Origin of the sequence: uncultured Clostridium sp., from assembly GCF_963515715.1 — a bacterium.
Taxonomy (GTDB): Bacteria; Bacillota; Clostridia; order Clostridiales; family Clostridiaceae; genus Clostridium_AW.
Genome location: NZ_CAUPZS010000024.1, coordinates 1 through 57,671, shown reverse-complemented (window position 1 = coordinate 57,671; position 57,671 = coordinate 1). Strand labels below are relative to the sequence as shown.

At 30.6% G+C, this 57,671-nt stretch carries 57 protein-coding genes; 49 read left to right on the top strand and 8 right to left on the bottom strand.

Features of this window, described 5'->3' with window-relative positions; translation table 11 throughout:
* Window positions 1-347: 347 nt before the first annotated feature.
* From RYO54_RS15225 to RYO54_RS15190, 8 genes are all read left to right on the top strand, one after another.
* Entirely contained in the window at window positions 348-1,457 is a 1,110-nt protein-coding gene (locus RYO54_RS15225) for a hypothetical protein (protein WP_315120578.1), read from the top strand.
* 601 nt (window positions 1,458-2,058) lie between these two features.
* A complete protein-coding gene (locus tag RYO54_RS15220; RefSeq protein ID WP_315120575.1) occupies window positions 2,059-2,472 on the top strand; it encodes an arsenate reductase ArsC in 414 nt (137 codons plus the stop codon).
* Between the two features lie 156 nt (window positions 2,473-2,628).
* On the top strand, window positions 2,629-3,018 hold the full coding sequence (locus RYO54_RS15215; protein WP_315120572.1) for a metalloregulator ArsR/SmtB family transcription factor: 390 nt from the start codon (window positions 2,629-2,631) through the stop codon (window positions 3,016-3,018).
* 136 nt (window positions 3,019-3,154) lie between these two features.
* The gene (gene arsD, locus RYO54_RS15210; RefSeq protein ID WP_315120569.1) at window positions 3,155-3,463 is read left to right on the top strand and encodes an arsenite efflux transporter metallochaperone ArsD; all 309 of its coding nucleotides are present in this window, start codon (window positions 3,155-3,157) and stop codon (window positions 3,461-3,463) included.
* Between the two features lie 2 nt (window positions 3,464-3,465).
* Window positions 3,466-5,289 (top strand): TRC40/GET3/ArsA family transport-energizing ATPase, encoded by a 1,824-nt coding sequence (locus tag RYO54_RS15205; RefSeq protein WP_315120566.1) that lies wholly within the window; start codon window positions 3,466-3,468, stop codon window positions 5,287-5,289.
* 178 nt (window positions 5,290-5,467) lie between these two features.
* Entirely contained in the window at window positions 5,468-6,391 is a 924-nt protein-coding gene (locus RYO54_RS15200; RefSeq protein ID WP_315120563.1) for a phosphotransferase, read from the top strand.
* A gap of 112 nt (window positions 6,392-6,503) precedes the next feature.
* Window positions 6,504-6,665: a hypothetical protein gene (locus RYO54_RS15195; RefSeq protein ID WP_315120560.1), complete on the top strand. Its 162-nt coding sequence runs from the start codon at window positions 6,504-6,506 to the stop codon at window positions 6,663-6,665.
* Between the two features lie 25 nt (window positions 6,666-6,690).
* A complete protein-coding gene (locus RYO54_RS15190) occupies window positions 6,691-7,125 on the top strand; it encodes a hypothetical protein (protein ID WP_315120557.1) in 435 nt (144 codons plus the stop codon).
* A 51-nt stretch (window positions 7,126-7,176) separates the two neighbouring features.
* Here the strand turns inward: RYO54_RS15190 and RYO54_RS15185 are convergent, their stop codons facing one another.
* The gene (locus tag RYO54_RS15185) at window positions 7,177-7,764 is read right to left on the bottom strand and encodes a hypothetical protein (RefSeq protein ID WP_315120555.1); all 588 of its coding nucleotides are present in this window, start codon (window positions 7,762-7,764) and stop codon (window positions 7,177-7,179) included.
* A 408-nt stretch (window positions 7,765-8,172) separates the two neighbouring features.
* Here RYO54_RS15185 and RYO54_RS15180 point away from each other — a divergent pair, with 408 nt between their 5' ends.
* From RYO54_RS15180 to RYO54_RS15170, 3 genes are all read left to right on the top strand, one after another.
* On the top strand, window positions 8,173-8,859 hold the full coding sequence (locus tag RYO54_RS15180; RefSeq protein WP_315120552.1) for a phosphoribosylaminoimidazolesuccinocarboxamide synthase: 687 nt from the start codon (window positions 8,173-8,175) through the stop codon (window positions 8,857-8,859).
* A 280-nt stretch (window positions 8,860-9,139) separates the two neighbouring features.
* Window positions 9,140-9,796 carry a type II CAAX endopeptidase family protein gene (locus RYO54_RS15175; protein ID WP_315120550.1) on the top strand — a complete coding sequence of 219 codons (657 nt, stop codon included), beginning with the start codon at window positions 9,140-9,142 and terminating at the stop codon, window positions 9,794-9,796.
* 135 nt (window positions 9,797-9,931) lie between these two features.
* On the top strand, window positions 9,932-10,666 hold the full coding sequence (locus tag RYO54_RS15170; protein WP_315120548.1) for a class I SAM-dependent methyltransferase: 735 nt from the start codon (window positions 9,932-9,934) through the stop codon (window positions 10,664-10,666).
* Between the two features lie 216 nt (window positions 10,667-10,882).
* On the opposite strand, the gene RYO54_RS15165 is transcribed toward RYO54_RS15170, so the two are convergent.
* Complete coding sequence (locus RYO54_RS15165) at window positions 10,883-11,305, bottom strand: hypothetical protein (RefSeq protein ID WP_315120546.1); 423 nt, start codon at window positions 11,303-11,305, stop codon at window positions 10,883-10,885.
* Window positions 11,306-11,907: 602 nt separating this feature from the next.
* On the opposite strand from RYO54_RS15165, the gene RYO54_RS15160 reads away from it, so the two are divergent.
* The 8 genes from RYO54_RS15160 to RYO54_RS15125 all read left to right on the top strand — a co-directional run bounded on the left by RYO54_RS15160 (window position 11,908) and on the right by RYO54_RS15125 (window position 19,224).
* Window positions 11,908-12,618: a polyphosphate polymerase domain-containing protein gene (locus tag RYO54_RS15160; RefSeq protein WP_315120543.1), complete on the top strand. Its 711-nt coding sequence runs from the start codon at window positions 11,908-11,910 to the stop codon at window positions 12,616-12,618.
* A gap of 2 nt (window positions 12,619-12,620) precedes the next feature.
* On the top strand, window positions 12,621-13,310 hold the full coding sequence (locus RYO54_RS15155) for a DUF4956 domain-containing protein (RefSeq protein WP_315120540.1): 690 nt from the start codon (window positions 12,621-12,623) through the stop codon (window positions 13,308-13,310).
* Between the two features lie 20 nt (window positions 13,311-13,330).
* Window positions 13,331-15,199, top strand: coding sequence for a CotH kinase family protein (locus RYO54_RS15150; RefSeq protein WP_315120536.1), 1,869 nt, complete (start codon window positions 13,331-13,333; stop codon window positions 15,197-15,199).
* Window positions 15,200-15,292: 93 nt separating this feature from the next.
* Window positions 15,293-15,958, top strand: coding sequence for a response regulator transcription factor (locus tag RYO54_RS15145; RefSeq protein ID WP_315120533.1), 666 nt, complete (start codon window positions 15,293-15,295; stop codon window positions 15,956-15,958).
* A complete protein-coding gene (locus RYO54_RS15140; protein ID WP_315120530.1) occupies window positions 15,955-17,460 on the top strand; it encodes an ATP-binding protein in 1,506 nt (501 codons plus the stop codon). Before RYO54_RS15145 ends, RYO54_RS15140 begins: the two co-directional genes overlap by 4 nt.
* Before the next feature lie 119 nt (window positions 17,461-17,579).
* Complete coding sequence (locus tag RYO54_RS15135) at window positions 17,580-17,846, top strand: hypothetical protein (protein ID WP_315120528.1); 267 nt, start codon at window positions 17,580-17,582, stop codon at window positions 17,844-17,846.
* A gap of 218 nt (window positions 17,847-18,064) precedes the next feature.
* Entirely contained in the window at window positions 18,065-18,892 is an 828-nt protein-coding gene (locus RYO54_RS15130; RefSeq protein ID WP_315120525.1) for an NAD(P)H-dependent oxidoreductase, read from the top strand.
* A gap of 17 nt (window positions 18,893-18,909) precedes the next feature.
* Window positions 18,910-19,224: a hypothetical protein gene (locus RYO54_RS15125; RefSeq protein WP_315120524.1), complete on the top strand. Its 315-nt coding sequence runs from the start codon at window positions 18,910-18,912 to the stop codon at window positions 19,222-19,224.
* A gap of 582 nt (window positions 19,225-19,806) precedes the next feature.
* On the opposite strand, the gene RYO54_RS15120 is transcribed toward RYO54_RS15125, so the two are convergent.
* Entirely contained in the window at window positions 19,807-20,205 is a 399-nt protein-coding gene (locus RYO54_RS15120; protein ID WP_315120522.1) for a hypothetical protein, read from the bottom strand.
* Window positions 20,206-20,315: 110 nt separating this feature from the next.
* Window positions 20,316-20,816 (bottom strand): NUDIX domain-containing protein, encoded by a 501-nt coding sequence (locus RYO54_RS15115; RefSeq protein ID WP_315120519.1) that lies wholly within the window; start codon window positions 20,814-20,816, stop codon window positions 20,316-20,318.
* Between the two features lie 417 nt (window positions 20,817-21,233).
* Between RYO54_RS15115 and RYO54_RS15110 the strand changes: the two genes are divergently transcribed.
* The 16 genes from RYO54_RS15110 (at window position 21,234) to RYO54_RS15035 (ending at window position 38,198) form a co-directional block, all read left to right on the top strand.
* Window positions 21,234-21,608, top strand: coding sequence for a GntR family transcriptional regulator (locus RYO54_RS15110; protein WP_315120516.1), 375 nt, complete (start codon window positions 21,234-21,236; stop codon window positions 21,606-21,608).
* 3 nt (window positions 21,609-21,611) lie between these two features.
* The gene (locus tag RYO54_RS15105) at window positions 21,612-22,466 is read left to right on the top strand and encodes an ABC transporter ATP-binding protein (RefSeq protein ID WP_315120513.1); all 855 of its coding nucleotides are present in this window, start codon (window positions 21,612-21,614) and stop codon (window positions 22,464-22,466) included.
* 1 nt (window position 22,467) lies between these two features.
* On the top strand, window positions 22,468-23,124 hold the full coding sequence (locus RYO54_RS15100; RefSeq protein WP_315120510.1) for an ABC-2 transporter permease: 657 nt from the start codon (window positions 22,468-22,470) through the stop codon (window positions 23,122-23,124).
* Window positions 23,125-23,137: 13 nt separating this feature from the next.
* Window positions 23,138-23,545 (top strand): DUF3592 domain-containing protein, encoded by a 408-nt coding sequence (locus RYO54_RS15095; RefSeq protein WP_315120507.1) that lies wholly within the window; start codon window positions 23,138-23,140, stop codon window positions 23,543-23,545.
* Window positions 23,546-23,949: 404 nt separating this feature from the next.
* Window positions 23,950-24,453 carry a flavodoxin family protein gene (locus RYO54_RS15090; protein ID WP_315120505.1) on the top strand — a complete coding sequence of 168 codons (504 nt, stop codon included), beginning with the start codon at window positions 23,950-23,952 and terminating at the stop codon, window positions 24,451-24,453.
* Window positions 24,450-25,088 carry a hypothetical protein gene (locus tag RYO54_RS15085; protein ID WP_315120501.1) on the top strand — a complete coding sequence of 213 codons (639 nt, stop codon included), beginning with the start codon at window positions 24,450-24,452 and terminating at the stop codon, window positions 25,086-25,088. Before RYO54_RS15090 ends, RYO54_RS15085 begins: the two co-directional genes overlap by 4 nt.
* A gap of 167 nt (window positions 25,089-25,255) precedes the next feature.
* Window positions 25,256-26,017, top strand: a complete 762-nt coding sequence (locus RYO54_RS15080) for a staygreen family protein (protein WP_315120498.1) — start codon at window positions 25,256-25,258, stop codon at window positions 26,015-26,017.
* 154 nt (window positions 26,018-26,171) lie between these two features.
* Window positions 26,172-27,617 (top strand): NAD(P)/FAD-dependent oxidoreductase, encoded by a 1,446-nt coding sequence (locus RYO54_RS15075; protein WP_315120495.1) that lies wholly within the window; start codon window positions 26,172-26,174, stop codon window positions 27,615-27,617.
* A 47-nt stretch (window positions 27,618-27,664) separates the two neighbouring features.
* Window positions 27,665-28,231 carry a glycerol-3-phosphate responsive antiterminator gene (locus tag RYO54_RS15070; protein WP_315120493.1) on the top strand — a complete coding sequence of 189 codons (567 nt, stop codon included), beginning with the start codon at window positions 27,665-27,667 and terminating at the stop codon, window positions 28,229-28,231.
* 274 nt (window positions 28,232-28,505) lie between these two features.
* Window positions 28,506-29,225, top strand: coding sequence for an MIP/aquaporin family protein (locus tag RYO54_RS15065; RefSeq protein WP_315120604.1), 720 nt, complete (start codon window positions 28,506-28,508; stop codon window positions 29,223-29,225).
* Between the two features lie 31 nt (window positions 29,226-29,256).
* Window positions 29,257-30,756: a glycerol kinase GlpK gene (gene glpK, locus RYO54_RS15060; RefSeq protein WP_315120491.1), complete on the top strand. Its 1,500-nt coding sequence runs from the start codon at window positions 29,257-29,259 to the stop codon at window positions 30,754-30,756.
* Window positions 30,757-30,892: 136 nt separating this feature from the next.
* Window positions 30,893-32,326, top strand: coding sequence for an NAD(P)/FAD-dependent oxidoreductase (locus RYO54_RS15055; protein WP_315120488.1), 1,434 nt, complete (start codon window positions 30,893-30,895; stop codon window positions 32,324-32,326).
* Between the two features lie 18 nt (window positions 32,327-32,344).
* The gene (locus tag RYO54_RS15050; RefSeq protein WP_315120602.1) at window positions 32,345-33,601 is read left to right on the top strand and encodes an FAD-dependent oxidoreductase; all 1,257 of its coding nucleotides are present in this window, start codon (window positions 32,345-32,347) and stop codon (window positions 33,599-33,601) included.
* Between the two features lie 2 nt (window positions 33,602-33,603).
* Complete coding sequence (locus RYO54_RS15045) at window positions 33,604-33,966, top strand: DUF1667 domain-containing protein (protein ID WP_315120487.1); 363 nt, start codon at window positions 33,604-33,606, stop codon at window positions 33,964-33,966.
* Window positions 33,967-34,242: 276 nt separating this feature from the next.
* A complete protein-coding gene (locus RYO54_RS15040; RefSeq protein ID WP_315120484.1) occupies window positions 34,243-34,947 on the top strand; it encodes an ABC transporter ATP-binding protein in 705 nt (234 codons plus the stop codon).
* Window positions 34,947-38,198, top strand: coding sequence for an FtsX-like permease family protein (locus tag RYO54_RS15035; RefSeq protein WP_315120481.1), 3,252 nt, complete (start codon window positions 34,947-34,949; stop codon window positions 38,196-38,198). Before RYO54_RS15040 ends, RYO54_RS15035 begins: the two co-directional genes overlap by 1 nt.
* Window positions 38,199-38,390: 192 nt before the next feature.
* On the opposite strand, the gene RYO54_RS15030 is transcribed toward RYO54_RS15035, so the two are convergent.
* Entirely contained in the window at window positions 38,391-39,200 is an 810-nt protein-coding gene (locus RYO54_RS15030) for a vanadium-dependent haloperoxidase (RefSeq protein ID WP_315120479.1), read from the bottom strand.
* A 211-nt stretch (window positions 39,201-39,411) separates the two neighbouring features.
* On the opposite strand from RYO54_RS15030, the gene RYO54_RS15025 reads away from it, so the two are divergent.
* On the top strand, window positions 39,412-41,442 hold the full coding sequence (locus RYO54_RS15025; RefSeq protein WP_315120477.1) for a hypothetical protein: 2,031 nt from the start codon (window positions 39,412-39,414) through the stop codon (window positions 41,440-41,442).
* 87 nt (window positions 41,443-41,529) lie between these two features.
* Here the strand turns inward: RYO54_RS15025 and RYO54_RS15020 are convergent, their stop codons facing one another.
* On the bottom strand, window positions 41,530-42,036 hold the full coding sequence (locus tag RYO54_RS15020; protein WP_315120474.1) for a GNAT family N-acetyltransferase: 507 nt from the start codon (window positions 42,034-42,036) through the stop codon (window positions 41,530-41,532).
* Window positions 42,037-42,179: 143 nt separating this feature from the next.
* On the opposite strand from RYO54_RS15020, the gene RYO54_RS15015 reads away from it, so the two are divergent.
* From RYO54_RS15015 to RYO54_RS14990, 6 genes are all read left to right on the top strand, one after another.
* The gene (locus tag RYO54_RS15015) at window positions 42,180-42,731 is read left to right on the top strand and encodes a hypothetical protein (protein ID WP_315120472.1); all 552 of its coding nucleotides are present in this window, start codon (window positions 42,180-42,182) and stop codon (window positions 42,729-42,731) included.
* Window positions 42,732-43,042: 311 nt separating this feature from the next.
* Window positions 43,043-44,575: a methyl-accepting chemotaxis protein gene (locus tag RYO54_RS15010; RefSeq protein ID WP_315120469.1), complete on the top strand. Its 1,533-nt coding sequence runs from the start codon at window positions 43,043-43,045 to the stop codon at window positions 44,573-44,575.
* A gap of 31 nt (window positions 44,576-44,606) precedes the next feature.
* Complete coding sequence (locus RYO54_RS15005; protein ID WP_315120467.1) at window positions 44,607-46,247, top strand: DUF362 domain-containing protein; 1,641 nt, start codon at window positions 44,607-44,609, stop codon at window positions 46,245-46,247.
* 138 nt (window positions 46,248-46,385) lie between these two features.
* Window positions 46,386-46,751, top strand: a complete 366-nt coding sequence (locus RYO54_RS15000) for a metalloregulator ArsR/SmtB family transcription factor (RefSeq protein ID WP_315120464.1) — start codon at window positions 46,386-46,388, stop codon at window positions 46,749-46,751.
* Window positions 46,752-46,802: 51 nt separating this feature from the next.
* Entirely contained in the window at window positions 46,803-47,171 is a 369-nt protein-coding gene (locus tag RYO54_RS14995) for a NifB/NifX family molybdenum-iron cluster-binding protein (protein WP_315120461.1), read from the top strand.
* 152 nt (window positions 47,172-47,323) lie between these two features.
* A complete protein-coding gene (locus RYO54_RS14990; RefSeq protein ID WP_315120458.1) occupies window positions 47,324-49,129 on the top strand; it encodes a DUF2207 domain-containing protein in 1,806 nt (601 codons plus the stop codon).
* Between the two features lie 72 nt (window positions 49,130-49,201).
* Here RYO54_RS14990 and cls read toward each other — a convergent pair whose 3' ends face one another.
* Window positions 49,202-50,641, bottom strand: a complete 1,440-nt coding sequence (gene cls, locus RYO54_RS14985; RefSeq protein WP_315120455.1) for a cardiolipin synthase — start codon at window positions 50,639-50,641, stop codon at window positions 49,202-49,204.
* Between the two features lie 209 nt (window positions 50,642-50,850).
* Between cls and RYO54_RS14980 the strand changes: the two genes are divergently transcribed.
* The gene (locus RYO54_RS14980) at window positions 50,851-51,327 is read left to right on the top strand and encodes a flavodoxin (protein WP_315120452.1); all 477 of its coding nucleotides are present in this window, start codon (window positions 50,851-50,853) and stop codon (window positions 51,325-51,327) included.
* 99 nt (window positions 51,328-51,426) lie between these two features.
* The gene (locus RYO54_RS14975) at window positions 51,427-51,807 is read left to right on the top strand and encodes a hypothetical protein (RefSeq protein ID WP_315120450.1); all 381 of its coding nucleotides are present in this window, start codon (window positions 51,427-51,429) and stop codon (window positions 51,805-51,807) included.
* 53 nt (window positions 51,808-51,860) lie between these two features.
* On the opposite strand, the gene RYO54_RS14970 is transcribed toward RYO54_RS14975, so the two are convergent.
* Window positions 51,861-52,781 carry a DUF2935 domain-containing protein gene (locus tag RYO54_RS14970; protein ID WP_315120599.1) on the bottom strand — a complete coding sequence of 307 codons (921 nt, stop codon included), beginning with the start codon at window positions 52,779-52,781 and terminating at the stop codon, window positions 51,861-51,863.
* Between the two features lie 208 nt (window positions 52,782-52,989).
* Here RYO54_RS14970 and RYO54_RS14965 point away from each other — a divergent pair, with 208 nt between their 5' ends.
* From RYO54_RS14965 to RYO54_RS14945, 5 genes are all read left to right on the top strand, one after another.
* Window positions 52,990-53,664, top strand: coding sequence for a hypothetical protein (locus RYO54_RS14965; protein ID WP_315120448.1), 675 nt, complete (start codon window positions 52,990-52,992; stop codon window positions 53,662-53,664).
* Window positions 53,665-54,566: 902 nt separating this feature from the next.
* Window positions 54,567-55,757, top strand: coding sequence for a bis-aminopropyl spermidine synthase family protein (locus tag RYO54_RS14960; protein WP_315120445.1), 1,191 nt, complete (start codon window positions 54,567-54,569; stop codon window positions 55,755-55,757).
* A gap of 41 nt (window positions 55,758-55,798) precedes the next feature.
* A complete protein-coding gene (gene speD, locus RYO54_RS14955) occupies window positions 55,799-56,212 on the top strand; it encodes an adenosylmethionine decarboxylase (RefSeq protein WP_315120596.1) in 414 nt (137 codons plus the stop codon).
* Window positions 56,213-56,353: 141 nt separating this feature from the next.
* A complete protein-coding gene (locus RYO54_RS14950) occupies window positions 56,354-56,773 on the top strand; it encodes a MarR family transcriptional regulator (protein ID WP_315120443.1) in 420 nt (139 codons plus the stop codon).
* A 211-nt stretch (window positions 56,774-56,984) separates the two neighbouring features.
* Window positions 56,985-57,635, top strand: a complete 651-nt coding sequence (locus RYO54_RS14945) for a hypothetical protein (protein WP_315120442.1) — start codon at window positions 56,985-56,987, stop codon at window positions 57,633-57,635.
* Window positions 57,636-57,671: the final 36 nt, after the last annotated feature.

Sequence of the window (57,671 nt, the reverse complement as noted above, 5' to 3'; positions counted from 1 at the left end):
GAAAAAGCGACTTTTCTCGGAGCGACTTCAATGCGTGCTTAGCTCTTTATTTGAGAAATTAAACCCTCACTTTCTTTAAGTTATACTATGGATTTTCTAGATGTATATGGACAAGTTTTTATTTTCATATTGGATGTATAAAGAGGAAAAGAAATAATATTGAAGAATTAACAAAGTATGGTGCAACTATATTAGTTAAAAACCAAGGAGAAGAAATTCCAAAGGAGGATATAGGGAGGATTACGAAACCTTTCTATAGTGTAGATAATTCAAGAAATAAAAATGGAAACTGATCTTGGATTAAGCATAGTAAAATTAATTATAAGAAAGGAAAGTGAAAAGCTATCATGACTAAAAAAAGAATTGTTTCTATAATTATGGCAGGTCTACTGAGTATTACTGCACTATCCGGTTGTGGAAGCAAAAACAGTATTCTGCCAGAGACTATAGTAGCCAATGCTATTGAAGCAGAAAATAATCTAAAATCCTATTATGGAGAGGCAAGAGTACGTGTATATGATAAAGATAATAACATTACTAAAGATATTACTGAGAAGGAATGGCAGGATATTTCTAATGGTAAAATTAGAATCAGAAGAGAATCTTATTCTAATCACAATGAACTTGAAGCTGTATCTACAAGTGATGGAAATACCGTTATGATATATAGTATTGAGGATAAAAAAGCCTCAACTATGAAAAATATAGATGAATCAGATATGCCTATAGGGTCCCGGAGACAACAGACTAAAATAGTTTTGGGGTATATAAAGGAAAATCATGATATAAGTACTGTTGGAGAAGAAAAGATAAATGGTATGAATACTTACTATATAAAAGCAGTACCAAAAGAAAAGAACAGCCTATTTCTAGAACAAGATATATGGATAAATAAAAAGAATTGGTGCGTAATTAAGAGTAGCGGTATTCTTATTGGAGGATCAAAAATCGAAGATGAATATGTAAAAATTGATTTTTCACCTAAACTTAAGGATGAAACATTCACTCAAAAAATTCCAGAAGGAGTAAAGATAGAAAATGTCGAGGAGACTGAGCCAAAGCCAAAAACCATGACTTTAAAAGAAGTGAGAGATTTTTTAGGAAAGCCATTCTTATACTTCCCAGAGTCATCTTCTTATAAGATCAAAAGCATTAAACTTCAACAGTATGAAGGTGAGATTCCATATAATGAAATAATTATGGAGTATGAAAAAGATGGGACACCTTATTTCCAGATGAGACTTAGGAACGACAATATAGTTAACTCTAATGCTAGTGAAATTCCTGGTGCAAAAGAGATTACTATAAGAGAACAAAAGGGATATATAGCTAAATATCTTAGAAGCCTTATTGTCTGGTCAGAAGGAGATGTAAGTTATGCTATAATTGCCTATGAAAATGTTGAAAAAGTAGAAGACTTTATAAAAGAATTAGACGAAATGGAGATGTTTAATTAAATAGAAGATAGCTCTATATTTGAGAAACTAAATTATCTCTGTAGAAATCTATAATTTGGAAACCGATATGTCATAATTTAATTTAATAAATATCTTTGTAAAACATAATGGAACTAAGTATATAATGGGAGGAGCGCCTTTTTTGAAGCGACGTCATTATGTACTTAGTTCCTATTTTGGAGACTCAATTACTTTTGTAGAAACTAATAAATGTAAAAACTATGATTGGTTTTAACAAATCCAAAATGCTACATAATACTTCTCATGCTAGTTCGCTACAATAAGAACTTCTAAAATAAATTAAGAATTTCTAGATTTTGCTCAGATGCATAGGGCGCATTACATAGCGTTTTTTAGTTTTTTAAAATAAAGGAATGTTTACTATAATTGAAAGAAGGCTCGTAAAAAACAAAAGAGCTAAGTGTATAGTAAAATAGAGACTTTTCCAGAGGGGCTTCACTATATGCTTGGCTCTATATTTCAGAACTATTGACATAAATAAATGATTAGTATATGATTATATTTGAATTTAATCATATACTGTTTTATATAAATAATAGAATTTAAGGATAGAAATAATTTTCTTTAGGAGGATGATAATATGAAGCCTAAAGTAGCATTTATATGTGTACATAATTCCTGTAGGTCCCAAATGGCAGAAGTTTTAGGGAAATTATTTGGTTCAAAGGTTTTTCAATCTTATTCAGCAGGGACAGAAAGAAAGCCAGAAATAAATAAAGATGCGGTAAGGATAATTAAGAATTTATATAATATAGATATGAATGAAACTCAATACTCTAAACTAATTAAAGATATACCAAAAGTAGATATTGTTATAAAAATGGGTTGTAATGTTGTTTGTCCATATTTACCTTCAAAGCATACAGAAGATTGGGGATTGGAAGATCCAACAGGAAAGAGTGATGAAGAATTTATAAAAACAGCAAAGGCAATTGAAGAAAAGATTAAAGATTTAGCACGTAGAATCGAGACTAATGAAATTAATTTAAATTAGGGATAGGAAGTAAATATATTTGGTTTAGTATGGTAATATTAAACTATGATAAGCATATTAATGGAATAGGAAAGCATTGATAAATAAAAGCTTTTATATATTATATGAGGGAATATTAATGTAATCATATTATCATATCAATACAAGGAGGAAAGTATGGATTTAATTACTACATTAAAAGCATTAAGTGATGAAAATAGAATTAGAATTTTAAATCTGTTGAATAACGGAGAGTTTTGTGTATGCGAAATTGAATATATATTGGAGATGACGCAATCTAATGTGTCCAGACATTTAAATAGATTGAGCAGTGCAAAGATAATAGAAAGCTATAAAAAAGCTCAGTTTGTATATTACAAATTAAAGGAAGATAAAATAAAGCATCATGAATTTATAAGGAATATATTAAATGATGAGTTAATGAACATAGAACAATGTAAAATAGACATAGATAATTTAAAAAAATATAGAGAATCAAAATTAGATTGTAATACCATAAGTTTAAATAGGGGGAAATCAATTTGCACTAAAGACGACAATGTGTAACATATAGAATTGTGTTACATATAATGTATATATGATTACATATGAATATAGTAATATATATGACGCTTTTCTATAATAAATATATAGAGTTTAACAATAAAAATTTAATTTATAAAGATTATAGGAGGATAATATTATGAAATTAGAATTTTTTGAACCTACAATGTGTTGCTCTACAGGAATATGCGGTCCTAGTGTTGATAAAAGATTAGTAAAACTCAGCGAAAATATAGAATACTTGAAAAAGAGCTATAAAGGAATAAGTATTCACAGATACCAACCACAACAAAGCCCAATAGTTTTCATGACTAATAAAGGGGTAAGAGACCTTATGAAAGAAGTGGGGAAAAAGGCATTACCTATCACAGTTTATAATGGAAAAGTAATAAAACAGGGGGAATATCCTACATTAAAAGAACTAGAGAAAGCTATAAGAGGTGAATAAACGTGAGCAAATTTATATTTTTTTCGGGCAAAGGTGGAGTAGGAAAGACTTCTATGGCTTGCACTTCAGGGGTATACTATGCTGATAAAGGGTACAAAACCTTAATAGTTACCACAGATCCTGCTGCCAACTTATCCGATGTTTTTGAACAGGAAATAGGACATAAAACAACTAAAATAAATAATATAGATAATCTTTATGCCATGGAAATAGATCCAGATAAGGCTACAGAAGAGTATAAGGAAAGACTTTTAGCACCTATGAAAGAATTATTTGATGAGGAAATGATAAAAATTGCAGATGAACAGCTCAGCGGCCCTTGCACAGAGGAAATGGCATCCTTTGATAAGTTTATAGATTTCATGGGTGAAAGCGAATATGATATTGTAATATTCGATACCGCTCCTACAGGTCACACTATTAGGTTATTGGAGCTGCCAGTAGACTGGAGTAAGCATATTGAAGAAAGTGCTAAGGGCAGTGGGCAAACCTGTATGGGTCCTGTTTCAATGATTCAGGATAGTAAAGATAAATTTGATGATGCTATAGAAAAGCTTAGAGATACAAATATTACAGATTTTATATTTGTAATGCAGCCTGAACAAACATCTTTAGATGAGACACATAGATCCATAAAAGAGCTTTCAGGGTTAGATATAAAAACTACAAAAATTATTATAAATGGGTTCATACCTAAGGAGGAAGCGGTAAATCCTTTCTTCCAATCTAGATATCACATGCAACAAAAATATTTAGAAAAAGCCTATGAGGAATTTAAAGATTTAGGTATAAAGACTATGGAGCTCTTTGACAGTGAACTTAAGGGAGTAGATAGATTTAGGTTATCAGCATCCATACTTTTTGAAGGAAAAAAGGTAGATAAAGCTACAAATATAGATTATGAAAAGGTTGAAAGCATATCTATGAATCAAAGCTCTAATATAAAGGAGTTAATTTTGCCTAAGAAAGGATTGCATAAGAATATATTCTTTTCTGGAAAAGGTGGGGTAGGTAAAACAGTTATGGCTTGTATAACGGCAGTTAAAACTGCAAAGGAAGGTTATAAAACCTTATTGCTAACTACCGACCCAGCAGCTCATATAGGAAAGGTTTTAGATAAGTCTATAGGGGATGAAGTAACAAGAATAGAAGGAATAGATAATCTTTATGCTGCTAAAATAGATCCTAAAGTAGCTTTTGAGGAATATAAAAATAATATACTAGAAGATGCAAAAGGTAAATTCAATGAGGACACAATATTAACCATGGAGGAAGAATTGAATTCTCCATGCACCGAAGAGATGGCTGCTTTTCAAAAATTTATATCCTATGCCAGTGAAGAAAAATATGATGTAATTGTATTTGATACAGCCCCTACAGGTCATACATTAAGGCTTTTAGAATTACCAATGGACTGGAGCAAACAAATTCAGATGAAAGCAGGACTTTCAACGGAAATAAGCCAAGAGGATAGAAAAGAAAAAGAAAAGTTTGATAAGGTAATAGCTCTAATGAAAGATAAGAGCGTTACTACCTTCTCCTTTGTTATGTATCCAGAAAAAACTCCAATTATCGAAGCATATAGAGCTTCAGAAGAGCTGAAAACTGTGGGCATTGAAACTCAGCTTGTTATCTCTAATCTTATAATACCAGAAGAAGAAGCAAACACTTCTTTCTTTAAGAACAGAAGACATATGCAAGAAAAATATTTAAGAGAAATAGAAAATACATTTAATGAAGCATCAATATTAAAAGTGCCTATGTTTAATAAAGAAATAAAGGGATTGGATATGTTAATTGATATTGCAGAGAAGATATATCAATAGTGAAAGATAATAAGAGAGCTAAACTTGTAGCTCTCTTGTATTTTTGGCGAGTATTATTTGTTATAAGTTCATTTACAACCATACCGTATTAATTTATCTTTGAAAATTAAATAGTATGATATTTAGATATGGTATAGTTATCCTATAAAGATTGTTTACACAATTTGAGGTGATGAAGGTGTATAAAGAATTGCATGATATTCCAGAGCTCTATACATGGAAAACCATTGGGAAGATCAACAGCGGCTGGTCAAGTGATATAAAATATTATGTTGAAGATTATTTAGGAAACAAATTGTTGTTGCGAATTTCTGATATAAGCTATTTAGATTCTAAAATAAAAGAATTTGAAATCATAAAGAAATTTAATACTTTAGATTTTGAAATGTCAAAAGCCATATCTATAGGCGTTTGTAATAATAATAAAAATGTTTATATGCTTTTGAATTGGGTTGAAGGTGTTTCATTGGGAAAAACAATGGAAAAACTAACAGAAAAAGAACAGTATGACCTTGGTATACAAGCCGGAAAAGTTTTAAAAAAAATCCACTCAATAGATGTTGAGAGTATTGATATACCAGTTAAAGACAAAACGGAAAAGAAACTTCAAAAATTAGAAAGATACGAAAATAGTTCCATTCGTATAGATAATGATCAATTAGTAATAGATTACGTGAAAAGCAATATAGATAAAATAAATCTATTACCACCTGTGTATAAGCATGGAGATTTTCATGTAGGAAATCTAATTCTTACTCCCCATAAGCATCTAGGCGTTATCGATTTTAATAGATGGGAATGTGGTGATCCATATGAGGAATTTTATAAGGTACAAAGTTTTGACGTAGAAGTTAGTATTCCTTTCTCTATTGGACAGATTGACGGCTATTTTAATCATCAACCACCAAAAGAGTTTTGGGAGATTCTTGCTGTTTATGTAGCTCACGCCTCCTTGTTTTCCATTGCTTGGGCAGAAAAATTCGGAGATAACGAAATAAACGGAATGAAAAGACGTGCTATGATGACTTTCCAGGACTATGATAATTTTCAAATCATGATACCTCATTGGTATAAGGACAATTTTATGAAATATAGAAAATGAACAAAAACACCGTATATTCGAAAGGGAATGATTGCAATACATAATATTAATGTTTTAAGCAGGGGTTAATTACTTATTAACTAAAATTTAAAAGTAAAAAGGAGAATAAAATATGGCCTTAATTATACTTTCTTTTATAACAGGTTTTTTAGGATTATCAATAGGTTCAAAGGGCGGAGAGTCATTAATGATACTATTGGGAATTGCAGGTTTTCTAGTTCCAGGTTTATATATTTTGGAACAAATATATAATGAATTAAAAAAAGGTAGATAATGGTATATTTATAGGAGTTAATTTTATGAATATAAAAATAATATTTCAAAATTGTATATTATTCTTTAAGTCATTTTTTATTGCAGTGACAACTCACTTTTTTTCATTTATGGTTATATTTTTTTGTTCTCATAGTGAGTATAAGAATATGGACATAGATATAGCTGCTAAACATCCATTTGCTTATTTATGTATATTTATATTTTCTGTTACCATTGTTTCTATTATAATAAATAAATTTATAATGGCTAAGAAGATGAGGAAAAGATATGTTTTTTTAAGTTCTTATTTAACTCTTGTCTTTATAGATGTAATAGCACATTTATTATTCTATACCAGTATTTCATCTATAATAAATTCATTTAATATGGCAAGTCATATGGTAATTATAAGTTCTTTAATAATGGCTTCTTTAAATATATTACTAGCTAAAATTAAAATATCTATTGAATTTAGCTAAAAATGATTTAAATTATAAATTAAAAAGTATACAGCTTTTCTTATTTAGAATTTAAATATTCTCATACTTCACATTATATTTCTTTTTTAAGTCTTCTATAATGAGTTCATAGTTTTTATTATAATCTTCTTCTATTTCGGCTTTTCCCCAAGTGGGATGATTACTATCGACATAATTATAAAAATCCGTTTTAATTGAATTTCTCATTTTTCCTATAGACATTGATTTCATTAATAGTTTAGGACAGTATTCATTCCAATATTTATCTAGCGTAATTCCCAATTTATTAATTTCATCTTGTAGAATCTTTTTGTCTTCTTCAGAACTATTTTCTTCAAATGAAACCCTAAGTTTTTCTGCTTCAGTTTTAGCTTCATCAATAGTTATAAGGATTTTTTTGCTTTTTGCTTCTCTGTATAAAAGTTCATTTTCGATAATCATTTCTAGGGCTTGTTGATTTGATATATCATCAAGTCTGTATTTTTTAAAGTCTTTTATATCACCAGTGGTAATTTTACCTTCATCCATTGTGGCAACGACTTCTCCTACCTGCTCAACTGTATATTCTTTTTGCGTACAGCTAGATAGGAAAGAGGATAATAATATAATTAAAGTCAAAACAACAATTCGATTTTTCACAATATCCCTCCTTTACAATATAGATGCTATCTTCAATATTTCCTTTAAGCAAACCCCATCTGAATCTAAGAACCATTTGGTACAATTTAACTATATAATACCATATTATTTTAGATAATACATTTTCTTTACTCATGTACGTCCAGCATCAGTATATAATTGTCTTTATGAAAATTATTTTTCTAATATGTTGGAGCAGTGAGATATCATTAATATAATAAAGAGAAAATCAGTGGAAAGCATTAAAATATGTATAATAATCCGATATAATTAAAAATAATACGGTATATAACGAAAAATAATATAGAATATAACGAATAATATTCTTGATTTTTGAGAAAACATTAGTATATAATTAAATATATAATATATCACCACAAAATTTATATTAAATAGGGAGTGGATTTGATGAAGCTTATGTACACAGGAAAAACAAAAAATGTTTATGCTCTAGAGGATGGTAATTATCTACTTAAATTTAAAGATGATGTAACAGGAGAAAATGGAGTTTTTGATCCTGGTGCTAATACTGTTGGTTTAACAATAGACGGAGCAGGAAAAGCAGGGCTTAAATTGACTAAGTTATTCTTCGAAAGACTAAAAGAAGAGGGAATACCTACACACTACGTAGATGCAAATATAGAAGAGGCAACAATGACAGTAAAACCAGCTACATTGTTCGGAAATGGTCTTGAAGTAATTTGCCGTTACAGAGCAGTTGGAAGTTTTATGCGTCGTTATGGAATGTATGCAAAAGAAGGACAGGCTTTAGATGCCTTTGTAGAAGTTACTCTTAAAGATGACGACCGTCAGGATCCACCAATTAATGAAGATGCGTTAGATATGCTAGGAATACTAACACTGGATGAATATAAAATACTAAAGGAGCTTACTAAGAAAATAAGCGCTGTAGTAAAAGATGAGTTAGCTAAAAAAGATATAGAACTATATGATATCAAATTTGAATTTGGAAGAGTAGGAGAAGATAAACATATTGCTTTAATAGACGAAATTTCAGGCGGAAATATGAGAGCATACAAGGATGGAAAATATATAGAACCATTAGTATTAGAAAAATTAATGCTAGGTGAATAACTAATAATTTAAAACTAAAAATAGCAATATAACATTAATATTAAAAAGCCCTAATTACAATATGAATCACCCCCGATTCAGTATGTAACTAGGGCTTTTTTAGTTTAACTCATCATATTTTATGTCAATTTCATAAAATGATTTAATGAGTAAAAATAAGATTTATATAATACTAATATTTTTTATTACATAAGTAATATGAAGTATATGACTTATATCACTTCTAGGCCTCCGCTGCATAATATATACTTTACATGTAGGATACAAAGGGGGCATGAAATTGAATAACTATACAGTAATTAAAAGAGATAGAAGGTTACTATTTGAGATCATAGTTATTATTCTATTGACTTTTTTGCCATCATTTCTTTTCAAAACATTTAAAGGTTTAGCTACAATAATCCCTGTATTATATATATTTATAGAAAAGAAAAAGAGAAATCGTACATGGGGTGAATTAGGATTTTACCCTAAAAATACAATATCAGATATTAAGAAAAATTGGTTTTTGACAATTTTAGTTTCTTTTATTATACAGTTAGCAGTTTTTCTTATAGGAAAATGCTTCGTTCCAGAGTTTATAGAGCATATAAAGCTGAGAATTCCTTTAATTGAAATATCTACAATAGTGTCTTTATTTATTACCGTAACCATAGGAACCTTTGGAGAAGAATTTATTTTTCGTGGATTTATTCAAGAAAGGTTGGGTTGGTTTATAAAACCTAGCTACGCTATAATTGTAACTTCCTTAATTTTTGGATTCATGCACTTTTACAGGGGAGCTTTTTTAATAGTTGCGTTTGATATAGGAGCAATAATAATTGATAGCATTATTTATGGGATTATTTTTAATAGAACAAAGAATATATTTGCCTCATGGATTGCTCACTATCTTGCTGACATTGTAGGCATTATTTTAATCTTATTTTTAATATAAATGCCATAAACACGTGAAAGAATAATACAGAAACATTTTGTTGTGCCTAGTGTATATTTACACATGATATAATATTAATAGAAGTTTTATAGCGTATTATTTATTAGAATACTATGACTCAAAGGAGAAGTTGCAATGAAAGAAAATAAATATGATGATGTAAGTTTTTTTAATGAATATAAAAAAATGGCTCGTTCAGTCAATGGATTAAAAGGAGCTGGAGAATGGCATGAACTTAAAAAGATGTTGCCGGATTTTACGGGAAAGCGTGTTTTGGATTTAGGGTGCGGTTTTGGCTGGCATTGTCGATATGCAATTGACCAAGGAGCAAAATCTGTAACTGGTATTGATATATCAGAGAGAATGCTAAAAGAGGCACAGAAGATGACTACATCTCCATTAATTGAATACATAAAAAGTCCCATGGAGGATATAGATTATGCTCCCGATACTTTTGATGTTGCAATCAGTTCTTTGGCTTTTCATTATGTTGAGTCTTTTGATGACATTTGTAGGAAAGTAAATAACTGCCTTTCAAGTGGCGGAGAATTTGTGTTTTCGGTTGAACATCCAGTGTTTACATCCTATGGAACGCAAGATTGGTATTATGATGAACAAGGTAATTCCTTGCACTGGCCTGTAGATCGATATTTTACAGAAGGTATCCGCAAGGCCAATTTCTTAGGTAAGGAAGTTATAAAATATCATAAGACGCTAACAACATATATAAACAGCTTAATTATGTCCGGTTTTGAAATAACAAAGATTGTAGAACCAAAACCAGAGGAATCTATGTTAAAAAATATACCTGAAATGCAAGATGAGTTGCGTCGACCAATGATGTTACTTATTTCTGCTAAAAAGAAATAGTTCTCTATTTGTGAAACTAACTTATCCTTGTAGAAACTTAAAATTTTGAAATTATATTTGTACAACACAAAAGAGCTAAGCATGCAGTGAAATAGCGACTTTTTCGGAGCGGCTTCACTGCATGATTAGCTCTCTGTTTGAGAAACTAAATTATCTTTGTATAAATCTATAAATGAAAAACCATTTTATCTAGATATTTAGATATTACCATATGTATTATACAATAGTTGCAGAGTATCCAGTTTCTTTACCTTTCTCAACAGCTTCTATGTACCCCTTGAAATAAAATGGTATACTATCTTCTACTCCATTTAGGAGTCTTCCTCTTACTTTTTCAAAGGCATATATTGAAACAGAAAAATTAGGTTCACCAGTTATAAGGACAGGTTGTTCCTTTTCTTGAACCCAATAATATTCCCCACCATAGTTTTTTCTTGCTACTTCAAAGATATAGCTACCAGCCATTGAGCAAACTGAATACAAATCGTCTCCATCCAGTTCATAGTCACTTAAATCATCTAATAAATCATCTACTTCTTTTAAGCTTTCAACACTAAAATCGAAATTTCCTTTATGAGCAAAATTATCATAAAAATTTTCTGCTGTAGAGATTACATCATTTTTTAGGTTTTTTTCCATTATTTCATCCCTCCGATTATATAAAATATCTTATCAATTATTTCTTTATTTAATTATAGCAGACACTTACTTATTGTATAAAACTTAAAAAATACTATGTAATGTGACCTATTATCCTTACTATACCAATTATAGTAGATATATTAAGGAAGCAGAGAATAAATATATGATTAATAAAATTAAACTTAGAACTAAACTACAATAGAAAAAATTAATGTATTTATTAGATGCGTAATTACAATAAAATGTTTTATTGCTGCTTTCATTTATATAAAAAATAGAAATAGCCATAAAAATTAAAGCGCTTAGTATATTTAAAATAATTTTATGACTAAACATATGGATGATTACAAATAAAATTAAAAAAAATCCATAAATAACAATATTTTTAGTTGACATAAATTACTACACCTCATCAATTTCTTTAAATTTACTCATGATACAAATTAAGTATATTATAAAGCATTATAATAATTGCTTCAAATGTGAACTGTTTTACAATTAGCAGTTCATTAAAATGAAATAATTTGTACAAACTATTGTGATAAAGTTGTAACATTAATTTTTTATACTACGGATAGACACGAAGGAGGTGAAGAAAAATGGGAGAATTAAATTATCGTCATGAGTTAAAGTACTACATAAATCATCATGATTATTATATTTTGAGCCATAGGCTAAAAAATATAATGAAGAAAGATAAGCATACCGATGAAAAAGGAGAGTATCTTATAAGTAGTTTGTATTTTGATGATATAGACAATAACGCTTTAAGTGACAAACTTTCTGGAGTTAAAGATAGGGAAAAATATAGAATTCGAATTTATAATAGAAGCGGCAGCGGAATCATTCTTGAAAAGAAGATTAAGAATGGCATATATGTTGGCAAAATTAGAGAGGAAACCAATATTGATATTTATGAAGCTATTATAAATGGTGAGTATGGAAGGCTTAGAGATATTCAAACTCCCCTCCATCAGGAACTTTATTTTAAAATACAAAATAACCTTTTAAAACCAAAGGTAATAGTTGAATATGTGAGGGAAGCCTATGTTTCAGAGCCAGGTAATATTAGAATAACCTTTGATAAGAGTTTGAGTACAGGATTAAATCAAGTAAATTTATTAAACCCCAATTTAAATACAATAAGGGCGATAGACGAGGGTTTTACAATACTTGAAGTCAAATATGATTCTTATTTACCTGGATATATAAAAGACATGCTGCAACTTGAGGGATTGACTAAACAATCAGTGTCGAAATATATAATTTGTAGAAAATACATTAAATCAAATCTTTGGGAGGATAATTAAAGATGAATAATGAGGTATTTAATTTTTCAGATATATTTAAAAAGAGCTTTTTAAATAGCGCAACTACAGACTTGTCAGCAATGAAAGTGGTGTTAACTTTAGGGTTAACCTTTGTTATAGGGCTGTTTATTTATGTAGTATACAAGAAGACATTTAAAGGAGTTTTGTTCTCAAAAAGTTTTAACATTTCACTAATTGCCATAGCTATGGTAACTTCTCTAGTTATTATGGCGGTTACTTCTAATGTAGTGCTTTCACTAGGTATGGTTGGTGCGTTAAGTATTGTTAGATTTAGAACTGCAATAAAAGATCCAATCGATATTGTATTTATGTTTTGGGCAATTTCTTCAGGAATAGTAACTGGTGCTGGATTATACACCTTATCTATTTTTGGATCATTGGTTATAGGACTTATATTAGTTATGTTCAATAAAGTATCCATGTCCGAAAATGCTTATCTTTTCGTAGTCAATTGTCATGATAATAAGGCTGAAGAAGAGGTTATAAAAAAAGTTAAGGATGAAATTAAAAAGTTTAATATTAAATCAAAAACAGTGTCTAAAGATAATATTGAAATGACCTTAGAACTTAGAGTTAAAAACAATGAAACAAGTTTTGTAAACACAGTATCAAATATTAACGGAGTAAATAATGCGGTACTTATAAGCTATAATGGAGATTATGTTTCATAGCTTAAATGGTGGTGATAAATTTGAAGAAAAATTTTAAAATATATACTATATGCTTTGTGCTGTTTTGCACAATATTAGCTATAAGTAAGTTTATTCCGAATTTTGGAGAAGACACCTTAACTAAATTGAAAGCAAATATTGAAACAGGTTTAACTCAAGAAGAAAAGGATGCAAAGGTAGAAAGTGAGATATTTTCTAAAGATAAAGTTGTAGATTTAAATATAACTATTAACGAAGAAGATTTTCAAAATATGAAAGATAATGCAATGAAAGAAGAATTTAAAGTTGCTAGTGTAAATTATAACGGATATGAATTTGATAATGTTGGAATTAGAACTAAAGGAAATTCTAGCTTAAGCCAGGTAGCTGGTAGTGATAGTGATAGATACAGCTTTAAAATAGACTTTGAAAAATATATAGATAATCAAAATTTTTATGGAATAACTAAAATTAACTTAAATAATTGTATTAGTGATGCAAGTTATATGAGAGAATTTTTAACCTATGAGATGATGGAAGAGATGGGAGTACCAACTCCTAGATATAGTTATGTAAATATATATATCAATGGAGAGTTATGGGGTTTATACTTAGCTGTAGAACAGGTAAATGAAAGTTTTATAAACAGCAATTTTGAAATTACAAATGGTAATCTTTATAAGCCAGATGGATCAGGAAGCGATTTAGTATGGAAGGGTGAAGATGGAGATTACAGTGGAATAAGTTTAAAAACAAATAAAAAAGAAAATGATAATAGTAAACTACATACTATGATGCAAGCATTAAATGAGGGAAAAGACTTAGATAAGTATTTAAATATAGATGAGATATTAAAGTATCTTGCTGTAAGTACTGTAACATCTAACTTTGACAGCTATCAAGGAAGCATGAAACATAACTATTATCTTTATGAGGAAAATGGAGTGTTTTCAATTTTACCCTGGGATTTTAACATGTCTTTTGCAGGATTTAGCAATGGAGCTGGTAATGATCAAATGATAACTAATTTAATAGATGAACCTACTATGGGAAAATTAAGCGATAGACCTTTAATTGCAAAATTATTAGAAGTGCCGGAGTATAAAGAAAAATATCATGAATATATAAAAGAACTTGTAGAAGGATATTTAAGTAAGGAGAATTTTTCAAATAAAATAAATGAACTATCAAATTTAATTTCTTCATATGTTGAAAAAGATCCTACAAAATTCTATACATTTGAAGAATTTCAAAAAGCTATAAGTGAAGAAGAATCAAAAGATAATCAAGTATCAACAGATAAATCCACATCAATAGATAAATCAGTACCAGTAGGTGAGCAAAAATCAACAGATAAATCAGCGGTAGTAGACGATTCCAAATCAGCAGATGGTAAAAAAGCAGTAGATGATAAATCAGGAGCTAATAAGAAGGGTATGATGGGCATGATGGGTGGATCAGTTCAATTACAACCCTTTGTAGAAAAAAGAGTGGAGAATGTGAAGAAACAATTATCAGGAGAAATACCATCCTATGATGAAGGTAACGGTATGGGAATACAGGACATGGGAGGACCAAGAGGAGCAGGAGGACAAAAGGATAAAATAGGTGCTCAAGGAGATGGAGATAATAAAATGGAAGCTCCAGATGGTATGCAAAAAGAGGATTTACCACAAGACTTTGACCTAAATAATATTCCTAATGATGGACAAATGCCTCAAGGAAATGGTCAAAGACCGGATGGACAACAAATGCCAGGAAATCCACCTAATATGGGAGGAGGAAATAAATTCCCTCAAGATAGAGGAAATAATGTAAATACTACTGACTTGATAATTAATGGAGTTGGATTAGGGGTTATGCTAATTACAGTTGCAGTAATATCTATAAGGAGAAGAACTAGAATATAGATTTAAAAAAATGACTAAGTAAATTATAATTAATATATAATTTACTTAGTTTTTTAAACTTTTCAAATAATCAAGGTTTTGGAGGTGAATTTATTGAAAAAAATATTATTATGTGATGATGAAGAAAGAATAAGAGATATAGTAAAAGACTTCCTTATTAATGAAGGGTACGAGGTAGTTGAAGCAAAGGATGGAGAAGAGGCTTTAGAAAAAATTAATGATGAAGAAGTGGATTTAGCTATTTTAGATGTGATGATGCCAAAGCTTGATGGCTGGGCTGTTTGTAAAGAAATAAGAAGGCTATGGAAGAAAACACCTATTATTATGCTAACAGCTAAGGGAGAGGAAGTTGATGAGCTTTATGGATTTGAAATAGGTGCAGATGAATACATAGTTAAACCATTTAAGCCATCCATACTTGTAGCTAGAGTCAATGCACTATTAAGAAGGGTAAGTAGAGGAAGTATTTATTTAGATGATGATTTAATTATAAATGATGATTTTCATGAAGTGAAATTAGAGGGAGAATTAATCGATCTAAGTCCCAAGGAATATGAGTTATTATTGTTCTTATATGAAAATATGAGCAATGTATTTACCAGAAACCAACTTTTAGATAAAATATGGGGATTGGACTCCTTTGTTACAGACAGAACCGTTGATACTCACATAAATAGGCTTAGAATAAAACTTAGTGATAAGAGAAACTATATTAAAACTGTAAGAGGATTTGGTTATAAATTTGAGGTGGATAAATGAAGAATTCTATAAGAACTAAATTGTTTATTCAAATAAGTATAATAATTTTGATATTTGCCCTATTAACTACGGTTATCAATTCAAATTTTCTTGAAAAATATTATGTTTACCAAAAGAAACAGGTTCTTATTAAGCAAGGGGATTATATAAGCGAGCTAAGTACAGAGGATTACAAAGAAATGGCTGTGGAGCTTAGAACCATAGAAAGTAGATATAGTGCAAATATATCTATTATATCCTCAGAAGGAAGGGTGAAATACAGTTCATCTTTTGCGGTAATCAATGACTCTCCCTATATGTTTGAAAAACCTGATAAGGAATTCCCAGAAGAAAAACCTATAAAGCCATTTCCAAGGGAAAAACCTCATGAAATAAAAGAGAGGGAAGTTATAAATAAAAACTCTTTTATTGAATTACAAACAGATAAAATGCTCAATGGAGATTTTTTAGTTTACAATAGAGAACTTGATAATGGTGATGTATTAGATATAAGAGTGTTTCTAAACTCAATTTCTGAAAGTGCAAAGGTGGCCAATACTTTTTTATTCCTTATTTCATTGATTCTATTAGTTATTGGAGGGTTTTGGGCATTTATTATGGCAAATAATTTTACAAAGCCTATATTGCAGATGAATGAAATAACTAGGGACATGGCAGCATTAAACTTTTCAAAGAAGTGCAATATAAAAACCATGGATGAGATCAATCAATTAGGAGACAGTATAAATTATCTTTCAGAGCAGTTAGAACAATCTCTTACAGAGCTAAGAGAGGCAAACGAAGAGCTGCAGCATGATATTGAAAGAGAAAGAAAAATTGATGAGATGAGAAAAGAATTTATATCCAATATATCTCACGAACTTAGAACTCCTATATCAATTGTTGAAGCATATTCAGAAGGGCTTAAACTGAATATTATTAGGGATGAGAAGAAGAAAAATTATTATTGCGATGTAATAATGGAAGAGACAGGTAAAATGGATAAGTTATTAAGGGAGCTTTTAGATTTAGCACAAATGGAAGGGGAATACTTTAAATTAAATAAAAGTGAGTTCAATATAAAAGAACTTATTAATAGCTGTTACCTTAAATACCAAGAGATATTTAAAAATAAAAAGATTAATGCTTATATAGATGTTAAAGAAGAGGTTTTGGTTTATGCAGATTCATTTAGAATAGAGCAGGTATTAAATAATTTAATAAATAATGCAATTGCTTATATAGATGGAGAAAGAGTAATTAAAATAACCTGTGAAAAAAATAAGGATCATGTAAAAGTTTCCATATTTAATACGGGACCTCAAATACCGAAAGATGAGCTAGATAAGCTTTGGATAAGCTTTTATAAAACAGATAAATCTAGAAATAGAGGGAAAGGCGGATATGGATTAGGTTTATCTATAGTAAGGGCAATACAACAGCTCCATGGCAGTGATTATGGTGCTGAAAACCTTGAAGATGGCGTAGTTTTTTGGTTCCATATAAAAAATGTAGTAGAGTAAAAAGTAGAGTTACCAATAGAATTAACATGGATAAATAAAATTTAGAATAATCAAGCAGAATCAAAAGTATGAAAAAGGAAACAATAAAAAAGAAAAAATCATTTGGGGAGGATAGTTATATGGAAAAACTTAAAGATGCTATTGAGAGGATAAAAATACTTCAATGTCCAGCAGGTGATGTAGAAAAAAGAGTTACAGGAATACTTGAAGACTATGGAGTTGCAAATAGAAAAGAAATAACCATAAATAGAAATGAAGAGTTAGATAATATTAGCGCAGAAGCATATAGCGTTCAAATCGGTGGAAATAAAGAATCTATGGTGGTCTTAGCCAGAGCAGGAGAAGATGATTATGTGGCTGAGGTTGTAGATGTTTATATGAGTTAAGTCTATATGAATTAAATTATAAAGAAATGCTTAAGGAGTATTTTCCCTTAGGCATTTTATTTTTTAAGACATTCTGTAAAGTTAATATTATCTCTTTAAGGGTAAATATATTTATAGTTTCCCTTCCAATTACGAGTATAATGTATATTATAGGTATTAAATTTTAAAAATGGAGAAGTTATCTTAGAAAGATAAGATCTTTAATGGAGGGGGAGTACATGAAAATACTAGCAATCATGGGATGTTCTAAAAATGGTAATACAAGTGATATAGTAAAATATTTCGAAAAGCAGATGAATAAAAATGGAGATGTGGATTTTGAATATTTATATCTAAGTGATTATACTATTGATTTTTGTACAGGATGCCATAATTGCATATTTATTGGAGAGGATAAATGCAAGGAATACAAGAATGTAAAAGCTATAGAGGATAAGATTTTATCTTCTGACGGGATAATTTTAGCATCCCCAGGATATATGTTTAGTGTAACGGGAATAATGAAAAACTTTTTAGATCATGTGGCATATAATTGTCATCGTCCAAAGTACTTTGGTAAAAAAGCATACATAATTTCAAGTTGCACTAAATGGCAGGAAAAAGGAGTGTTTATTCCTATGGAGACCTGGGTTTCGGCAGCAGGCTTTAATCTTATTGGAAAAACCTATGTTGATATACTCCCATTACCTATGAGCGAAAAAGAGATTGACAAAAGAAGAAAGAAAATAGACAAAGCTTCCTATGAGTTTTATACAGGGTTGAATAAAAGACAAGAGTTGAAACCTAAATTTTCACATTTAATGGTTTTTCATAGCTTTAGAACTCTATGTGAAATGGCTCCTAATGTGCTAAAAGCAGACTATGAATATTTCAAAGGAAGAAATGCCTATGATAAAAACACAAAATGGTATGTTCCTGCTAATATATCTTTTATAAAACATAATATTGCTTGTAAAATGGAAGGTAGAATGGCTAAAATAATAGGGAAATTAATTGATAAGGAAAAAATAAGTACTACTAATGGTAGATATAAAAATCAGTTATAGAACAAGGAGGGGACTTAATGTTTGAAATAGAAGACTTGCTTTGCGAAAATTTTTCCGCATATCCAGAAGAGGTTAGAGAGTATTTAGAGCGCTTCTCCAATAATTTAAAAGAAGCTTTAAAAGAGGAATTGGTCAATCATATTGCAGAAGACATGCTAGTCAATATAGATAATAGCAAAGAAGATTTTATAATGAAACTGAGCGTAATATTAAATAATGGACATAAAGGATACAATAACATGTCTACTAAATCTTTATTAGATCTATATTTAGAGATTAAAAAGCAAGAGGATTTTGCAAATTTGTTAGAGAAAGCAAGTAGGGATTTTTGAGTTAAGAGTTAAAAGTTAAAAATGAAGAGTAAAGGATAGAATTTCCCCATCGGGAGTTCTTAAATTTTATAATTTAGCATTTTTTATTTGTTGTACCCATAAATTGTTTTTTCGATTATAAGTTTTTGCAAAGATAATTGGTACCCAAAAGGGGAACTAAGTACATAATGACGTCGCTTCAAAAAAGGCGATCCTCCCATTATATACTTAGTTCCTTTATGTTTTACAAATATATTTGATAGATTGATACAATAAAATCGATGCATGATTCTTTTTATTAATTATTTTAAAAAGAATGTGTAGTTGAGTTAAAATGATAATTTAGTTTCTCAAATAGAGTTAAGCACCTAGTAAAGCCGTTCCTCTCGTTATAGTTAAAAATTAAAAATGAAGAATAAAGGATAGAATTATCATGTGAGAATTCTTAAGTCTTATAATTTAGAAATTCCTAAGGGAATTTCATCCATCATTCTTCAAACTTCATTTTTAACTCTTCACTAACTAAAACTCTCCATTATCAATTCAATTAAATAAAAAGGCGTTCCTGCCATTATATACTTAACGGGCAACTGACCCCTTTATTTATTCTAAACCTTCCAATACAATAACATATTTGCTATTAGGAAGGTACTTTAATCTATAATTCTTACCCTCATAAACTTTATTAAATCGTGGATTATAATAATAAGTATCTTCCTCCAATACAAATGATGGAGTTACCCCTTTTCCACCAACATGCACAAGGCTACACTTTCCACTAGTGATTTCATAATCTTGATTAATATAATAGTTAATATCTCGAAAACGTGGCTTTAGTATATTAGTGTAGGAATAAACCGTCCAAATCATAAGTAGAGGAATAAAAAATATTAAAAATACATATTTCTTTTTATCCTTCACCTTAACCAAAAAGACCAACACTCCAATTATCCAAAAAAACGCAAAAAATACTTGGAATAATGTATCTATAACAAAATCCATATTTCAACAAACCCTTTCATTTTCACTGTTCTAGCAAATACATAGGTTTTTTCACTAGAATTTCATCAAATAAATGTTTTATATTTTATCTATATTAAAATTACGAATAACTATACTATTTTAAATAAATTTTCAATATATGTAAATGTATCTGTAAATTTGCCTGTTTCTATCAATGATTGAATCTGATTTGGGGTAGCCCATTTTGCTCCACATACTTCTTCAGATTGATATACAACTTTTGTTATATCTACGTCTTCATTGAATAGCCATACGTCTACAAAATCTGGAAATCTCTCATATCGTCTTTTTAATCTAAATAGACATTTGCCATTTGTAGGAGATAACTCAATATTGAGTTCTTCCTTTACTTCCCTTAATGCTGATTCTAAACTATCCTCGCCACTAATTACTGCACCACAAGTTGTTTCCCACATATTCGGAAATGTCTTCTTATTTGGAGTACGTTTTGTAATTAAAAATTCTCCATTATTATTTTTTATCCATATATTCACTATAAGATGGTATTCGCCTATTCCCATAGTTTTTCCACGTTTAACAGTTTTGCCTGTTTTATTTCCATCTCTATCTAATATATCCCAGGGTTCCATCTAATTCCTCCGATAAAATCCATTATAAACAAAATAAATATTAATTCACATTATAAAATTATTGAGCATTATATTACAATTTTATATTTTTCATTATAGCATAATTTTCAAATTCAGTTATAGGTTAACATAGGTTTTAGTACTATGATAGAAATAAGAAATGTTGATTTTACAGTGATTGAACCTTAACATGAGATGTAACTAATTTTTTTCTTAAATATTTATCTTTATAATTTCATTGTGCAAAACTTAAAAATGCTATGTAATGTGAAATATGCATTTGTAATTTTATGTGTAGTAAGGATTACTTATATTAATCATAGTAGGTCTAAGAGTTCTCAGATCTTTTTTATTTGACACAGCTGTGCTTGAAGTGTATAATGTGATGTATTGACATACACAGTTAGGAGGGAGAGCTTGAATATTATAATATCGAATACTTCTGAGAAGCCTCTATATCAACAGATTAAGGAGCAGATCAAGGAAGCTATTCTAACAGGGGAGTTAAAGAATGGAGAGTTATTGCCGTCTATCCGTAATCTTTCATCAGATATTAGAGTTAGTGTTTTAACTATTCGTAGAGTCTATGATGAGTTAGAAAAAGAGGGTTTTGTCTCTAGCCAAGCGGGTAAAGGAACTTTTGTATTAGCTGGAAATATAGATCTTATGAAAGATAGCAGAAGGTTAATGGTGGAAGATAAGATGACGGATATGGTGTCAATGGCTAAATCAATAGGAATTAGTAAAAAAGAGCTTACGGATATGATGGACATTATTTATGAGGAGGATTAAGACATGGAAGATATACTTAAAGTTTCAGAGGTCTCAAAGAGTTTTAATGATTTTAAGTTAGATAAGGTATCATTCAACATCAAAGAAAATTGCATCACAGGGTTTCTAGGTAAAAATGGTGCTGGCAAGACCACTATAATAAAGATTCTATTGGGTTTACGTAAGAAGGATAGTGGAGATATTACATTTTTCCCAAATAAGAAGCAAATGGATAGCTCCTCGATAAAAAACAAAATAGGCGTAGTCCTAGACGACGGATTCTTTTATGATAATTTGACTTTAACGGAAATGAAGAGTCTCATTGCTTCAAGTTATAATACGTGGGATGAAGATAAATATCAAGAACTTTTAGAACAATTTCGCCTAAATCCTAAGCAGCCTATATCAACATTATCTAAAGGAATGAAGCTTAAATATTCTTTATCCTTAGCCTTATCTCATGGCGCAGATTTACTTATAATGGATGAACCTACTTCTGGGCTAGATCCAGAAATAAGAAAAGAGTTAATGGATATACTTATTGACTTTGTTCAAGAAAAAGGGAAGAGTGCTTTTTTCTCGACACATATTACTAGCGATTTAGAACGATGTGCAGATGAGATTATAATCATTGATGATGGCAGAATAATTGAACAAGTAGGTAAAGATGAGTTAATGGAATCTTATCGTCTAATAAAAGGAACTTTAAAAGATTTAGAATCATTAAATCAAGAGTCTTTTAAAATTATCGATAAGACAAACTATGGATTCATAGGAATTACAAATCAGTTTCAGCAAATAAAAGCGACAAATTCCAATGTAGTTTTGGAAAGAGCGGCATTAGAAGATATTTTCTTGTCAATAGTAGGGAGGGACTAGAATGAGAGCTATTTATAATTTAATAAAAAAAGACTTTTTGTTGGTTAAGAAACTTATATTACCTATTTCTGCATTTATTGTGGCAGCTCCTATATTTATATCTTATAGAACACCTTCTTTTCAAGAATATGGAGGTATTTTATACTCAGTGTTGGCTTTGACAATAACATTTATGATTTATCATGCAATATCAATGGAAGAGATGAAGCAAAAAGGTGACATCTACCTCAGAATAACACCTATGCCGATGATTAAGGTTATTCTTGCAAAATACATATTAATAATAACAACCTTTTTAGTAACAACAGCGTTATATGTGATGATATCATATATTCCCTTAACTCTTGTTGGAAACGTGGATGTAAAGAGTATTATAATTACTTTTACAATAATAGCATTGTTTTTTGGATTTTATATACCTCTGACTTTTAAATTTGGCTATGTAAAGTTACAGGTATTAAGCACAGGAATAATATTTATTTCCCCATTTGTGGCTCCACTTATTATGAAGCACTTAGGCAGTGACTTCTTGCTATTGGCCTATTTCGCAAGTAGTCCAATGTTGAAGATTACTATAACTGCTTTATTTATTGCATTTATTGCAATTATCAGTGGTAGTATGTTATCAAATTTAATTATTAAAAATAAGGAGTATTAAAGAAGGTGATGTTATGAGCAGAAATATACAATCTATATTAGCTATATTGCTTTTTAGTATGGCGGCAGCTACTTCCATAGTATATTCTGCGTATCAATTTATCAGTTTTATGTTGAATAAAGATCGTATAAACTATACTATGTCAACGATCATCGATACAAAAACTATTTTTCCTGAAGCAATGGAAAAGAATAATTCTAGATGGGCTATGGTAAGGTTTAGAGTAAATGAGAAAGAATATGTTTCTTCAAGTTGGATTCAGGTGTCGATGAATGCATCAGTAGGGGATGAAATTAGAGTAGCTTATTTTAAAGATGATCCTAGTGAAATATTTACCCCTAGCTTAAATAAAGCAGCGATTTTCTTTTTGGTTGGAATCGCATGCATGACGATTATGTTTTATATGAAGTTAAAACAATAGATACGTAATGCGCCCTATAAACATCTAATTAAAATGGTTGTTAGTATTAAGAGTTTCTAATAAAGATAGTTTAGTTTTACAAACATAGAGTTAAGTACGTAGTGAAGCCGCCCCAATAAAAAGTCGCTTTTTCACTACATGCTTAGCTTTTTTATGTTTTGCAAATGTATTTAATAGATTTTTAGATGATAGATTAATAGATATAGCTACATGTATTATATTGAAATTAATGTTATAATTACCATATAGATAGTCTATAATTTAGCACACAATGGAATAAAGAGATGAGGTTTTAAAAGGGGGAGAAAATTGAAAAGACAAGTATTTTTACTGTTCTAATTGATATGCGAATAAGGGTAAGTAAAATATTTTTAGGTAGAAAAACTTGAAAGGAATAGTGAGAAATGAAATTATTCATACATGATTTAGAAGCTAATGATTTTGAAAAATTATTTCCTAATTCATTAGATGATACTATGATTATTTCAGACGATGGGAAGATACATCATTGCATAGGATGTTTTGGGTGTTGGATAAAGACACCTGCAGCTTGTATAATACGGGACAAATATGGAGATATGGGAGAATATTTGTCAAAATGTAAAGAGCTCATTATTATAAGCAAATGTCGTTATGGGGAATTTAGCCCATTTGTGAAAAATGTGTTAGATCGAAGTATTTCCTATATACATCCTTATTTTGCAACAAGGAACGGAGAGATGCATCATCGGAGGCGATACGAAAATCAAATAGATATGCAGGTGTGGTTTTACGGTGAAAATATAACAGAAAAAGAGAAACAAACTGCTCAAAAGTTGGTAAAAGCAAATTCTATTAATTTGGATTGTAATGTCCGTAGAGTTTCATTTATACACAGTATTGAGGAAATGGAGGGGCAGGTATTATGAAAATAGCTTTTATCAATGGGAGCCCTAAAATTAAAGATAGTGCCTCTGGATGTATCTTGCAAGAATTAAAAGCTTTTTTGGATCAGGATAGTAATATAATTTCTGAATATTGCTTTAGAAAACCACAATCGAGTACGAAAGAAATAGAGCAACTGACAGAATGCAATGTTCTGGTATTTGCTTTTCCTTTATATGTAGATGGGATTCCATCTCATTTGTTAAATTCTCTCATTCAATTGGAAATGCTTTTTGCAAACATAAAGGAAAAAGATGTTATAGTTTATTCTTTGGTGAACTGTGGATTTTATGAAGGGCATCAGAATAAATTGGCAATTGAAATGATGGAGAATTGGTGTGCAAAAGCAGGGCTTAAGTGGGGGCAAGGGATTGGAATTGGGGCAGGTGGAATGCTCCCAGGGTTAAAAAGTATTGCAATCGGTCATGGACCTAAGAAGAACTTAGAGAAAGCATTGAAACAACTTGCAAATAATATATTAAAAGGTACTTCAGAAGAAAATATATTTGTTACAGCAAATTTCCCAAGAGTTTTGTATAAACTTGGCGCTGAAATGGGATGGAGACAGTCTATTAAAGCAAATAGGTTAAAGAGAAAAGATTTGTTTTTAAGAAAGTAAGCAAGATTAAACTATATATAAAAAGCTAAGTATATAGTTAAGCCTCACAGTAAAAGCCACAATTTCCCTAGGAGTATTACAACTTTTCCATTTAGTGACATAAGGCGGAATTATTACATATATTGGTTATGTAGATGGTTTGTAATATTGTATGAGGAGGAAAAAATTTGGGTAGACTAAAACCAGAAAAACTTTCGGTGGAATTTAGAGAAGGTGTTACCCCTAAGGAACCGATTATACCAAGACGTTACACATTGACTCATCGTGACAGCACTGAAGAACTTTTTTTAACTATTGGAAAAGAGTATGCACGTGACAAAATCAATCCAATGAGAGATGAAGTGTTGGGAGAATGGGTTGAGGCTAATGGGCAATGCTTATATAATGTGCATTTATATGTAGATGGTGGTGAATTTACATCAACGGTAATATCTATTAGAGATGGTATGTTTAGGCGGGAGTTGCCATTGGCTCTGGAAGCTATAAGGTGCGGAGATAGAGAGTTTTTTAAAGTTCATCCAAAGCTAAATAATGCCCCAATAATGGTATATTTCCAATCAGGTGATCCTCGATATAATAAAGTTGAAAATTGGGGAAGTTTTTCACAATATGAGAGTAGAGCTGTATTTGTAGATGAAGATAGATTTAGAGTAAGCAATAAAGAAGAGGGAACAATAGTAACACTTCTAAATCCATATATAGAAAATGTAATTTTTAGAATCTATGGCAGAAATGAAAGGTTTTGTTTAGCGGAGGTAGAAATAGGAGGAATAGAAGAGGTAAAAACAGGGGACAAGTGCAGACCTAATTATGATGTGTTTGTAACTTTAAAAGTGGGAAATGATCCTCGACCTCTTCCTAATCTTATTATAGGGTTCAGGATAATGCCAAATAGAGTAGTGGTTCAAAGTGTGAGACAACCGAGATAATAAAGATTTTAAAGCTTTAGATAAGAATTTTACTTGTCTAAAGTTTTTTATTTATTGATTAAAAAGGAATATTTTCAAATAAAACTTAAAAATATTTTGGTTTTTTTGCACAAAAGATGTAAAATAATAATTAAAAAGTATGGGGGTAATATAAATGTATGATGTTATGATTATAGGTGCAGGTGTAGTTGGTTGTGCAATTGCAAGAGAGCTTTCAAAATATAAATTGAATATTTGTCTTATTGAAAAGGAAGAGGATGTATCAAATGGTGCATCAAAGGCAAATAGCGGAATAGTGCATGGGGGATATGCAGCAAAGTATGGAACACTTAAAGGGGAGCTTTGTATTAAAGGGAATAGTATGTATAGCCAATTAGAAAAAGAGTTGAATTTTGGCTTTAGACAGCCTGGAGGACTTGTGGTAGCATTTACAGATGAGGATATGAAAAAAATAGAGGAGCTCTATGAAAATGGATTAAAGATTGGATGTACTGATCTTGAGATAATAGATAGTGATAAAACAAAGGAGTTAGAACCTCATATAAATCCTAATGTTAAGGGGGCACTTTATGCAAAAAGTGTAGGAGTTACTTCTCCTTATGAATTTACAATAGCTCTTGCTGAAAATGCTATTGCAAATGGTGTTGAGCTTAAACTAGAGACAAAAGTTTTGGGAATAGAAAAAACAGGTGAGTACTTTACTATAAAAACAAATAATGGGGATATACAAAGTAAATATATAATAAATTCAGCGGGGCTTTTTAGCGATGAAATAGCAAAAATGGTTGGAATAGATGGTTTTGAGATACTTCCAAGAAGAGGGCAATATATAATCCTTGGAAAAGAACAGGGACACCTTGTAAATAAAGTTGTTTTTCAAGTGCCAACTGCAAAGGGTAAGGGAATATTAGTTACAACAACATACCATGGAAACTTTATGATAGGGCCAAATGCTGAGGAAGTAGATGAGAAAGATGATGTTGCTACTACTATGGAAAGTCTTGAAGATGTAATAGAAACGGCAAGAAAATCCATAGGGGATTTTGATATAAAAAGGGCTCTTGCAACATATTCAGGTATCAGGTCCGTAAGTAGTACAGGAGATTTTATAATAGGTGAAACAAAGGTGAAGGGATTTATAAATGCTGCTGGAATTGATTCCCCAGGGCTTACATCCTCACCTGCAATAGCAGAAAAAATTACTGGGATACTTGCGTCATCAGGACTTGAGCTTATGAGAAAAGAAAACTTCAATCCCTATAGAAAAGCTATAATTGTAAAAAAACAGGATGGCTTTGATGGAAAAATAGACCATGAAATGCCAGAAAAAAATATAATCTGCAGATGTGAAAAGGTAACTGAAGCTGAGATAATAGATGCAATGAAAAGAGGCATCCCTGTAAAAGCAATAGATGCAATAAAAAGACGTACAAGAGCAGGCATGGGAATATGCCAAGGAAATTTCTGTAGACCAAGGGTGAGAAGGATAATATCAAGGGAGACAGGAATTCCAGAAGAGGAAATAACACAAAGAGGTAAAAATTCAAGTCCAGCACCAGAAAGAGTAGATATTAGCCTTGTAAGAAAATGCGATAAATAAACAGATATATCATAAACTACACTAGATATTATGAAGAGGTGAAGAGATTGGAAAATGAGTTTTTCGGTAAAATACAATTAAATCCTATTATTGCAGCAGTGAGCAATGTTAAAAAACTTGATGAGGCGATAGAATCCCCTTGTGAAATAATATTTCTTTTAACAGGAGATATTTTTAATCTTGAGGAGATAATAAAAAAAGTTAAAGAAAATGAGAAGAGTATATATGTGCATGTAGACTTAATAGATGGATTTTCGAAGAATTTAACCACTTTGAAATATATTAGTCAAAAGACTAATGCAGATGGAATAATTACAACAAAAAGCAGTTTCATACGACCTGCCAAAGAAATGGGTCTATTTACTATACAGAGATTATTTATGTTAGATTCCCTGTCTTTAGATTCAGGCATTGAATCCATAAAAGTTACTAGACCCAACGCTGTTGAGATTATGCCAGGCATTATGCCTAAAATTACAGAAAAAATATATAATGAAACTAATATTCCAATCATAACCGGTGGGTTGATAATGGATAAAGATGATGTAATACAAAATCTTAAATCTGGCGCTGTGGGCATTTCCACAACTAAAAAGGAAATATGGTATTTGTAAATGTTTAAATAGTAGGTTGACAAGTTATATAGACCCATGATAAAATTAAGAAAAAGTAGAAGATTTAGAAAATTTGATATTTAAAAGGCGAGAGAAATGAGAGCCATACTATAGATCCTATGTAAAAATAGGTTTCGATTAGTGTGGTTTTTTGTTTTGATTTTTAGAGGAGTTAGAGTAATAAAAATTGTGCAGATGATAATTGTATATTTTTCCGGAAAATAATTTCTGGAATTTTATAAAATCAATTTAGGGGGGAATCTAAATGTCAAACATGGCATTGTATTCAGCAGAGTTTTTAGGTACAGTAATCCTGATATTATTAGGTAGTGGAGTTGTTGCCAATGTATCCTTGAAAAAATCAAAAGCGGAAGGAGGAGGGTGGATAGTTGTTACCACTGCATGGGGTCTTGCCGTTGCTATAGCTGCGTATACTACAGGATGGATAAGTGGAGCTCATCTAAATCCTGCATTAACCATAGCTTTTGCTGTAATTGGAAATTTAGAGTGGAGCTTGGTGCCAGGATATATAATAGCACAACTTTTAGGGGCTATTGTAGGAGCAAGTATTACTTATGTTGCTTTCAAAGATCACTTTAAAGCTACAGAGGATGCTGACACAAAGTTGGGGGTATTTTGTACAGCGCCTGCTATTAGAAACAATGTGTCAAACTTCATCACAGAAGCTATTGGAACAGCCATGTTAGTTGCAGGTATACTAGGAATTAATAATGCTAACAACAATGTAGGAGCTTTAAGTGCATTATTAGCAGGATTTTTAGTTTGGGTAATAGGATTAAGTTTAGGGGGACCTACAGGATATGCTATAAATCCAGCAAGAGACTTAGGACCAAGAATTGCTCATGCTATTTTACCAATACCAGGAAAGAGAGATTCAGATTGGGGTTATGCGCTTATCCCTGTAATTGGACCAATTGTGGGAGGAACAATAGGAGCACTAATATATCAATTTTTCACAACTTTATGGATGTAAAATTAAAATGAGAAATTAAGGGGGAAGTACTATGGAAAAGAAATATATAATGTCTTTAGACCAAGGAACTACAAGTTCAAGAGCCATCCTTTTTAATCATAATGCAGAAATCGTTAAAGTAGCACAAAAGGAATTTAAACAAATATTTCCTAAGGCAGGTTGGGTAGAACATGACCCTATGGAAATATGGGGAACTCAAATGGGAGTGGCAAGGGAAGTATTAGAAACAATGGGAATTAGCCCTCAAGAAGTTGCAGCTATAGGTATTACAAATCAAAGAGAAACTACTGTGGTTTGGGAAAAAGACACAGGAAAACCTATATATAATGCTATAGTATGGCAATGTAGAAGGACTGCTCAATTATGTGATGAGTTAAAAGAAAGAGGATTGGAAGAGTATATAAAAGAAACTACTGGACTTGTTGTAGATGCATACTTCTCAGGAACTAAGATCAAATGGATTCTTGATAATGTAGAAGGTGCTAAAGAAAGAGCGGAAAAAGGAGAACTTTTATTTGGAAACATTGATACATGGCTATTATGGAATTTAACAAGGGGTAAGGTTCATGTAACCGACTACACTAATGCCTCTAGAACTATGCTGTTTAATATAAAAGATTTATGTTGGGATGAAAAAATATTAGAAGAATTAGATATCCCAAAATCTATGCTTCCAGAAGTAAAACCTTCTAGTGAAGTATATGGAGTAACTGATGAACATACCTTTGGAGGAGCACAAATACCTATAGCGGGAATCGCAGGAGACCAACAAGCTGCTTTATTTGGTCAGGCTTGCTATGGGGAAGGAATGGCTAAAAACACTTATGGTACAGGCTGTTTCATGCTTATGAATACTGGAGAAAAAATGGTACCTTCAAAGAATGGCTTGCTTACAACTATAGCTTGGGGTATTGACGGAAAAGTTAATTATGCCCTAGAAGGAAGTATATTTATAGCAGGAGCACTTATCCAATGGTTAAGAGATGAACTAAGACTTATCGTTGAAGCTTCAGATAGTGAATACTTTGCACAAAAAGTTAAAGACACAAATGGTGTTTATGTAGTGCCAGCTTTTGTAGGACTTGGAGCTCCATATTGGGATATGTATGCAAGAGGAGCTATTATGGGACTTACAAGAGGATCAAATAGATGTCATATAATCAGAGCAGCACTTGAAGCTATTGCATACCAGACAAGGGATGTATTAGAAGCTATGCAAGAAGATTCAGGAATTACTCTTAAAGAATTAAAAGTAGATGGTGGAGCAGTAGCAAATAACTTCTTAATGCAGTTCCAGTCTGACGTTTTAGGTGTACCAGTTAATAGACCAAAGATAATAGAAACTACAGCACTAGGCGCAGCATATTTAGCTGGTTTAGCAGTAGGATTCTGGAAAGACACAGAAGAAATATCAAAAAATTGGAATGTAGACAGAGTGTTTAATGCCGAAATGGATGAAGATCATAAAGAAAAGATATATAAAGGTTGGAAAAAAGCAGTAGATAGATCACGTGACTGGGAAGATGAATAAGGCATCTGAAATAAAATAATTAATATTATATTTTGTGCTTGAGATAAAGAGAGGCATGCTAAAAACCTATGAAAATAGGACTATTTAGCATGACTTTCTATTTTATAAAAACCATAAGACAATAGGAGGGATGAACATGTATGATGTAGCCATTATAGGAGCAGGTGTTATCGGTTCCTTTATAGCAAGAGAATTGTCAAGATATAATTTGAAGATAGTAATGTTAGAAAAAGGTAACGATGTAGCAAATGGTACCACAAAGGCTAACAGTGCAATTGTACATGCTGGCTATGATGCAGAAGTAGGAAGTAATAAAGGTGAATTTAATGCTCTAGGTAACCCAATGTTTGATAAAGTATGTGAGGAGCTTTATGTTCCTTTTAAACGCATAGGATCCTTAGTAGTGGGATTTGATAAAGAAGATATGGATATGCTACAAAAGCTATATAATAACGGTATAGAGCTTGGTATTCCAGATATAGAGATAATAGATGGAGAAAAAACTAGAGAATTAGAGCCAAATTTAAGTGATGAAATAATAGGATCTCTATATGCACCTACCGCTGGTATTGTTAGTCCCTATGAGTTAGCAATAGCGTTAGCAGAAAATGCAGTTGACAATGGAGTAGAGCTTAGATTAAACAATGAAGTATTAGATATAAAAAAGAATGAAGATGGATATAAAATAATTACTAATGATGGAGAAGTAGAAGCAAAATATGTAATTAATTGCGCTGGAGTATATGCAGATAAAATTAATAACATGGTAGCCTCTCCAAGCTTTAGTATAGAACCTAGAAGAGGGCAGTATTATTTACTTGACAAGGGAGCAGGTAATACGGTTAGTAGAGTTATTTTTCAATGTCCTACTCCTATGGGAAAGGGAGTTTTAATTACCCCTACAGTCCACGGAAATATTTTAGTTGGACCAGACTCAGAAGATATAGAAGATAAAGAACTTACAGAAACCACAGCAGATAGAATGGCATATGTAAGGGAATCTGCAAACAGAGCATGCAAAAATATACCTTTTAATAAAGTAATAACATCTTTTGCAGGGCTAAGAGCTGAAGCGACAGGGGGAGACTTCATAATAAAGGAGTCTGAGGAAGCTAAAGGATTTATAAATGTGGCAGGAATGAAATCCCCGGGATTATCCGCTGCTCCTGCAGTAGCTAAATATATAGTAGAAGTAATCAGAGAAATAGTTGGTAACCTAGATAAAAAGGAAGATTTTAATCCAAGAAGAAGAGAAATAATAAGGTTTGATGAATTAAGTGATGAAGAAAAAGCAGAAGTAATAAAGAGGGATCCAAGGTATGGAAGAGTAATATGCAGATGCGAAAACATTACAGAAGGCGAAATTGTAGATGTAATCAATAGAAAGGTTGGAGCCATCACAGTGGATGGTGTTAAGAGAAGGGCAAGACCTGGAATGGGACGATGCCAAGGTGGATTCTGTGGCCCAAGGGTTATGGAGATTTTAGCTAGAGAACTAGGAAAAGATATATCAGATATAGTTAAGTCTAATAAGGATTCCTATATAATAACAGGAGAAACTAAAGAATAATACGGAGGTGATTATATGATTAGCTACGACATTGTAGTAATAGGAGGAGGACCTGCTGGATTAGCGGCTGCTATTGAGGCAAAGAAAAATGGTGTAGATAATATTTTAGTTATTGAAAGAGATAGAGAATTAGGTGGAATATTACAGCAATGCATTCATAATGGGTTTGGACTTCATGTATTTAAGGAAGAATTAACAGGGCCTGAATATGCTGGAAGGTTTATAGAGGAGTTAAAAAAAGAAGGCATAGAATATAAATTAGATACTATGGTAATAAATATGACAGAAGATAGAGTAATAAGTGCGGTAAATACAACGGATGGTTTTATGAAGATACAGGCAAAGGCAATAATACTTGCTATGGGATGTAGAGAGAGAACGAGAGGAACCATAAATATCCCTGGAACAAGACCAGCAGGAGTATATACTGCAGGTATGGCACAGAGATTTATAAATATGGAAGGATATATGGTAGGAAAAAAGGTAGTTATATTAGGATCTGGTGATATAGGACTTATTATGGCCAGAAGACTTACCCTTGAAGGCGCTGAAGTGCAAGCAGTAGCAGAATTAATGCCTTTCTCAGGTGGACTTACAAGGAATATAGTACAATGTTTAGATGATTTTAATATACCGCTGTTATTAAGTCATACTGTGGTTCGCATTGAAGGAAAAGATAGAGTAGAAGGGGTAGTTATAGCTAAGGTAGATGAATTTAGAAAGCCTATTCCAGGAACAGAAAAACATTATGATTGTGATACATTACTATTATCTGTGGGGTTGATTCCTGAAAATGAATTATCTGAAAAAGCAAACATTGAAATAGATAAAGTTACTTCAGGACCAGTAGTCAATGAGTCTATGGAAACTTCTAATAAAGGTATTTTTGCCTGTGGAAATGTAGTACATGTGCATGATTTAGTTGATTTTGTTACAGAAGAAAGTAGAAGAGCTGGAAAGAGTGCTGCTAAGTTTGTAAAAGATCAACTCCAAGACAATGGAAATGTAATAACCACGAAAACAGGAGAAGGTATAAGCTATATAGTACCTCAAAAGATTAGAGTTGAAAACATTGAGGGCAATCTCCAATTGTTTATGAGAGTGAGAAATGTATATAAAAACGTTAAAATGGTTATTAAAGGGGACGGCGAAATAATAAAAGAAATGAAGAAAACACACTTAGCTCCAGGAGAGATGGAGAATGTACAAATCCAATTAAACTCATTAAAAGAAAGAAAAATATCAGAAATATCAGTATCAGTAGAGGAGGTATGAAAATGAGTAAAAAGGATATGGTCTGTATAGTATGTCCTATGGGTTGTCGTTTAACTGTAACTGCAGATGAAAATGATCCATTAGGATATGTAGTTGAAGGCAATAAGTGTAAACGAGGAGCTGATTATGGAGTAAAGGAACTTACCAACCCAACTAGAGTGATTACATCCACTGTTAAAATAACAAAGACTCATTTGAGAAGACTTCCAGTAAGAACTAATGGTGCTGTTCCTAAAAATAAAATTGATGAATGCATGAAGGTAATAAATTCTATCAATGTAGAATCACCAGTAAAAGTTGGAGAGATTATCATCCCCAATATATTAGGTACAGGTATTGATTTAATAGCCACAAGAGACATGTAAAAAGAATCATAGCTATCCGACGGCTTAGCAGCTCTAATCTTCCATTAACACGGGAGATAAGAACTGCTAAGCTTTTTTACTTTTAGGATTTTAGTATATTTAACTATGATTGCGTATGCTAATAATATATTAATTGATATAGCTATATATTTAAAAGAAAATTATTCACCTTTCTTTATTGTTAACATTTATTTAAAGTATATAATATTGATATTATTTTTCTATGGACTTAAAATATAAGGAAGATAGTGTAATTAGATAAGGAGAAGAGAGATTTTGAACAAATATATTGAATTTAAAGATGTAAAAAAGGTATATAAAATGGGAGAGGTAAAAATTGAAGCTCTAAGTGGGGTTGATTTCTCTATTAATAAAGGGGAATTTGTTGTTGTTGCAGGAGCTAGTGGTGCTGGTAAGAGTACAATATTAAACATATTAGGAGGCATGGATAAACCTACTAGTGGAAAAGTTATAGTAGATAATAATGAAGTTAATGCCTATTCCAATAAGGAACTTATCACCTATAGAAGACATGATATAGGGTTTGTATTTCAGTTTTATAATTTAGTACAGAATTTAACTGCCATTGAGAATTTAGAACTAGCAACACAGATATGTAAAGAGCCATTGGATGTTGAAGAAGTATTGGAGGCAGTAGGCCTTAGTCACAGAAAAAAGAACTTCCCAGCTCAGCTATCAGGGGGAGAACAACAGAGGGTGGCAATAGCCAGGGCTTTGGCAAAGAACCCGAAACTACTTCTTTGTGATGAGCCTACAGGAGCTTTGGATTATAATACAGGAAAATCCATACTAAAACTTCTTCAGGATACCTGTAGGGAAATGAATATGACTGTGGTTGTAATTACTCACAATTTAGCCATAGCTCCAATGGGGGATAAAGTGATTAAGGTTAAAAACGGAAAAATTGAAAGTATAACTAAAAATGAAAATCCTATTCCAGTGGAAAGGATTGAGTGGTAGTGAAGATAAATGCTTTAGCGAAAGATACCATAAGAGATATTAAAAAGTCTTTAGGTAGGTTTACATCTATTTTAGCAATTGTAGCACTAGGAGTAGCATTTTTTTCAGGATTAAAGATAGCCCCAGAGGATATGAAAATAACTGCAGATAAATATTATGATGATTATAATTTAATGGATGTTAGAGTTTTATCTACCCTTGGTTTAACTGAGGGAGATGTGGATGAAATAAGAAAAATTCCAGGGGTAAAGGGAGTTCTTGGAACTTATAGCATGGATGCGCTAATTCAATATGATGCTAAGGAAGTTGTATTAAAGGTACATGGACTGCCATTAGATAAATTAAAAGATAATGATGAGGATTATATAAATAGGGTAAATTTAGTAGAAGGAAGATTGCCAGAAAAATCTGGAGAGTGTGTAATAGAAAAAGGAAAAAATGATGCCATAACTGTTCCAGTAGGTTCCACCATAAAGTTATATTCTGGTACAGATGATCCATTAAGTGATAATCTTAAAGAAACAGAATATAAAGTTGTTGGAAAAGTGCAAACTCCATACTATCTATCCTTTGAAAAGGGTAGTAGTTCTATTGGTAATGGACAAATAAGAAATTTTATTATGATTCCACAGGAAGATTTTAAAATGCCTGCTTACACAGAGATTTTTGCTACTGTAGAGGGAGCTAGGGAAATAAACTCCTATAAGGATAGCTATTTTGATGTGGTTAATAAAGTTACAGAAGAAATCGAGAACCTGGCTGAATCTAGAGAAGAAATTAGATATGAAGAGGTTTTAAAAGAAGGCAGAGAGGATCTAGAAGAAGGTAAGAAAGAGTACACAGAGGAAAAAAAAGAAGCCGAAGAAAAGTTAGATAAGGCATTAAAAGAAATAGAAGATTCTAAAATAAAAATAAGTGATTCAGAGAAGGATTTGATTGATAAGGAAAGAGTATTTAATACTTCCATAAAGGAAGCGGAAGATAAAATAGCTAAGGGAGAAAAGGATTTACTAAAAGGTGAAGAGGAGTTAAAGAGAAATCTTAAATCTTTTAATGATAGTAAAACCTTAGCAGAAGAAGGTTTTAAAAAGGCTGAAGAAGAATTGGCCAAGGGAAAACAGTCATTGTCGCTTTTAGAAGGTAAAGTAGTTGAAATTGAAAATGCTCTTAAAAATCCAGAATTACCAGGAGAAGAAAGAGAAAAGTTACAAGTAGAATTGCAAACAACCAAAGGAATATTACAAGGTACTAAGGATGAATTGGAAAAGGGGAAAAAGGAGCTAGAAGAAAGGAAAGCTGAATTATCTAAAGGGGAAGAGGAACTAAATAAATCAAAAGCTTTTCTAATATCCTCAAGGGATAAATTGGAGAAAGAAAAATTAAATCTTAGGGAAGAAAAAGATAAAGCCCTTGCTGGATTTAAAGAAGGAAGAGAAAAGATAGAAAGTGGAAAGAGAGACCTATTAAAAGGTGAGGAAGAGTATAAAAACTCAAAAGCAAAAGCGGAGAAAGAACTATCTAAGGCTAAGAATAAAATTGATGACGGGGAAAGAGACTTAGAAAAAATTGAAAAGCCTCAGTGGTATGTACTAAATAGAGAAAGCCATTATTCCTATGTAGATTACGGTGGTTCAGCAGATAGAATTGATGCTTTAGCAAAGGTCTTCCCAGTGTTCTTCGCCCTAGTGGCAGCATTGGTATGTCTTACTACTATGACAAGAATGGTAGATGAGCAAAGAGTAAATATTGGAACCTTAAAAGCTCTAGGATATAAGAAAGGAGCAATAGCTTCAAAATATATAGCCTATGCCTTAGTTGCTAGTACCTTAGGATGTGTAATAGGTTTAGCTATAGGATTTACTGTATTTCCAATAGTAGTATTTAATGCTTATGGAATAATGTATGTGCTACCACCGGTAATTACAAGTTTTAATATTCCTTTAGCGTTGACAATATCCCTAGCAGCTATAGCAGTAACCACATTATCCGCCTTTTTTGCATGTTATAAGGAATTAGTAGAAACTCCATCAGTGTTAATGAGACCAAGGGCGCCAAAGGAGGGAAAGAGAATTCTTCTTGAGAGAATATCTTTTATCTGGAATAAACTAAACTTTAGCGCTAAGGTTACAACTAGAAATATATTTAGATACAAAAAGAGATTCTTTATGACTGTATTTGGAATAGCAGGTTGCACAGCGTTGATTGTAGCGGCCTTTGGAATAAAAGATTCTATTAGAACCATTGTGGATAAACAATTTGGAGTTATATTTACCTATGATATGACTGTAAATTTAGAAAAGAAGGCTAGCCAAGAAGAGAAGGATAAAGCTATAGAATATATTTCAAAGGATAATAGAATATCTAGCTATGAACTAACTAGTCGTGAAAGTGGAAGTCTTTCTTTAAATGAACAAGAAAAGAATATTTCAATAATAGCTCCAAGGGATGTAGCAAGTATAGAAAATTTTATACACCTGCAAGGGCGTAAGGACGAAATGCACATTCCAATCCCCTCTAAGGGAGTTGTTATTACGGAGAAGGTAGCAAATGATATAGGAGCGAAGGTTGGAGATGAAATAAAGCTAATAAACAGTGAAGATAAGAAAGCTTCAGTTAAGGTAACTGGAATTGCTGAAAACTATCTTTTCAATTATGCATATATATCTTCGAATTACTATGAAGAACTCTTTTTAACACCTGTAGAATTTAATGAAGTAATAGCTTCTTTAAAAGATACCTCTAAGAATTTTGAAGATAATTTATCTAGAGATTTAATAGAAAAAGAGGGAATATCTAATGCAAGTTTTAATACTGCAACTAAAGAGAATTTTGAAGATACCATAAGAAGTTTAAATTACGTAGTGCTTGTTATGATTGTATCTGCTGGAGCTTTAGCCTTTGTAGTTTTATACAATCTAACTAATGTTAACATTAGTGAAAGAATAAGAGAAATTGCGACAATAAAAGTCCTTGGTTTCTATGATAATGAGGTATCTGCGTATATCTATAAGGAAAACACAATTCTTACATTTATAGGAACTGCTTTTGGATTGATCCTAGGAGTGTTTCTTCATAAATTTATAATGATTACAGTTGAAATGGAAAACATGATGTTTGGACGTTCACTAGATGTAAAGAGCTTTGTAATTTCAGTAATACTAACGCTTATATTTGCAGTTTTAGTTAACATTGCAATGTATTATAAACTTAAAAATATCGAAATGGTTGAATCTCTTAAGTCGGTGGATTAGTGGCTTAAGGTAAGTACGTTGATTTTGAATATTATTGAGAATTAATGAAGAATTAAAATTGAAGAGTGAAGAGTACAGGAATTTCATCCATAACTCTTCACTCTTAGTTTTTAACTTTTTACTATCAGATTTTCAATTATCCACTGTCCATTCTCAATTATAAAATTACATTGCAATTTTTATATATACTTATTACTTAAATTTAAAAGTTTGAGTGTAGGGAGGTGGCATTAAACTGATATCTTTAGGAGCGGTATAAACCTTATCTATGATAGTGCCATAACTATCTTTATCATTTCTAATTGCATCTAGAACCCTATTAGCTACATCTAGCCCTAAGTTATAGCCTTCAGATAAATCGAGGGGATAATGCACTCCAGCATAAAGTCTAGAGGTACTGCATTCCTTAGCCAGTTCAGTTAATCTTTCTTTTTCTGTAGGGAAAAAATGAGATAATATACCTGCGAAACATCCAGCACTAACGGCATGACCAGCAGGATAACTTGGATGTTCAGGAGTTTTTAAATATGGGGTAAAACAAGGATCATATTGAACAGGCCTTGGAATTTGGAAAGCATACTTATAATACCAACATATAACCATGGCATCATTATTAGCATTAGAAACAATACTATAAAGTCTTGCAGCGGACACTGCAGGAACACCATAGGCATTAATAAGGGTCTGAAGAATTGGTATAAGCTGATTTTGAGGTACTCCAGCTCCCCAATACTTAGCAATAGTTTTTTCATCCTCTGTTAGATTATAATAGGTTTCAATTACTTTGTTTAATTCACTATTAGGAAAGTCCATTGAAATATCGGGAGTTTTTATATTAAAAGCGATATCATTGCCATTTAAATCTGTAAATCCACCATTAGGAGATCTTTTAAAATAATACAAAGGCCAACTACCTCCTGAAGGAGTTTCTCCTAAAGAAGTAAAGTCATTTCCTGGGTAAGGAATCTTGTCCCATTTATTTTCTGTATTGCAGTGACACATAAAATTTTCCTCCTAAATATTGAAAATTTTAAAAAGGGTAACTACCCTTATTTATATACTATGTGGCAGAATTTTAACGGTTTCATGTTTTAATAATTATTTTATATTTAATAGTTTGTTTTCATAGTTATATTTAGAATTATAGCGAATAAAGTTATAGTAATGTAATTTTGAAGAGAGTTTCATTAGTATTATATGAGGGGTGTATTATATGGGATGGTCCAAATACACTGAGGACAATGTTGAAATGCAATTAGAGAGATTAGAAGGATTAGAAAAACTTAAAGAAAAAGAAAGATCACATAATCATTCTCATGGCAGTAATAAAAGTAATAATAAGATTAATTTAAAGGAAAAAAACTACTTAATATTTCAACTATGTAAAGAGGATAAAGAAGGCTCGGAATCTGCTTTAGACAATATTTTAAAGGAAATTACCACGGAAGAATTGAGAAAAGATTTTGAAGAGGGAATAGTAAAATTATATGAGAGTAATTATTTATTATGCCACTATTTAGTTAACAACAGTGTAAAATTTAAAGAAGAAAAAAACATAATAACAAAGGAAGAAAATGAAGTAGCAACTTTATATGAAAATATTATATATCCCTTGCAAATGAACATAAAAAATACTTTGGTTGAGGATTTTAAAATCTTAGAAGAAAAAATAACACTAAAGGATATGGAGAAAATTATATTAAAGTATACATTGCCATATAGAGGATTTATAGAAGAGGAATTTATATTTTATTGTAGTAAACTACTAGAGGATATGCCTCATATGGAAAAATATATGCTAATAAAAATTATCTTTAAAAATAATTTCTTAAGCTATAAAAAAGAAATAGTTGAAACTTGTTTGAACATACTAGAGGAAAATTCCAATCTTTTAGATAGTGAACATATATATATATTAATAGATTTGTTAAAGAATTTAGATAAGAACATTAAAGTAAGAATTATAAAAATTCTATGTGAGGAAATAAAAAGGACAGATGAATATAAGGCTATAATGGAGGAAAATTATCACAAAAAGTTTAACAATACAGTGGCAATATTATCAATGAATTACTTACCATTTGAAAAAGGTTTAAACTATGCAAAGGCCATTAGTGGAAGAATAGAGGAAGTTGAGTTTAAAGAGGAACTAAAGTTTTTAGTGAAGGAAGGCTTAGTTGCAAGGAGATTATATATTCTAACAAACTTACTTCAAGTGAAAACCAAAGATGAAAGAAAGCTAGTTAAAAGAATAAATGCTGAGAATATTTTATTAGTAAGAAAGCACTTCCCAGATATATATAAAAGTATGGTAATGAAGAAAATTAGAAAAGCTGAAAAAGATAAGGATTTGCCTCAATTAATGATATTACTTAATAATAATGTAGGAGTAGATTTTTACGATGAACTATTCCATAAAGCATATAAAAGCGTACCTAAAAGAAGTGAAAGCTTAATATCATTTTTAAAAGATGGCAATATTCAAGGATCAAGAAAAAATGAAGTTAATGGAGAAATTTATAATTTAGCAAAAAAAGAAAACTTTAAGAAGGTAGATACTGAAACTATTGATTATTTTATAAGAGAAGATCTAGATACTTACGAGGTATTTGTCAAAGTTAGTTCTGAACTAAAGAAATATCTTTTAGATAGTTGGGCTAAAACAGATAAAAAATATAAAATAAAAGAAATCATTTTGGCTTTATTGAAGAAATATACTTCTTATAATGAACAGTTGATAATATATAATAATTATTACATTAAATATGAACTAGAAGATATAGATATATTCAACATCATAAGCAATAGAGTTTATCAGCATGCGGTATATTTAATTCTGGAAAAAGGATTACTAGAGGGGGAAGGTATAGGAGATAAAGATGTAGGAGAAATATCAATGTTATTTATGCAATTTAAATTAACAGAAAGATTTATTTATGATAAATGGCTATTTGCCAATATGGATAAGAATGTAAGAAAAAATATATTAAAAACTATACTATCATTAAAAGAACCTATGGATATTTATGATGAGCTAAAAAGCTTTCTTTATGGATTGTATATAGAAAATAATGTTGAAGAATTAGATGGGAATATAGACTTCATAGTAGAAGCTTTAAATGGAAAAAGTGAAGCATACCATATTTTTAGAAAGGTTTTAGAAGAACAAAATACTATAGTGAGCAAAACTAAAACTTTGTTAGAAGAAAAGATGGATTCATCTCCATCTGAAAAATTAGAATAATTTATCCATGTGCATAGCAGTGCTTATCCCCCACTTTCATGGAAGATGGGGGTGTTAGCAATGTTATCAATGGAAATTAATTAAAATCTATTCAACTTTATCTAATACTTTTTCATAACAATAAAAGGGTTTTTCTTTTCCTAAAAAGCTCATTTCCCCCACAAGATTATAACCGCATTTACTAAAAAGTATGTTCATTTTTGTGTTTAATGAATACGTATCTGTTTTTAAGTATCTTATATTGTTTTCGAAAGCTAGTTCATCAGCAAACTCCATTAACTTTCTACCTATTCCTTTTCTTCTGGAATTTGGGTTAACTGCCATTCTATGAATAACCATAATATTCTCATTTAATGACCAATTTAATCCATCATATTCAACGGGCTCTACTTTATTAATACATACAAAACCAACTAATTTTCCGTGATTTTCTGAAACAAATAAATCACCCTTTTGGATGTCATTGATAAAATCTTTTTCTTGAGGATAGCTTTCATCCCATTGGTAATTGTTATAAGAATGCATTTCAACAATAGTATCCTTTATGATTTCCATAATATCTTTTAAGTCTTCCATGGTTGCTTTTCTTATCATATTAATCACCTCTAACAAATTCTTTTGTCTAAATTATCCATTTTTTTCTCTGTGCAATCTGTATTAATAATAGCATTGCATAACTGAAGGTTCAATTATAAAATTTATTGTAATCGATAAATTGTAGCAGTTTATGTAAATATATGATATCTTATATAGTAGAAGGTATATTTGAAAGGAATGAATCAATGGGAAGAAAAGATTTAGATGATGAATATTTTAATGAAGGATATCAAAAATATTCCTTAGAAGATAATTTTTATGAAGAAAGTAAAGTAAAATTACCTCAATCAAAACCTGGTATATTTTCATTTGTATTGGCATTGCTAAGTGTTGTTATTTTTATTATATCTATTATTCTTTTAGTCAAAACTAATGATCAAGGGATATATTCAGAAGTTACTCCTTCAGAAATTATGGGAACTATTTTTTTATTATTAAGTGGCATATTAAGTTTTACAGGTGTAGCATTAGGTATTGCTGGAGTAGTAACTAAAAATAGAAAAAAGGTTTACCCTATTATAGGAATTATAATAAATTTATTAATAGCATTATTTTTTATTGCCATAATAATAACTGCAATTTCAGGTGCAAAAGAGGAACAATATGAATATAATGAACATAAATCGATCCAGGTTAATTCTAATGGGCGCATATATTCTATGGCCAGTAAATATAATTATGGAAATAGCTGATACAAAATTATTAAAAAGTATAAATAATACGCAAATTATATTATGTTGCAGGACATTTACGTAGCTTTAGGTGGAGTTATTATGACACCTAAAGCTTTTGTTATTATGTGTAATATTTATGATATAAGTGGATAGAATTAGTTGAGATTATGGGGGAAGAAAAAGATAAAATCCCTAAAGAATTTATGAAAACGTTGCAATAAATTACAATTTATATTACCATAATATTAATGGATTTGTAATATTTTGTACATTTTATGTATTTATCCTTAAAATACACACATTAGAAAAACATCGGGGGGTATTAAGTCATGGAAATATCATCAAATATATTAGAAAATTTTAAGAAGAAGACTCTAAAATTTGTTTTAACATTATACTCAATAAGTATATTATGTGCCAGCGCTATATTTTTGGTCATAAAAAAAATAGGATATTATGATAAAGTTTCTTGGAGCTCTTTATGGACACTACTAATAGTATCTATTGCTGAAGTTAGTATATTTGGAATTTGTTATAAAGCGGCGATGAAAAATGAGGATTCGTGGAAGAAATGGGGGAGAGTACTTAAGACGTTACTTCTATTAATTGGATATGCAAATTATCTATGGTATACATTTTTGATACCTTCTAAAGAACTTTGGTTAATAATATTTTATTTTACTATATTAAATGCTCTTTTGTTTGATAGTTATGTAATGATATCAACAATAATACTTAGTGCAGTATCACTTACAGTTTTATTTTGGAAAAATCCTCTGCTCCACCCAGATTCACAGGTATTATTTATAGAGATGTCTATAAGGGTACTTACTATAATATTTATTTTATTTTCTTTATACATGTTTATAAGATTTTCCAACATGCTTTTAAAAGAAATTATAAATAGTGAGAAGATTGTAAATGAAAAAAATGAAACTCTATCTAAACTCTTTAAACAAATATCATCAATTAATGAGGCGCTGTTAAACTCAAGTGATGCCCTTTCTGTTGCTGTCAATGAAGAGGCAAGTTCCCTTCAACAGATAGCATTTACAAGCAGTGAAATCACTCATGATGCAAATGATATGCTTAATGACACCTATAAAAACAAAGAGATATTAGTTAGATTATTGGATAAAAACAAAGGAATTTCAGAAAAAATTGAGGACACTAAGGCATTTTCAAATCAACTGATTTCTATATCAAATGAAAATAATGAGGCATTAAAACAAACCTTAAATATAATAGGAAATATAAGTGGTAGCATTGAGACTACTTTTGAAGCTTCTAAAATATTAAAACAGAAATCAGAAGAAATAGATACTATATTGGGTGCCCTTAGGGATATATCAGAACAGACCAATCTTTTAGCTTTAAATGCTTCTATTGAAGCTGCACGAGCAGGTGAAAATGGAAAAGGTTTTGCTGTAGTTGCAGATGAGGTGAGGACATTATCTGAGAACACAAAGAATTCATTGAAAAATATAAGTAGTATAGTTGAAGAATTCAAAGACAAAGCTAATGAAGTGGAAGAGTTAATGACTAAGAATAATGATAAGATTTCAACGGGAAATAAAATATTGACTCAAACAGTAGACAGTATAGATCAGATTGTTGACAAGCTTAAAGTCTCAGATACAAATATTAATACAATAAGCCAATGGACAGTAGCCATGCTTGAAGAAACAGAAAATGTAGTATCCTTTAACTCTAATATTTTTGAAATTACTGAATCTACAATAAATAAATTTAACTTGGTTTCTGAGTCAGTGAACCAAAATGCATCGGTAGGAGAAAAAATAGCTACAAATGCAGAACAACTAAAAGATCTTGCTGAGGAAATGAGAAGCCTTGCTCGATAAAGTTAAGTGATAAAAAATAGGGAGGACAAGTATGGATGAAAAAAGTTATGTTGTTATTTCTGAAGCTCCTAAAATAGATTATATGAAAAACTATGTTGCACTGCCTAAAAATTATCCTTCTAAGGAGTATTTTCAGAGAGACGACGTGAAAGCAATAAGAGATACTGTATATAAAAATCTAAATGAATTAAATGCAAAAATTAATTTTGTGGACAAGATGAAGAATAAAAAAGTTCTGATTAAGCCAAATCTTGTATCTGTGTATCATAATATGGGGTATAAGGAAACTGATTATCCAGAATCTACAGATCCCAGGGTTTTTGAGGCTGTAGTTTCTTTTTTTAAACAATATACAGATAATATTGTTATTATTGAATCATCAGGTAGAGGGATGCCTACAAAAGTAAGCTTTAAAGTAAGCGGTATTGATAGAGTAGCAAAATACTATAAAACCAAGTGTATAGCATTAGAGCATGAACCCGTAGTAAGATATATGCTTCCAAAAGCTGAAGTAATGAAAGAGGTATACATACCAAAAATATTAGAGGAAGTAGTGAATGAAGAGGCTTTTTATATTTCGGTACCTTTGATGAAAACCAATTTATACACAGGTGTGACTTTAGGGACTAAAAATGCAATGGGCACAATTCCATATAATTTAAGACAAAGGAATCATAATTATTTAATTAATAAAAAGCTTACTGACCTGCTTTACTTATTTAAACCTCACTTAACCATTATTGATGGGATTATAGGAGGAGAAGGATGTACTCCAGCTCCTGTAGATCCTGTATCTGTAGGGGTAATAATAAGTGGTAATAACAGTGTTGAAACAGATATGGTTGCTACAAGGATGATGGGTATTGACCCGGAGAAAAATAAGCTTATGATAGAGGCCGTTAAAAGAGGATTTCATCAAAAGAATACTATTGTTATAGGAAATGAAAAAATTGTTCCCTTTAGGCCAGCAGACCCAACCCTTATGAATGATAGATTTAGAAAAGATTTTCCTAATGTTAAAGTGCTAGTAGGACATATGAAAAACAATGCACCAGTGATTAAAGATATAAATAATGTAACCACAGAGACAGTTAAGATTATGGAGCAAGTGTGTGATGGTGGCTGTGTGGCGGCAGTAAAAACCGCATTTGAAATGATGAACTACGTTGATAAATTGGACAAAAGTTTTGAATTAGTTGCTATTTTAGGAAGTGGCGTTGAAATTGAGGGCAAAATATATTATTTCGATGTAGATGGAAATGCCTATGATGTAGAAGCAATAAAAAATATGAAAGTTAAGAGAGTTACCTTTGGAGAATGTACAAATCATTTAAAAGAGTTTTGTGAATTTAATGGTGATGGTTGTTGTAGTCCAAGTAGTTGCATGTTAGTTCCATTCAAAGCTATTGGCGCTAATATGCCTATATTATCCCCGAAAAATAAGCATGTAGTGCGAATAGCAATAGAAACACTAAGAACCTACTTTATTAGAAGAAAACTAATAAAATCAGGTAAATGGGTGGATTGTCCTTACGAGGCTATAGATAAAATATATGAAATTCCTATACAAGATGAGGGTGATAAACAAGAGGACTTTATAAAGTGGCCTCTCCCACAATTGAAGGGAGAACTAAAATACCAGAGGATGAAAGAAAATACAATAAAGCTTTAACCACAGCTCTCACAAAAGTGAGAGCTTTTCTTATGTGTAATATTTTATTAGCATACATTTTAAATTCATTGACAAATCTAATTAAGAGGTATATTATTTAATTAAGTGATTACTTAATTAAAATTTAGGAGAATTAAAATGGATTATGTAGTGCAGATATTCAAGGCATTAGGAGATGAGACTAGATTAAAAATACTAATTATACTTTCGAGAAGAAAAATTTGTGCTAAAGGAATTGCTAAACACTTAAATATATCTGAAGCAGCGGTTTCCCAACATTTGAAAATTCTTAGAGAGGCTGGAATCATAACAGGTGAGAAGGTTGGATATTATGTACACTACAAATTACAAGAACTAGTTCTTGAAGAAGTAGTAGATTTTATTAATAAGATTAATAGTAGTCATGGCTTAGGCGATTGCAAATTAGGTGTAAATATACCTAACGATTGCAGAGTAGATTGCAAGGTCAACAAGATTAAATGTTGTCAAAAATTTTCAAAGTAAATTAAATCACTGTAGAGTAAGTTACAGTACATATTGAAAGGAGAATATAATATGAAAGTGTGTATTCCAGTGAAGGAAAATAAGGGATTAGATAGTGTTGCTTTTAACCATTTTGGTTCAGCGCCATTTTTTCTAATTTATGACTTAGAGAAAGAAGAAGTAAAAGTTATTGAAAACGGAGATTTACATCATGAGCATGGTATGTGTCAACCACTTAAGGCAATTGGAGGAGAAAATATTGATGCAATTTTAGTAGGTGGTATAGGCGCAGGAGCATTGATGAAATTGAACAATCAAGGAATAAAGGTATATAAAGTTAATGAGGATACATTGGCTCAAAACATAGAATTGTTAAAAAGAAATGAACTGCCAGAGTTCTCAGCAAATCATAGCTGTAATCACCATGGCTGTAGTCATTAAACCAAAGCTCTCACAAAAGTGAGAGCTTCTTATATGCCTTCTGATCAATACAGATATCCCTTAAATTATTCTTAATTATAGATTTAAAATTGATATTTTATTTATGGATGTGTTAAAATATTCAATAATATATAAATATGGAGTTGGTGTTGATGAAAAAAAATATTAAATTTATTACACTGTGTCTCCTATTGATTCTCACATTTACAGGGAAGGTAAGTGCTGAAGATAACATAGAAATTACTAATTGGAACGTAAAATCTGATGTTTTGGATGAAGGTTCTATTCTTGTAAATGAATATATAACTTTTAAATTCTCAGGAAGTTTTAATGGAGTCTTTAGAGAGATAAAAACAAATGATACTGATGGAATTGAAGATTTAAAAATAATTGAAAAAGGGGAAAATGGAGATATAACCCTTACAGAAGTAGACAAAGGGAAAAATGGACAAAAGGGAATTTACGAGAGAAATACTTCAAAAGAAGGAGAAAATATAAAAATTTATTCTCCATCTAAGAATACTGAAAAGACCTTCAATATAGTTTATAAGGTTAAAAATGTGTGCAAAAAATACAACGATATCGGAGAACTTTACTACAGTTTTCTTGGGAAAGAAAATAAAACACCTATAGGAGAATTTAATGTAAATATTAGCTTTCCCTACAACTTTAATAAAGATGAAGTAAAAATATTTGGCCACGGACAACTAAATGGAGTAGTAAAATTTGTAAATAATAGCACTGTAAATTTAAATGTTAAAAATGTAGGAGAGGGAAATCTAGTAGCTGCTAGAGTGATATTCCCAAAGGAATATATAAAAAACTCAAGTAAAGTAGTTAATGCAGATGGATATAATAAAATAATTAAGGAAGAGAAGGGCTATGCTGAAAAGATAAAAGAGAATCAGATCCGAAAGGAAAAGAGAAGTAGTGTTGGTAAATATATTTCTATTATATTAAGCGCCTTGGGGGGACTAATATTTATATTTACACAAATTAAAAGTAAAAGAGAAGATGTGGATGAAGTATACATGCAAAGTACTTTTCCAGAAGAGTGTACCCCTGCGGTGTTAAGTTATTTTTATTATAGTACTGTAAGCCCTAGGGCAGTTTTAGCAACTATTTTAGATTTAAACAGAAGAGGATATTTAAAAATAGAAGAAATAGAAAAGGATAATTTAACAAAGAAAAGAAAAGATAAGATAAAAAATTATAAGATAATGAGAACAAAGATGAACCTTGATCTTTTAGATCATGAGAGATATTTTATGAGTTGGATTATTGATGATATAGGTGATGGATACTATGTAACTACAGAAGGAATAAAAGAGTATAGTAAAAAACATAGCTCGGAATTTTATGATAGATATACAAAATGGTCAAAACCTATTAAAGAAGAAGTGAAGAAAAGAGGGTATTTTGATTTAGAAGTTAGAAAAACTGGAGTAAAGATTATGATATTATCTATCATAATGATAATAATTAGTATTCCATTAACTATATTTAGTGGATTATACGGCGCTTTATCTATAGGAGTGTTTGTCATATTGCTATTATGGGGAGGGATTAGTCTTTATAATAGAAAAACTCCTTATGGAAGAAAAGAGTACAATAAATGGAAGAAACTTAAGGAAGATATTACAAAAAATAAGAAAGAAGAATTATTTGAGGCCTATCCTATGGATAAGTATCTTATATATTCTCTAGTACTTGGAGTAGAAGATAGGAGATTAAATGAATTTAAAGAAAGCATAGAAAGAGATAATTATTATTATAATAATAATAATTTTTTATGGTTCTACTTTTATGCAGGTATGTTCGATAGCAGAACAGGAAAAAATGAATTTAGTTCCTCTATAGATTCAGCTTTTATTTCAACATCGCCATCCTCAGGAGCTGGTGGTGGATTCACAGGAGGCGGCGGTGGCGCTGGTGGTGGAGGAGCTGGAGGATTTTAAATAAAATATATTTAAAAGGAAAAGACCTTTATGACTAAAAGGTCTTTTTTATATTACCATAGTTTACGATTTTTATAGAATAGGTGATAATAATCTTGTTATAGATTCTAGTATTTTACTTGTTCTACTTACATTATTTAAGTCCTCTAAGGTTATTTCCTGTGAATCCTTCATGTCCATTAAGAATTGTTCCCTTAATGTATGGGCTATTTCACTGTTATAAATAAAAGCATTGGTTTCAAAGTTCAATTTAAAGCTCCTTATATCCATATTGGCTGTGCCAATACTGCTTAGAGAGTTGTCGGATACAATGGTTTTGCAGTGTATAAAGCCATTATTATATAGAAAAACTCTAGCACCAGCTTTCAATAATTCCCTTATATAGGATTGAGCTGCCCAGGACATAAATATATGATCTGGATTTCCGGGTATCATAATTCTTACATCTACCCCAGATAGAGAGGATATTTTCAAAGAGTCCAACACGTTGTCATCAGGTACGAAGTAAGGGCTTTGAAGGTAAAGATAATCCTTTGCGTTATTTATAATTTTTACATAACCATTTTTTATATACTGTTCATCGTGGTCAGGTCCACTAGATACAATTTGCATTCCTACATTTATGTCTATGTGAGTTTTAGTTGAGAAATATTTTGTATAATCCTCAATTTCCTCTTTGGAGGCATAGGTCCAATCCATTAAAAACCTTCCCTCTAAATCGTTAACGGCTTCACCTACTATTTTCATATGAGCATCTCTCCAGTTGCCTATTTTCTTATCTTTGCCTATGTACTCGTTTCCTACATTAAGCCCACCAAGAAAAGCAGCTTCGCCATCTATAACTACTATTTTTCTATGGTTTCTATAATTAATTCTTTTGTTTATAAAGGGGAAGGAAGTAGGGAAAAATACAGCATATTTACCTCCAGCCTCCTTAAAGTTTTTTAGAAGTCCATCTTTGTCCTTTGTGAATTTATAGGAACCCATGGCGTCAAAGAGAAGTTTAACCTCTAATCCTTCTTTAGCTTTTTTTGTTAATAGCTTCATTAGTTTATAACTTAAATCATCGGGTTTTATTATGTAATATTCCATATGTATAAACTTTTTAGATTGTTCAATATGGTAAAAAAGATCATTGAACTTTTCTTCACCATGAAAATATAATTTTACATTATTTCTTTGAGTATATAGGGAGTTGGCATTTTTATAATGCATTTTTATTATATCTTTATTTTCTATTGCGCTTATATCATATTCATAGCTTTTTATTATTTTATTTATGTATTCGTTTTTTCTTATGTCCTCCATAATCTTTTTGTTAAAGATTCTTTCGTGACTAAGATTCTTACCTAAAAATAAATAAACAATGAATCCCAATATAGGAAAAAGAGTTAAGATTAAAAGCCATGCCCAGGTAGTAGACGGGTTTCGTCTTTCAAAAAATATTAAAAATATAATAAATATTATATTGAGTATTACTATAGACGTTCCGATTAAAATTGATAGGCTCATCTTAAATTCCTTTCTGAAAATTACTTATCTTATAATAATACATTTTACACCAATGCTAATTATAATCAACTATTTTCATGTATTTTATAATTTCTAAATATTTCAAATATTATGTATTAATAATGATTTTATGTGGAAAAAGTTATATAATATAGTTATAATTTAATATAATACTGCGATAATATAATAATTAATTAGGAAGTGAAATTATGATTAATAAAAAGGCATTAATAGTGTATTATTCAAGGACGGGAAATACAAAAAAAGTAGCTGAGGAATTAGAAAAGATATTAGATTGTGATGTAGAAGAGGTTATAGATTATGTGGACAGAAAAGGAACAGTAGGATATATAAAATCTGTAATGGATGCTATGAAGAGGAGAACAACTAAGATAAGTGTTCGAAAATTTAATCCAGAAAAATATGATATTATAATTATTGCCACGCCAGTTTGGGCATCTACAATGGCTAACGCTATAAGAACTTATATTATAAAATATAGATATAAATTTGCAAAGGTTGCCTTTTTAACAACTCAAGGGTCTTCTATAAGTGAAAAGGCTTTTAAAGAAATGAAAGAACTCTGCCAAAAGGAGCCAATTTCAATTTGCGCTATTAGCACTAAGGAAATTAAGCAGGGACTTTATCAGGAAAAACTTAATAATTTTGCTTCTGAAATAAAATAGATATTAACTTTATATGGGTAGAATATATTATTAAGGAACTTTCGTTTTTATATGCAATATAATAGTAAAGGAATGAAAAATATTTTAGGAGGACCATAGATGTATCGTGATGATTACGGATACCGTGATGACATACATGAATTGATGGAGATGAAATATTGTCCATATTATACCCCTTTATTTAGATGTCCTTTACAATATGAATATAGACAACAACAGGGACCACCCACAACAGCACCACCAAGCTTTACTCCACAATTAACTCAAACCCAAGAGGCAACTATTAAAGCAGTTGACCCAGGTGCAATAAAGCCTTGTGTAAATACATTTTCATATATTTGGTTGAAAAATGGCCAATCCTTTTGGGCTTACATCACATATGTAGGAAGAACTTCTATTGCAGGCTGGAAGTATCAGAACAGGCGTTGGGTGTACTTTGGTGCGGATTTAAAAGATATTAAGAGTTTTACTTGTTATTAAAGTTATTTGATACAATAAAAATAGGCTCCCTTAATTTGGGAGCCTATTAATTATTAACACTTAAAGCTTTTTAGGAGTCTTATATAATGATTTGCTTCTCTAAGCACATGGTCACCTAATAATGGAACCATTATAGATCTTATATTACAACTAATTAAGCCCTCTGTCCCTTGCTTCTTGAAATCTCTAATTTCAATAGTATTTTTCAGAGCATCTTCTGTAGTTTTTGGTAACAGATTTAAATTTTTCATTAGAAGTTTTGTTTCCGCTGTTAAAGCATCAAATTTTTTGCCGAAGTCATTGGCTGTATCGAATAACTTAACTTCCGTTGGGTCAAGTAATCCTCTTATGAATTTAGCATGCTCTGCCATGATTCTATTCCAGAAGTTTTCTTGATATGCTAATTCTTTAGCCAGATTTACTTCTTGTCGATCTTGAAGCATTGTTAATATCCTTAAATAAAGTTTTGCTTCCCTAAGTATGTGGTCAATAAGCAGGGGATAATTGGCTGTGAACATTCTACAAGTCAATACGTTATCAAGTAATGCTGATTTAAAACATATTATTTTTTTAACAGCAATAATTGCTCTGCTATTTAATTGTGATACTCTTCTTTCAAGGCCAGCACTAGGTTTAGTTTGTGGGCATTTTATTAACGCTTCTTCCATTCTAGTTATATTACTATCAATTTCAATTCCAGATAAACATTCCGTTTCTCTTTCTGCAGGAAATGTTAAATCTGTTACGAGCTCTCCTGAATTGGCTACCTCAGGACTGATAATTCCTTGGGAAAGTCTGATAGTTTCGATGAGTAATTGACTAAATTCATTTTTTAACATATCTGCTTGGGAAGCCCAAAGATGATCTTTAGGCATTATTCCAGCTTCAAGAAAGATAGAATGCTCCTTTAAAATTCTCATAAAAAATAGGTTTAGTTCAAGGGATTGTCTTACAAATTCTTTACTAGATAACAAATTATCTACTCCTTTTTCATACTCCATTGTTATTATATTCATAAAAGCTAAAAAGTGAACTCTAAAAACCTTAAAATAGAAATTTAAGAGCTTAGCACCACCTATCTTCAACTTAACTATAAAAGAAGTATCCTCGAACGATTAATTTGAAGGGAACGTATATATAATATATAATCAAATAAAAACATTAAAAAATAGGAGGTAATTTATGGCTAAAAGTAAATCTGAAAAAAAGACAGTAATATTTATAATAGCAATTATAGTTTTTTTAATTGGTGTTTTTGGATTAGATAAGTATGGACAAGCAAGAGAATATAAAAATTTAGTTAATATAGCTACTAAAAGCATGAAAGAAAAAGATTATGATAAAGCTTTAGAAGAATTAAAAAAAGCTTTAGAATATAAAAAAGGTGAAGATATTAATGATAGTATTAATGAATGTAAAACACAATTAATATCTCTAGCTAAAGCTGAATTAGAAAAGAAAAATTATGAAGAGGCAAATAAGAATATAGATATACTATTAAAATATGATAGTGATAATAAAGAAGGAAAAGAAATAAAGCTATTAATAGAAGAAAAAGAAAAACAAGAGAGTGAAATAACTAAAGAGGAAGCAGAAAAGCTACTACTATCAATTAAAGAAAAAGAAGAGGAAATTAAATACTTAGGCATGACAAAAGTGCCAACTTATCCACTAGAAGTTTCTTCTTATAAAAAATTTCCTAAAGAGATAATAGAAAAAGAGGTGCATATATTTGAAATAACTATCAAATACGATGAAAATTCCGGCTTTTCTCGTGGGAGATTCTATATAGATTCTAATGGACATATTTATAAAGACACTTATCATGCTAATTTAGAATGTGTTAAGGTGAAATAAGTTTTTGTTTATTTTCTCAATTATAAATCTCTACAAAGATAATTTAGTTTTCCAAACAGAGAGCTAAGCATGCAGTGAAGCCGCTCCAGAAAAAGTCGCTTTTTCGTTACATGCAAATTTCTTCCATAGATTATAAAAACATGAGATGCAATAAATTTTTCTCAAACATTCATTTTTATAATTTCATTGTACAAAACTTAAAAACGCTATGTAATGTGCCCTATGCATTTGAGCAAAATCTAGAAATTCTTAATTTATTTTAGAAAAGCACCGTTAAGATGCTGCACATGTTTGAACGAAGGGAGTTTACCAGCATTATATTGTATATTATGTTTCCATATGTTACAATACAAGATAAGAATATTAAACAATATAAGGAAAAAACAAAAAGAAATAAAGGGGAGAACTTGATGTCCGCGAGAGTGTTCTAAATTAACCAACTGAATAGTTGTATCTTAAAAAACTTTTAAAAATCTAAGTTATTTAGGTTTATTTGTTGAGGAGTTTTTTGGGATTAAGTTAGAACACGGATAGCATTCAACCTTATTATATATGTTAATAGGCCGTGCTTTTGCACGGTATTTTTATGCCCTAAAGGAGAAGTATATTTTTTTGCCATATAATTTTAGAACAATATCTTAAAATTTAAGCAGGTTAAATTAATATCCATTTAATTTAAATTTTCAATGGATATATTAAAATTGTGCTTATTATTTTGAGATTATTGATATCATGTATGGCTTTTAAAAGAGTACTGTTTGACATATATTTAAATTTATAAAAGGCTGTGGTGACTTTGTGTTACTATAGCCTTTTTATATTATCTATGTTTCTAACTTTAGATTGTTCTGTTGGTAAAGAGTGCAACTAAAATTTTTAATATTTAAGAGAGGGAGATAGCAATGAATAATTACCTGCAGATAGTAAGTGAAAGTGTAAATATAGAAGATGGAGAAGAATCAATAAAAAATATTCTAATAGATATATATTTTAAAGATGGTATTTCTACAAAAGAATTGGCTAGGAAAAATCTTTTGCCGATTCCTGTAGTAGCGGCTATTAAAAAAGAGTTTATTAAACAGGGAGTGCTGATTCAAAATAGAGGAGTGAGACTTACTGAAAGAGGTAGAAATTTTATAGGAAATCAGTTAGGATTTTTGGGATTGAACAAAGAACTATACATGAAGTTATTAGAGGAGCCTTGGAAGGAACATAAAGAAATTAGAGAAATAAAAGAAGTATTGGGTGAAATATTTATAAATCGTCCTGAGGTGGATGTTACTATAGATCAATCTAAATGTACCGTAGATACTGCTGTGAAAAGAGCAGTACTATGCCTTAGAAATTCTGCATTGATAGGTAAAAATATCTTATGTTTAGGAGATGATGATTTAGTAAGTATAGCTTTAGGATTTTTATTAAAAAAATTATTTGCTGATATAAAACACTGTAAAACAAGAATAATTGTAATGGATATTGATAGAAGAATTATGGATTATATAAACAAAGTTGCTAAAGAGGAAGACCTTCCAGTTCAATGTGAATATATAGATTTCAAACTACCGCTACCTGAAAAATTTAAAAAGAAGTTTGATTGTTTATTTACTGATCCACCTTATACTCTTCAAGGAATGGAGTTGTTTCTTTCAAGAGGAGTTGAAGCTTTAAAAAATGAAAGAGGGCGTACTATCTTTCTTTCCTATGGACACAAATCTCCGGAATTTGAACTTAATATGCAGAAAATCTTTGTAGATATGGGGCTTACGGTTTTAGACATACTAAATGGGTTTAATGCATATGATGGTGCAGGAATAATTGGAGGTATAGGGCAAATGATTGTCCTTAAAACTACTAGCAGAACTAAGGTTTCAATAGGGACCTCTTATGAAGGTAAAATTTATACTGGGGAACTAAAAGTTACAGTCCGTTCTTACAAGTGTAGGGGATGTGGTGAAATAATAAAAGTTGGAGATTTAAAGGAATTTAAGACAATAGAAGAATTAAAAGCAAAGGGATGCAGAAAATGCAACAATCGAATATTCAATCTTATACAAAAAGAAATGAATAAAGATGGAGGAGCAATTGGACTTTAAGTTTAAACAAATACTGGGAAAGAAGAGGATGTATGATGAAAATAGAACAACTAGGAAGACATATTTTAGTGGAATATTATAATTGTGATAAAGAAATATTAAATAACTATGAGAAGATAGAAAAGTATATGATACAGGCAGCAAAAGAAGCTAAGGCTACAATAGTAACAAGTACATTTCACATGTTCAATCCTTGGGGCGTTAGTGGAGCTGTTATAATTCAAGAATCTCACTTAACTATTCATACATGGCCGGAATATAACTATGCAGCCGTAGATCTATTTACTTGTGGAGATGAGGTAAATCCTTGGGATGCATTTGATTATTTAGAGAGGAAACTAAAAGCAGAAAAAACAGATTATACAGAAATGTCTAGGGGAATAGTGGAGCGAATCAGAAAAAATACTAAAAAGGATTTAGGAATAATCACATTTAAATCTGAATCAGTAAAATAATATTATATTTTTAAGGAAAAATATTAATTATTAGCTGTGACAGTACTTTATAGAAAACGAGAAGATATTTGACAATAAGCTTAAAGTTATATATATTTTAATTAATTAAATTTTTAATTGTTAAAATAGGGGGTAAATACTTTGAGTGAAGAAAATTCAGTTGATCGATATATACATTCCATTATGCTAGAGATGCTAAACGTCCAACAAAAATCTAAAACTTTTATTGAATTCATTACAAAAAACGGAACATTGTCACAAAATCATCTTATGTTGATGATTGAGCTAAAATTACTAGAAAGTATGAGGATTACTGAAATCTCCGAAAGATTTTTCGTTACGGCTGGTGCTGCTACTTCTATGTGTGATAAATTAGAGGAACAAGAATTAATCTGTAGAATTCGTACTAAAGAAGATAGAAGGGTTGTATTAGTTACTCTTACTCCAAAGGGAGAGGATAAAATAAATGACTTGTTTAAAAGTTTTCCTAAAGAAAAATTAATTCAAATTGAAAATGTGTTCAAAGAAGTAAATGCTTTGATGTCTAGTATTATTGAATAGTTATATAAGGCTTAAAAATTTATTGAGTTGTTTCCATGTAATGGGAACAACTCTTTTTTTATAGTTGTAATTATTAGATTTGTTGACAAATTAATTTAAGTAGTATATATTTTAATTATTAAAATATATACTACTTAAATGATATTTATGTTAAAGAATTAAATAATTTAAATTATCAGTAAAAACTTGTGAAGATGTAAAGGAGGAGAAGATGAATATGATTGAAGAGTATATTGAAGAGTATGTTGAAGATGGAATTACGGTTAAAGGATTTTCTAAATACCAAAGGGATCTCAATGTAAAAAGTATAAACATTATTGGAAGCGGTCAATTTGAGGGAAGAATATTTACTGAAAGCTTTGAGAATTATGGGAGTACTGAAGTTAAGAATATTTGCGAAGCTAAAAAAATAACTAATTTAGGTCATTGTGGTTTTCAGTCCATTGAATGTAAGAATATTTATTCCTCAGGTTCTTTATATGTAGACCAATCTATTGTTACAGAAGAATTTCATTCAAAAGGAGCGGTTTATATTAAAAATGCCCTAACTGCACAAAATGTTCTTATAAATATAACTGCTCCTAGCCATATAGGTAAAATTATAGGGAGTAAAACCATTGAAATAGCTACTCATCCACTCTCGAATTTTAATATACTTTACTTGAATAGAAAAAAATTAGTTTGTAATTCCATAGAAGGAATCCATATAAAGGTTAAACATACGGAAGCAGATATTATAATTGGAGAAGAGGTTGATATAGGACCAGGTTGTTATATTAAAGAAGTTCGATATTCTAAAAAATTGAAGATTAATCCAAATTCTAAAGTGCTACATTATGAGCATATATCAAGTGATTCTTAGCTTCAGATGGAGTTTGCTTAAAAGGAATACTTACTC

Coding starts and splice junctions, on each gene's coding strand:
- RYO54_RS15225 (WP_315120578.1), top strand. CDS start 348: ATGACTAAAAAAAGAATTGTTTCTATAATTATGGCAGGTCTACTGAGT.
- RYO54_RS15220 (WP_315120575.1), top strand. CDS start 2,059: ATGAAGCCTAAAGTAGCATTTATATGTGTACATAATTCCTGTAGGTCC.
- RYO54_RS15215 (WP_315120572.1), top strand. CDS start 2,629: ATGGATTTAATTACTACATTAAAAGCATTAAGTGATGAAAATAGAATT.
- arsD (WP_315120569.1), top strand. CDS start 3,155: ATGAAATTAGAATTTTTTGAACCTACAATGTGTTGCTCTACAGGAATA.
- RYO54_RS15195 (WP_315120560.1), top strand. CDS start 6,504: ATGGCCTTAATTATACTTTCTTTTATAACAGGTTTTTTAGGATTATCA.
- RYO54_RS15190 (WP_315120557.1), top strand. CDS start 6,691: ATGAATATAAAAATAATATTTCAAAATTGTATATTATTCTTTAAGTCA.
- RYO54_RS15180 (WP_315120552.1), top strand. CDS start 8,173: ATGAAGCTTATGTACACAGGAAAAACAAAAAATGTTTATGCTCTAGAG.
- RYO54_RS15170 (WP_315120548.1), top strand. CDS start 9,932: ATGAAAGAAAATAAATATGATGATGTAAGTTTTTTTAATGAATATAAA.
- RYO54_RS15165 (WP_315120546.1), bottom strand. CDS start 11,305: ATGGAAAAAAACCTAAAAAATGATGTAATCTCTACAGCAGAAAATTTT.
- RYO54_RS15160 (WP_315120543.1), top strand. CDS start 11,908: ATGGGAGAATTAAATTATCGTCATGAGTTAAAGTACTACATAAATCAT.
- RYO54_RS15155 (WP_315120540.1), top strand. CDS start 12,621: ATGAATAATGAGGTATTTAATTTTTCAGATATATTTAAAAAGAGCTTT.
- RYO54_RS15140 (WP_315120530.1), top strand. CDS start 15,955: ATGAAGAATTCTATAAGAACTAAATTGTTTATTCAAATAAGTATAATA.
- RYO54_RS15135 (WP_315120528.1), top strand. CDS start 17,580: ATGGAAAAACTTAAAGATGCTATTGAGAGGATAAAAATACTTCAATGT.
- RYO54_RS15130 (WP_315120525.1), top strand. CDS start 18,065: ATGAAAATACTAGCAATCATGGGATGTTCTAAAAATGGTAATACAAGT.
- RYO54_RS15125 (WP_315120524.1), top strand. CDS start 18,910: ATGTTTGAAATAGAAGACTTGCTTTGCGAAAATTTTTCCGCATATCCA.
- RYO54_RS15120 (WP_315120522.1), bottom strand. CDS start 20,205: ATGGATTTTGTTATAGATACATTATTCCAAGTATTTTTTGCGTTTTTT.
- RYO54_RS15115 (WP_315120519.1), bottom strand. CDS start 20,816: ATGGAACCCTGGGATATATTAGATAGAGATGGAAATAAAACAGGCAAA.
- RYO54_RS15105 (WP_315120513.1), top strand. CDS start 21,612: ATGGAAGATATACTTAAAGTTTCAGAGGTCTCAAAGAGTTTTAATGAT.
- RYO54_RS15100 (WP_315120510.1), top strand. CDS start 22,468: ATGAGAGCTATTTATAATTTAATAAAAAAAGACTTTTTGTTGGTTAAG.
- RYO54_RS15095 (WP_315120507.1), top strand. CDS start 23,138: ATGAGCAGAAATATACAATCTATATTAGCTATATTGCTTTTTAGTATG.
- RYO54_RS15090 (WP_315120505.1), top strand. CDS start 23,950: ATGAAATTATTCATACATGATTTAGAAGCTAATGATTTTGAAAAATTA.
- RYO54_RS15085 (WP_315120501.1), top strand. CDS start 24,450: ATGAAAATAGCTTTTATCAATGGGAGCCCTAAAATTAAAGATAGTGCC.
- RYO54_RS15075 (WP_315120495.1), top strand. CDS start 26,172: ATGTATGATGTTATGATTATAGGTGCAGGTGTAGTTGGTTGTGCAATT.
- RYO54_RS15065 (WP_315120604.1), top strand. CDS start 28,506: ATGGCATTGTATTCAGCAGAGTTTTTAGGTACAGTAATCCTGATATTA.
- glpK (WP_315120491.1), top strand. CDS start 29,257: ATGGAAAAGAAATATATAATGTCTTTAGACCAAGGAACTACAAGTTCA.
- RYO54_RS15055 (WP_315120488.1), top strand. CDS start 30,893: ATGTATGATGTAGCCATTATAGGAGCAGGTGTTATCGGTTCCTTTATA.
- RYO54_RS15045 (WP_315120487.1), top strand. CDS start 33,604: ATGAGTAAAAAGGATATGGTCTGTATAGTATGTCCTATGGGTTGTCGT.
- RYO54_RS15030 (WP_315120479.1), bottom strand. CDS start 39,200: ATGTGTCACTGCAATACAGAAAATAAATGGGACAAGATTCCTTACCCA.
- RYO54_RS15025 (WP_315120477.1), top strand. CDS start 39,412: ATGGGATGGTCCAAATACACTGAGGACAATGTTGAAATGCAATTAGAG.
- RYO54_RS15020 (WP_315120474.1), bottom strand. CDS start 42,036: ATGATAAGAAAAGCAACCATGGAAGACTTAAAAGATATTATGGAAATC.
- RYO54_RS15015 (WP_315120472.1), top strand. CDS start 42,180: ATGATATCTTATATAGTAGAAGGTATATTTGAAAGGAATGAATCAATG.
- RYO54_RS15010 (WP_315120469.1), top strand. CDS start 43,043: ATGGAAATATCATCAAATATATTAGAAAATTTTAAGAAGAAGACTCTA.
- RYO54_RS15005 (WP_315120467.1), top strand. CDS start 44,607: ATGGATGAAAAAAGTTATGTTGTTATTTCTGAAGCTCCTAAAATAGAT.
- RYO54_RS15000 (WP_315120464.1), top strand. CDS start 46,386: ATGGATTATGTAGTGCAGATATTCAAGGCATTAGGAGATGAGACTAGA.
- RYO54_RS14995 (WP_315120461.1), top strand. CDS start 46,803: ATGAAAGTGTGTATTCCAGTGAAGGAAAATAAGGGATTAGATAGTGTT.
- RYO54_RS14990 (WP_315120458.1), top strand. CDS start 47,324: ATGAAAAAAAATATTAAATTTATTACACTGTGTCTCCTATTGATTCTC.
- cls (WP_315120455.1), bottom strand. CDS start 50,641: ATGAGCCTATCAATTTTAATCGGAACGTCTATAGTAATACTCAATATA.
- RYO54_RS14980 (WP_315120452.1), top strand. CDS start 50,851: ATGATTAATAAAAAGGCATTAATAGTGTATTATTCAAGGACGGGAAAT.
- RYO54_RS14975 (WP_315120450.1), top strand. CDS start 51,427: ATGTATCGTGATGATTACGGATACCGTGATGACATACATGAATTGATG.
- RYO54_RS14965 (WP_315120448.1), top strand. CDS start 52,990: ATGGCTAAAAGTAAATCTGAAAAAAAGACAGTAATATTTATAATAGCA.
- RYO54_RS14960 (WP_315120445.1), top strand. CDS start 54,567: ATGAATAATTACCTGCAGATAGTAAGTGAAAGTGTAAATATAGAAGAT.
- RYO54_RS14945 (WP_315120442.1), top strand. CDS start 56,985: ATGAATATGATTGAAGAGTATATTGAAGAGTATGTTGAAGATGGAATT.